The following is a 57,671-nucleotide window of genomic DNA, read 5'->3' on the forward strand; positions in this document are numbered from 1 at the left end:
AAGATATGTCTGGTAGCAATAGCGAAGAGGACACACCTGTTCCCATACCGAACACAGCAGTTAAGCTCATCAGCGCCGATGGTAGTTGGGGCTTTGCCCCTGCAAGAGTAGGACGCCGCCAGGCAAACTAAAAAGCTGACTAATAATATAATTTATTAGTCAGCTTTTATATACAAAATATTTTTTATACTTCTGCAGTAAAACAGATAAATTCCACATGTATACTGGATTTCTGGCAGTTTTATTTAGATGAAATGCTGTAATTTTATTTGTCCTCTTTTCCGATATTAGTCTTACAAATATCGGTATGATTTCCCTGACATGAATTTATGGCTATTATTAGATAGCATAGTAACCCTTCCGATCAGGGTCATTGGCATGTCTGGTTGCTGTCAATAACAGTCATACTACTTTAAAATACGATTCAATTTCATCTTTTGGTAAATAGTTTCCAATGAAAAATGATCCGAAAACAGCATATTTTGCACTAACCTCATCAAATCTTGTATTCATAAATCAATTTCTTAATTTTCAGTACATCATCACAAAACAATGAGATACCCCACTCGTAATCATCAAAGCCAATAGAACCTGTAATAATACGTTTAACATCATCTGTGTATGTTCTGCATGTCGCGATATGTTCGAACATCATGCGTCCGCGCTCTTCCTGGGTCAGTTCTCCCAATTAATAGTTCTGAAGTCGTGTAATGCGTACGATCCATCAAATATTTCTACTGTTTTAACCATGTAGCTTCACTCCTAAATTGTGATGGTTAAATGATAATGGAAGCGATAGGCGAATGCTGTGATATCACATTTTTAGCGGACAATGGACAATATGTGAAGATTTTGTGATGCTCATTTTGCTGATGGCTGGTATTTACCTGGGACAGCACGCATTGTAATTGCTAGTCTATTCCAGCTATTAATTGTATTAATGACGTATACTAAATCAACAAAATCCTTCTCATTAAATTGCACTTTAACCTTGTTGAATAGCTGATCAGTGATAGGTATCGTTGAAATTTGTGTGATTGCCTCTGTAAGCGAAAGTGCTGCACGTTCCCTATCTGTATAGAAATCGGTTTCCTTCCATGCATCTAGACAATATATACGTTGCTCGTTTTCACCATTTGCACGTGCATCTTTTGTGTGCATATCAATACAAAAAGCACAGCCGTTAATTTGCGACGCACGTATTTTAACAAGTTCTAATAATGATGATTCAAGATTAGTGGACTTAGAATATTTTTCAAATTCCACCATGATATTAAAAGCATCTGGAGCAATTGAATAGTAATCTAATCGGGCTTCCATCAAATCTCCTCCTTATATTATCCTTCTAGTTGATAGTAAGCCTTCCAACAAAATTATTCAAAAAAGACGCACCAGATTCTGGTACGTCTTTAAAATGTCAGCTAGCTCATCCCATATGGACCAAGCTTTTGGCTGTTTCCTCCATTGCTATTTCCAGCATTAGCATTGGCACCACCCATTTGTGAAACGAATGGAATCATATTTTGCATTGTTTGTCCAAATCCTTGGTTGTTTTTGGTCATCGTATAAAAAGTTGCTGCACCGACTCCAACAGAAGCAATTAATGGTAACCACATTGCATTTTTTTGCATTCTTATACCCAACCTTTCTATATTGTCCCCAGACATTATTAGGATGGTCCTGTGTCAATAAATCATACGAGGAATGACATACCATTAGTGGAATGAATCATGTTGAATAACCTGCTTCATATGCGGCATTAGAACCTGCAAGTCTACCTGTTACTAATGCAGATGTAATATTATAGCCACCAGTATATCCATGAATATCTAAAATTTCACCGCAAAAGTATAGGCCATGCATAATTTTTGACTGCATTGTATTTGGTACAATTTCCTTGATAGAAACTCCCCCACCTGTTACAAATGCTTTTTCCAGAGGTAATGATCCATGTACCTTGAACGAAAAATGTTTGATATCATGTATGATAGAGCGAATGGTTTCTTTTGAAATACTAGCAGCTTTTTTCTCTTCAGTAACATTATTTTTAGTTAATATGAACGTCAATATTCGTTCGGGCACTATTCCCTTAAGGGTATTTTTGAACGCCTTTTTAGGATTTTTTTCAACATCTATCCAAACTGAATTGATTAATTGTTCCTCATTTTCATCAGGGAGAATATCTAATATCATTGAAACTTCATTTTGTCCTTTCATTAGTTCTTTTACAACGAATTGCGAGCAACGCAGTACAGCGGGCCCAGACACTCCAAAGTGTGTAAATAACATGTCCATTTTATGGGTGATGATTGTTTTTCCTTTCTTATTTAATACAGAAAGTGATATATCCTTTAGCGATAGACCCTGCAGGCTTTTGTTTTTTATGAATTTTTCTTTTGAGGTTAGAGCTACTTCTGTAGGATATAGCTCTGTGATTGTATGACCTGCCTTTTTAGCCCAGGCATAGCCGTCACCAGTTGATCCTGTGTGCGGAACGGCTTTACCACCGACAGCAATAACTACTGCTTTAGTACGTATTTTTTCTTGATTCGCTAATATGATAGTATGTTCATGCTCATCATAATGAATGGCATTTACAACCGTATGCATTTGTATATTTACCTTAAGGTCATGAAGTTTATTTATTAAAGCATTCACCACTGTTTTGGCAGAGTTTGAAACAGGGAACATTCTGCCGTGATCCTCTTCTTTTAATCGTACATCCAATTTTTCGAAAAAATCGATGATATCAAAGTTATTAAATACTGAGAATGCACTATACAAGAATTTCCCGTTACCAGGAATATGTTTTATCACTTCTTCTTGGGGTAGCCTGTTTGTTACATTACAACGTCCTCCACCTGAAATTGCAAGCTTCTTGCCAAGTTTGTTTCCTTTTTCAATTAACATGGTTTTTGCACCGTTTTCCGCTGCTGCAATTGAGGCCATTAATCCAGATGGTCCTCCACCGATTACAATTACATCATATGACAACTTTCCTCATTCCTTTCGCAAATAGCTTATCATTTTTTATATAAAAATCCTATTTTAAATTTGACGGAGGAATATTGCATAGATTGTACGAACGTTATGAAGGAAAGTTTATTCCACTTTTGAGTTTGTGTGATAAAATAGTAATTTAGGAAGTAACTATGAACAGATGCAGGTGAAACAATGTCGAATTTTGTTAAAGGCACCATGCTTCTTACTGGTGCAACATTTTTGTCTAAATTTTTGGGTATGATCTTCGTTATTCCATTTAATGCACTTGTTGGTGCAAATGGAGGAACATTATATTTATTAGCATATACACCATACAATATTATCCTTAGTATCTCCACAGTTGGGGTACCATTAGCAGTGTCTAAATTTGTATCAAAATATAATTCTTTAGGTGATTATAAAACTGGAATGCGCATGTACCGGGCAGGTATTTCCTTAATGCTAATAACCGGATTTATTGCATTTTTGGTCTTATTTTTTGTAGCGGAACCTATCGCAAAGTTTACAATTCCAAATGATAAACCGGCTATAACTGTTGAAGATGCTACAATGGTTATTCGTATGGTAAGCTTTGCATTAATTATTATCCCTGCAATGAGTATAACTCGTGGTTTTTTTCAGGGCTATCAGTCAATGGGGCCAACCGCTGTCTCACAGGTAGTTGAACAGATCGTCCGAATACTATTTTTATTAGGTTCTGCGTTCATTATAATTAAACTGCTCGGTGGAAATATTCCTACTGCTGTTGGTTTTGCAACATTTGCTGCGTTTGTGGGTGGTCTGGCGTCTGGTATTGTTTTATGGCGATATTGGCAAAAACGAAAGCCTAATATAGAAATGCAAATTGCCCAGCAGCGTGTTTCCTACGATATTCCGATGAAGGACCTGTTTAAAGAAATCTTTAGTTATGCAGGTCCATTCATAATTGTTGGGATTGCAACGTCTTTATATCAAATTGTTGATCAGTTCACATTTGGCAGAGCAATGACGGCAATCGGACAGGGTGACCTTTGGGAAGAATTGCTTGGGTCCATTAATCTGTATAGTCATAAACTGGTAATCATTCCAGTAACTCTTGCTACAGGGTTGTCACTGGCAATATTGCCTGTCTTAACTAAATCCTTTACTGACAATAATCGACCGGTTTTATTTCAGCAAATCAACCAAGCACTTCAAATTGTAATGGTTCTAGTTACCCCTGCTGCAATTGGATTGTCTATGCTGTCAACGGAGGCTTATGGTTCTTTATTTGGAATGAAAAACATTGATTTTACAGGTTCATTACTAGGCTGGTATGCTCCGGTAGGTTTATTGTTTGCATTATTTACTGTTTCATCATCAATTTTGCAAGGGATTAATCAGCAGCGTTTCACCGTTATAAGCCTATCAGCGGGTTTATTATCAAAAATTCTGTTTAATATCCTGCTTATCCATACGTTTGGAGCTAAAGGTGCTATCTTTGGCACAGCTATTGCAGTTGCGATTGCTGTTGGATTAAATCTCTGGCGTATAAGAACATCGATTCAATTTCCATATAAACAGCTGTTTAAGCGTACATTGTTAATTTTCATATTTACGTTCATAATGATTATTACAATTGCGATCCTAAAAGCTGCCTTTGGATTTTTTATTCCTTACGAAACGGAGCGATGGGCAGCAATCATAATGCTGTTTTTCGGGGTAACTCTTGGTGGTGGTGTGTATTTATGGTTAGGTTATCATTCCACCCTTTTAGAACGTGTGCTAGGTAATCGAATACGAATCCTGGACCGAATTTTTCACAGGTAAGGAGGTTAAATCATGCGGCTTGATAAGTTATTGGCAAACATGGGTTTTGGCAGCCGAAAAGATGTAAAGGAATCGCTGAAAAAAAAGTACGTAACTGTTAATGATAATACAGTTAAAGACGGCAGTATGCATATAGATACAGCAACGGACATAGTTAAAGTATTAGGCGAGACAATCCGATACCAAAAATATGTATATCTAATGATGAATAAGCCGCCTGGTTTTATTTCCGCAACTGCCGATAGAAGTGAAAGAACTGTTATTGATATTGTAAATAAGGATTATCAGCATTTTAATCCGTTTCCTGTTGGAAGGCTCGATAAAGATACGGAAGGCTTGTTGCTTCTAACAAACGATGGGGAACTTGCACATCAGCTAACTTCACCGAAAAAAGATGTCAGTAAAACGTATTTTGCTAAAATTGATGGTAACGTGACTGAAACAGATATTCTTAAGTTTAAGGCTGGTGTGGTTCTTGAGGATGGATATAAAGCTAAACCAGCACATTTATGTATTCTTTCAGCAGGTCATACTTCTGAAGTAAAGGTAACAATAACCGAAGGAAAATATCATCAGGTTAAAAGAATGTTTGAAGCTGTCGATAAAAAGGTAACCCATTTAAAGCGTCTTCGTATGGGAAGCCTAACGCTTGATGAAAATCTTGAGCAGGGTGGCTATCGTGAGCTAAACCGACAGGAACTGGAATATTGCCTGTCCCTAAAAGATAGTAAAAAAAGAGCTGACATATGATTGTCAGCCTTGTTTTAAAGTATAGGTTTAGTCATTAAGATATGTTCACTTTTTTATTTGTAATCTTCCATCTGCCTCGAATTGGGCTGTTGACAAGACCATTATATGCTAAAACATTTAAGTCACGCTGAATTGTTCGGTCTGTCGTTCCAAATTCATCCGCTAATTCGGTAGTTGACACTGTTCCTTTTTCTCTAATATAAAGGTAGACAGCCTTAACTCTAGTTAGCATTCGAGTTGTTGGTTGATTCAAAAAACCACTCCTTAATGTTTTTCATTAATACTGTGGTGCCAGTGAATCTGTGCCGATAATTTTATTCTACACCTAAATTCTCATGGATAAAAGAGATTATTCTTAAATTTTTAACAATGTGTAACAGAAAGGACTTGTTATGAACCAGTTACCGCATTATTTTATCGCAATTCCAATTCCGCTATCATTAAAGAATATGTTTCATGAATGGCAAAATAACCTAATGAAAAAACTTTCTTACAAACAGTGGCCAAATAAACATGATTTGCATATAACATTAAAGTTTTTAGGACCTGTTAATGAATCAACATTAAAAACCTTACAAACAAATCTTGGTCGGATTGCAGATCTTCATCCTTTCACATTAAGCGTTGGAGAAATAGGGACGTTTGGGAATCCGGCAAAGCCTCGTGTGCTTTGGGCTGGAGTAGAAAAGAATGAAAACTTAATCGAATTACATAAAGAAATAGAGAAATGCTGCAATGTGCAAGGTTTTAAAAAAGAACAAAGGGAGTATATTCCGCACATTACACTTGCTAAAAAACGGAAAGAAACAGCATGTAATAACATAGAAATAACCAATGTTAAGAAGGATTATTTCGGAGTCAGCTACAGATTTAATGTAGAAGAATTCGTCATTTATCAGATTCATCCTGCTCAAACACAGAAATATGAATTGGTATCAAGGATTTTGTTTAAGGGGGACAATGGTAATGGCACAATTAATTAAGCTCCAGGATTATATTTCTCGATATGAATGGAATGCTTATCGATATCCTAGTCAATATATCCGCTTAAAGCAGGACAACTGGAAAAAGCTTTATGCCTTGTGGAATGATTCACTTGATAAGGATATAGAAGAAAAATTGGAAGATGAATCTATTTCAGCCTTTTCAAGGGTAAAAAGCTTTATGAAAAGAGAAGTAGATCAAGAGGCTCAAGTAAAAACGCCAAGCTTACCGGATTCGGAATTAGCATTAAAACAATATTTCCTTGATAAGCTTTTTCCGGTGCAGTTAAAATGGGCTACTTCTACTGTAACGGATGTATCAATTATGGAACAAAAGTATGATCATGATCCTATGTTAAAATTCTTTCTGCAGCGTTTTCCCGACACGTATTTACTTATGTATTATCCCATATTTAATGTGAAAAAAGCACCAATAGAAGGGGAAATTGTTTTTATCAGTCCGGTTGGAATAGAGGTAATATATTTATTGGAAGAGGGTCGCAGTGCAACAATTATGGCAGGCGATGATCGGACATGGGAAGTTGGTTCAAATAAGAAAATATTAAGTCCGCTATTAGCTTTAAAACGGACGGAACAAATAATCAAAAGTATACTGCATGTAAATGAGGCGGAATTTCCAGTAAGAAAAATCGTTTTATCACAAACAAATCATATTGTTTACAGAAATGAACCTTATAACACTAAAATTATTGGTAAACATGAATACGGGGAATGGTTTGATAAGAAAAGAAAATTGGTATCTACACTGAAGAATCGTCAATTAAAGGCAGCGGAGTTATTGTTAAATCATTGTCAAACTTCATCCGTTAAACGTCCTGAATGGGAAGAAGAAGATAACCAGTTTCAGATGGATCATGAGGTCTAGTGCAATGTATGTTTTTATTGTAAACCTGAAGCAGGGAATAGCCGAGCGAAGCAGGTCTTTAGTCGAATTACAAAAAGCAGACACTATCATCTTATAAAAAGTATGTATTATTTTACTGAATTTAACGGACATGCCGAAATAATTGCAAGTCTTCGGATAGTGCTTTAATTTCATTATTCTTGTCTCATATTTGTAATTTTTCAGAGATACCTATAAAATAAATGATTGGACTATATAATAAACAGATTTGAGGAATGAATGGTGAACTGGCTGAGTGCTTCTTTAGGCAAAGAATGGAATATAACACCTGCTGGCGGATTAACTGGCGATGCTTATATAGCTGAAAATAATAACAAAAAGCTATTTTTAAAGCGTAATTCGTCACCATTTCTAGCGGTATTATCTGCAGAAGGAATTGTTCCAAAGCTTGTATGGACGAAACGAATGGAAAATGGTGATGTCATAACTGCCCAGGAATGGATTGACGGGAGAAAATTAGAGCCGGAAGAAATGCGCCAAAATCGGGTAGCTGAATTGCTGCGTAAGATTCACCACTCATCAGAACTGGTACATATGCTCATGAGAATGGGGAAAAAACCAAAAACACCAGATGTCAATTTGAAAAAATTAAAACACAGACTGAATGCAAATAATTTAATTGAGCAGTATAGTGAAGTTGGGAAAGGATTAAGTTATTTACAGCAATTGCTGCCAGTTACGAGGGAACAAAAGCAAGTTGTTTGTCATTGTGATATCAACCATAATAATTTGCTGTTAACTAACGATGGACAATTATATTTGGTCGATTGGGACAATGCAATGATTGCCGACCCAATTATGGATTTTGGAATGCTGCTAAAGTGGTACGTTCCAATAGATGATTGGCCAAACTGGTTAGATACATATGGTGTAACATATGATAAACAATTGTTTGAACGAATGTACTGGTATTTGATTTCGGACGCACTTTATTATATAAATTGGCATTACAATCGTAAAGAGCCTAATAAAGTAATGGAAAGACTACAGGATTTACGTGAACTGAATGCATATGTTATGAACAAATTTAGTGTAAATTAACATGTGTAATTGCACTCATCCAATTTTCAATATTTACTTTGTTCATTGTAGTATGTTCGGTTAAATTTTGAGCAATCTCGCCCTGTCGTCCATAGTCATAAATTTCGGGCAGAAGCTCTAGCAGCTGTTCATCAGTAATGCTGTTTTTTGCCATCAAGGATTGAACTAAACGCTTAATTTGCTGATACTCAGCGATTTCTCCACAGCAATATTCGGTATGTTCACCCAAAAGATCATATAATAATGCTAATTGATGGTTAACTGTTAATGTCATTAAAATCACCTCTATTGCTAGTATTTGCATTTCCAATTCTATCTATGCTTGTCAATCTGAGTGATGTTTTGAAAAGAGGGAAATATTAAATGCGTCAACGTAATAAACCGTGGGCTGATGTTTTTCTTCAAAATAATAGCCACATTGTAATACAAAATCCTAGAGATAATAAAGGTAAATGGAAGAACTTATTTAACAATGATAATCCAATTCACGTTGAAATAGGTACTGGAAAAGGTCAATTTATTACTGGCATGGCAAAGCAATTCCCTGATGTGAACTTTGTTGGGATAGAACTTGCCAAAAGTATTATCGTTTCAGCCGCACAAAAGGTCATAACACATGAACAGGACAATATTTTATTGATTAATGAAAATGCAAGCGATCTTCTGGAAATTTTTACGGATAATGAAATCTCTGTTATTTATTTAAATTTCTCTGATCCATGGCCAAAAAATCGTCATGAAAAACGCCGGCTGACATATCATATTTTTTTGGAACTATATCGTCGTGTGTTGAAGTCATCCGGTGAATTAATTATGAAAACAGATAATCGAGGATTATTCGAATATTCATTAGTCAGCTTTTCCAATTTTGGTATGAAATTAGATGAAGTCAATTTGAATTTACATCAGGCAGAAGATCCAACAAATGTGATGACAGAATACGAACAAAAGTTTTCAGAGAAAGGACAAGTTATCTATCGCTGCAGAACACGATTTAATAAAAATTAGGCCCATTTTAGGGTCTATTTTTGTATTTACTAAAAATATCCAATGCACTAGCATTTTAATATTGTCAACAATCATTTTGACAAATTGATATTTAGATTTGATTGTGAGCGGAATTGCCTAGGTATAAAATTAATATATAGAAATTATTATTAATTTTAGGGAGGAATTTTTATGGCAGAAACGAAGGGGTTTCGTGCAAAAGTACAAAGTTTTGGCAGCTATTTGAGCGGTATGATAATGCCGAATATTGGGGCATTTATCGCATGGGGAATAATTACTGCTTTATTTATACCAGATGGCTGGACGCCAAATGAAGATTTGGCAACATTAGTTGATCCAATGATTAAATACCTGCTGCCGCTTTTAATTGGATTTACTGGTGGTCGTATCGTGCATGATATTCGTGGAGGGGTTGTCGGTGCCACAGCTACGATGGGGGTTATTGTAGGGGCAGATATACCTATGTTTTTAGGTGCCATGATTATGGGTCCATTCGCTGGATACCTAATGAAAAAGGTTGATCAATTATTTCAGGATAAAATTCGTTCTGGATTTGAAATGTTATATAACAATTTCTCAGCCGGAATATTAGCTGCCATTTTAGCAGCAGTGGCTGTAAAGGTTATTGGACCAGTAGTAGAAAGCTTGAATAACATTTTAGCAGCTGGTGTAGAGGCGATTATCAATGCCGGATTATTGCCGCTAGCAAATATTATTATTGAACCAGCAAAGATTTTATTCCTAAATAATGCAATTAATCACGGCATATTGAGTCCAATTGGGGTTGAGCAGGCTGCTGAAGCTGGAAAATCTATCCTGTTTCTGTTGGAGGCAAACCCTGGCCCTGGATTAGGAATTTTGCTTGCATTTGCTATTTTTGGAAAAGGAATGTCCAAAAGCTCAGCGCCTGGTGCTGCAGTTATACAGTTTTTAGGTGGAATACATGAAATTTATTTCCCATATGTGTTAATGAAACCTTCATTACTTTTAGCGGTAATTGGCGGGGGAATAAGTGGTGTGTTCACTTTACAGATTTTTGGTGCAGGATTGGTTGCTCCAGCATCACCTGGCAGCATTTTTGCAATATATGCAATGACAGCACAAGGAAGCTATTTAGCTGTAACGCTAGGTGTATTGGTAGCGGCTGTTGTTTCATTCTTAATTGCTGCATTAATCTTGAAAACAAGTAAATCAGATGATGAAGACTTGTCAGTAGCAACAGGTAAAATGGAAGAAATGAAAGGAAAGAAAAGCACTGTAGCGGAGTCTTTACATCAAAATAATAATAGCGCTGATGCTGAAATACAGAAGGAAGCATTCATTGCTAAAAAGCCAGAAGAAATAAATAAGATTATTTTTGCGTGTGATGCTGGTATGGGGTCAAGTGCTATGGGGGCATCCCTATTAAAAAATATGTTTAAAAAAGCAGGGATTGACGTTTTTGTGACGAATAAAGCAATCAATGAAATCCCTGAAGATGCTGATATCGTTATTACCCATAGGGACTTAACAGATCGTGCAAAAACTAAATTGCCTACCGCAGAACATATTTCTGTTGAAAACTTTCTAAATAGTCCTAAATATGATGAATTAGTTGAAAGGTTTAAATAAGCTAGGTGACAATTAGCATTGCAAGGTGGTGAACAGTTTGTGTATATGGCTGGTCGAGTGCGAAAGATTATAGAGCTTTTATTGCAATCACAAGAGGACGTAACCGTTAAAGAGATTGCTGATGCTCTTTATGTAAGTGAACGAACAGTTCATCGTGATCTAAAAGATATTGAACAAATAATGCATTCTTACAATTTAGAACTTATGAAAAAGTCTGGTGTAGGGATACGGATTACTGGCGGTATGCATGATCAAAAGAGATTGGAAATGGCTCTTTCGACTTCTGAAGCTTCTGACTATACTCCTGAGGAAAGACAGACAATCATTTTATCAACACTTTTGGAGAGAAATGAGCCAATCAAACTGTTTACCCTTGCGAATGAACTTAAAGTCACAGCAGCAACAATTAGTAACGACCTTGATCAGTTAGAAATAGAGATTAAAGATTATCATCTTCAAATCATAAGAAAAAGAGGATACGGTATGAAGCTTGAAGGTGAAGAGGGTGATAAACGCGCCGCTATTAGTAATCTGATTACGAAATATATCAATCCATTTGATTACGTTTCATTGTTAAAAGAAAATAACAAGAAAAATTCACAGATGCAATTAAATACAATTTCTAATCGATTGTTAGGTTTTGTCAATCCAGAAAAACTAATTACAATTGAAAAAAGCGTTGAACGGGCAATAGCTGAATTGCCTCATGAACTGGCCGACAGCGCTTATGTCGGTTTGATTGTGCATCTGGCACTGGCTATCGAACGTCTTCAAAAAGGCGACAATATAACATTTGATCATGTGTACAAAAAACAGCTTGAGGGTACAATTGAGTATGAAATTGCCAAAAACATGATTCAGGAATTGCGGAGCTCGCTTTCCATGGATATCCCGGAAGATGAAATTGGCTATATCACGATGCATTTATTAGGGGCTAAATTACGAATAGATAACAATTATTTAATCGAAGACACCAGTGTCGATATCGCTAATAATGCTAAAGATCTGATTCAATATGTAAGTATGCATTTAGATTTAGATTTAACCGAAAATAAGCCTTTATTACATGATCTAGTGGCACATCTAAAACCTACGATATATCGGTTGAAACAAGGAATGAATATAAAAAATCCATTGCTTGAAGATATATTAAGGGATTACGATAAGCTTTTTTACATTATTCGGGAAGGTGTTCAAGACATTTTCCCGGAAATGGATTTTCCAGATGATGAAATAGGATATCTTGTTCTTCACTTTGCAGCTATTCTGTTATATGGGGAAATTGATGTGGATTTAAAGGCATTGGTAATCTGTTCAAGCGGTATTGGAACATCGAAAATGCTTGCTACGAAACTAATGCAGCGTATTCCGGAAATAAAACGGGTAGAAAATAAATCAATGTTTGAATTGGAGAATTCCAATCTTTATGATTATGATATTATTGTATCAACCATTCCGTTAAATGGTTTTGAAGGCAAATATATTCAAGCTTCTCCTATGTTGACTGCTTCAGAAGCACATCGTATCAAGAAAGCAATTAGACAGAGGAAGCTAACGTATACTTCAAATAAAAAACCTTGCTTAAAACCAGTTAAAGGAAAGCGTACAGAATTTATCCTGCAGCTGGAGGCAATCCAAAATTATTCAAAAGCAATTTTGGATATTCTTAATTCCTTTCGACTCATAAAGATTAAAGAAAATCGGTCATTGGAATTTATTTTGCATTCAGCCTGTAATGATTTAGTAAATGGCCAGTTGGTCACAAACAGTAATAGTGTCTTTGAAAAACTTTTAAAGAGGGAACAGATTAATGGTCTTGGAATTCCGGATACATCGCTTGCGCTTTTTCATGCGAGATCAAAGGATGTTATCAAGCCTTGTTTTTTAATTTATTCATTATCCAATTCATTATCGGTAAAAGGAATGGATGGTAAGGATATGGAAATGGATACACTATTGTTAATGCTTGCACCCGAGTTGACACATCAGGAGGTTTTGGAAATTGTAAGTTTCATAAGTGGTTTAATAATTCAGGATCAAGAAAGCATTCAATTATTTCAATCAGAGAACGAAAAACAAATCAAGCACTTCCTGTCTGAACAGTTTCATAAGTATTTACAAGAGAAAAATATATTATAAGGAGTGCATCAAGTTATGGCAAAAGAAGTTTTAGCTAAAGAAAATATCCAACTAAATCTAACGTTAAACAATAAAGAAGAGGCAATTCGATATACGGGCAAGATTTTGGCTGACAACGGTTATGTAGAAGTATCCTACGTTGATAAAATGCTGGAAAGAGAAGAATTGACTTCTACATTTATGGGAAATCATGTTGCAATTCCCCATGGTACGGAGGATGCAAAAGGTCTTATAAAAGAAACAGGTTTGTCTGTTGTAACAGTGCCAAATGGTGTTGATTTTGGTGATGGAAATATTGTCAAAGTATTAATTGGTATCGCAGGTAAAGGGGACGAACATTTAGAGATTCTTTCAAAAATTGCAATTGTACTATCTGATGCAGATAATATCCAGAAAATCGTGGACACAGGGTCGAAAGAAGAAATCATACGTCTCTTTAATGAGGTGAATTAAATGTTAGCAGTACATTTTGGCGCAGGAAATATTGGGCGCGGCTTTATCGGTGCATTACTTTATCAGTCGGGTTATCATACCACATTTGTTGATGTAAACGATGCGGTTATTCAGGAGTTAAACAATAAACAGCAGTACACGGTAATTTTAGCGGCCGAGCAAAATGAATCATTAACAGTAAAAAATGTATCAGGAATAAACAGTGTTACTAGCCCGGAAAAAGTAATAGAGGCTATAATAAAAGCAGATATTGTAACAACCGCTGTGGGTCCAACCATTTTACCTGTAATCTCAAATCTGATTTCAAAAGGGTTACGTGAGCGAATTAATTCAACTAAAAGGCAACTTAATATAATAGCTTGTGAAAATATGGTTGGCGGCAGTTCCTTACTAAAGGAAAAGGTTTTTGAGCATTTAACGGAAGAAGAACAAGCAGCATGTAATGATCTTATCGGGTTCCCTAATGCTGCGGTTGACAGAATTGTTCCTAATCAGGTGAATAAGAAAGACTTATTGGAAGTTTCTGTTGAACCATATTTTGAGTGGGTCGTGGATGAACCAGCAATTAAAGGCGACGTTCCCTCTGTTGATGGAATAATGTATGTGAAGGATTTAACACCATATATTGAGCGTAAGTTATTTACTGTAAATACCGGCCATGCTGTACCTGCATATATAGGTCACTATATTGGTTATGATACTATTTATGAAGCGATGAATGACATTAACGTTCAAGAAATTATTAGAGGTGTCCTAGCTGAATCCGGTGAAGCATTAATTCAAACCTATCAATTTGACAGAAAGGAACATCAAGCTTATATAAATAATATTATACAACGCTTTAAAAACCCATATATTTCAGATGAAGTTACTAGAGTGGGAAGGGGTCCAATACGTAAGCTGGGTCCCAACGACAGGTTAATTCGTCCTGCATGTATTTATATAAACGTTACCGGTAAAACACCTTCCTATCTTGCTAAAACGATCGCTTCGGTATTACAATACACGAATAGTCACGATGAAGAAGCAATTAAGCTGCAGCAAATGATCAAGGAAATGGGATACAATAAAACACTGCAATCCGTATCTCAATTAGATTTGCAGCACCCATTAATATCAGCTGTTTTAGATGAGCTGGATGAAATAAAAGTTCTTAAAGGATAGTTCTAAATAAAACCTTCTACTGCACAGGAGGTTCTTTTTTTATGGATTCTGATAGCGTTTGCAGGAATATCATTGTTTCGCTACACTGGAAACAGAAGGAGAGGAGATTTTTAGATGGAAACACTACAAATTGGACGGGCTAAACTTACTTGGCTAAATGGCGGTGTCAACTTTCTGGATGGCGGTGCAATGTTTGGCGTCGTCCCGAAAGCATTATGGGGAAAGAAGTATCCAAACAATGAAAAAAATCAGATTGAATTACGCACGGATCCGATTTTGCTTCAACTTGATGGGAAAAACCTATTAATCGATTCTGGTATGGGGAATGATAAATTATCTGATAAACAATTGCGCAATTTTGGGGTAAAAGAACAATCGTCAATTGATCGTTCTCTTGCTGAATTAGGACTAACCCCGGATGATATTGATGCAATGCTTATGACACACTTACATTTTGATCATGCATGTGGATTGACAAAAAAGGTGGATAACACATTTGTATCTGTCTTCAAAAACGCCACAATTTATGCTTCAGCTGTAGAATGGAATGAAATGCGAAATCCTAATATCAGGTCTGTAAATACATATTGGGAAATGAACTGGAAACCTATTGAAAATCAAGTACAGCCATTTGAAAATGAAATTCAAATTGCTGAAGGGTTAAAAATGATCCATACAGGTGGACATAGTGATGGACATTGTATTCTGGTTTTTGAAGAGGGTGATGCGTGCTTTATTCATATGGCAGATATCATGCCAACCCACGCACATCAAAATAAATTATGGGCACTTGCCTATGATGATTATCCAGTGACATCTGTTCACCAAAAAGAAAAATGGATGGATTTTGGTTATCAGAGAAGAGCTTGGTACACGTTTTATCATGACGCTTATTATCGTGCGATTAAGTTTAATAGTGATGGTGAAAAGATAGATGAGGTTGAGCGCAAAAGAAATGAATATTGAAATGCTGTCCCCCTGGGGCAGCATTTTTTAATCGCTAATTTGAATGCTATGGATTACTAAACTACCGCATCTGCCGCGTCCAGTTCCAGCGCCAAAGCCGCAATAGACTGACCTATATTATTTCTAACAAAAAAACTGCCCTTATTAGAGCAGTTTTAAAAATCTATGTTGTTTGTACAGCGTCAATAACAGCACCGGTTTCAACGTCCACGTGAAATTCAAATTGCTTATTTTCACCATCTATGTTACGAGTTACACCGCCACGATATGCGTTAAACGTTAAGCCGTTTTTTTCTACTTCTTCCGGTTTCATATAAATCCATGAACCACTAATAGGTCCACGCTTTTTGAAAGCTTCTTTTGCTTGTTTTAATGCTTTTTCAGGAGTTATTTTTTGAAACTGATCAATCTGTTGTTTTGCCAAATACCCTACTGCAACACCAAGTCCAGCTGCAAGAACTGCTTTTTTCATACTCATTTTTTAATCACCTCTAGCTACAAATTTAAATTCGATTTTGTAAACTATCCTACATTTGTTAGTATACCGTAAATAAATATAAATAGAAAATAATAAACAGTAGATTTGTGGAAACATTAAGGCAGTTTCCGTTATACTTAATTTAGTACATATTTTAAGATGGGGGATTTATAATGAAACAGGATACGCTTGATTTATTTAAAACTCTAACAGAACTACAGGGCGCACCAGGAAATGAACATCTAGTTCGCGGCTTCATGAAAGGTGAATTAGAAAAATATGCTGATGAAATTATTCAAGATAATTTGGGTGGCGTTTTCGGAGTGAAAAGGGGAAATGGACCTAGAGTAATGGTTGCCGGGCATATGGATGAAGTTGGATTCATGGTTACGCAAATAACTGAAAATGGAATGATTCGTTTTCAAACACTTGGCGGATGGTGGAATCAAGTTTTGCTTGCCCAACGTGTACAAGTAATGACGGACGATGGTCCTGTTGTTGGTGTAATTGGTTCCATTCCACCACATAATCTGACACCTGAACAACGCAAAAAACCGATGGAAATGAAACATATGCTTATTGATATCGGGGCAGATGACCGTGAGGATGCATTAAAAATTGGTATTAAACCAGGTCAAGCGATTGTTCCAATTTGTCCGTTTACACCAATGGCAAATGATAAAAAAATACTAGCTAAAGCATGGGATAACCGTTATGGATGTGGACTATCTATTGAGTTATTGAAAGAATTGCAAAACGACACTGTGCCAAATCAGTTATTCTCTGGTGCAACAGTTCAGGAAGAAGTAGGGTTACGCGGTGCACAGGTTGCTGCTAATATGATAAAACCAGACATTTTTTATGCACTTGATGCATCACCTGCTAATGACATGTCAGGTGACAAAAAGGAATTTGGACAGCTTGGCAAGGGTGCTTTGCTAAGAATATTTGACCGTTCAATGATAACACATCGTGGAATGAGGGAATTCATTCTGGATACAGCTGAAACTAATAATATTCCTTATCAATATTTTATTTCCCAAGGAGGAACTGATGCAGGACGTGTACACTTGACGGATAATGGTGTACCTTCAGCCGTTGTTGGTATTTGTTCACGTTATATTCATACATCAGCTTCAATGATTCACATTGATGATTACCAGGCTGCAAAGGAATTGATAGTAAAACTTGTGAAAGCAACGGATGATAATACAGTGGATCAGATACGGAAATCAAGCTAAGTTTTTACTGGATATTTATGTAGCTTCACTAAAACCTTTTATAGATTTGATTGCGGGGTATCTGAATGGAAATAACAATCGGGTCAAATAATCCAACAAAAATTGCGGCAGTTCAAGCAATCTTTCCCAACGCATCTGTTATTAATAGAAATGTTCCATCAAATGTTTCTGAGCAGCCATTTTCCGATGAAGAAACGAGACAAGGTGCGATCAATCGGGCTATAGCATGTATCAGGGAAAACCCGAATTCAATTGGTATCGGTCTCGAGGGTGGTATAATGTACATTAGGGAACAACTGTATTTATGTAATTGGGGTGCGCTCGTCGATCAGGAGGAGAATGTTTATACAGCAAGCGGTGCAAGAATTCTTTTACCTTCTGGGTTTCAATCACAATTAACGGAAGGAATAGAGCTTGGAGATGTTATGGACGAGTATACACAAAAGAAAGAAGTGCGAAATAATGAAGGTGCTATTGGTATTTTTACGAACGACTTAGTTAATAGGAAAGAAATGTTTGTGCATGTAGTGAAACTATTAAGAGGACAGTGGGAGTTTTATAATAAAAATTAAAGTATACGAGCTGCGGGACCAAAGAGCATCCAAACTGAAGCGAAATCACCACAAGTATTTACATCGCAGTTTACGGACAATTAGCTACAGGGATCACGAATACCCAAAAAGAGAAATCCGAACTAATACAAGAATTCATAGTTCGGATTTCTCTTTGACTAAAATACTTTTATCATTCATAAATATATGCTAGTACCTCTAATGCTTGGTCAATCGTTTCAACTGTAACATTCGCTTTATTGGATAACTCCTTTAATGGATGAATTAAAGATGATGGCCGAACTAAAATTGTCGGTTTATTCATCGTGATAGCGGTACTTGCATCCATAGCGGTATTCCATTGCTTATATTTTTCGCCGAATAAGGCAATTACGACATCAGATTTCTGCAATAATACCTGGGTTCTGAAATTATTTATGCTGGAAGCCGCGTCATCTTTATATTGACTTCCCGGTTGTTTACCTAGTACATCCTCACCAATATGATCAGAACGTTCGTGATTTGTTTGTGGTGAAACAAATGTTAATGGCAGATTTTTCTCTTCAGCCATTTTTTTAACTTCCTCACGCCAATTATCATGTATCTGTCCTGCAAGATATACGGTTAAATTCATATTAAATCTCCTCCATTACTGTCCAATTTCTTTATTTCTATTTTATCGACTTTTCAAAAGAATGCAATGTTTCTGCAATACTTCCAAAAATCTGTACTTGATATATCTTGAATTCGTAGTATTATAATAGAGGGTAAAAAGAACTATATCACAGGAGGAAATATTGTGAGAAATAAATTACGTATTATACCAGTTGTGTTCCTATTACTGATTATAGTATTAAGTGGATGTAGTATGAAGTCTGAAGAAGAGGCTTTAACAGATGCAAAGCAAAACGCCCTGGAGGCATTTAACAATAAAGAGAAAATAGAAACAAACCACGAATTAAATAGTTTTGAGCTATATTTACCAGAAAATCTAGAGGTGAAAGAAGAATCCAAAAGCAATGTAATATTAGAGGATGGGGATCAGACATATATCGTTTTCTATAACAATTTAGAAAAACCAACAAGTCAGTTAAGCTACGAATCAGCCAAGAAAGAAGAAGCATTGCTCATGGAGTCATTTAAAGATAATAATAAGTTCGGCTATATCCGTATCTTGTCAGACAAAGGAGATGGGTACGAGATGCAGGTTGGAATTGGCGGAGTAAAAATAACTACCTATACATCCAAAGGCAAAATGGACAATGATGCTCGGGCCCTGATGGAAATTTCAAGATCTATCGCGGCAACTAGTGAGGTTGCGCAAAAATAATAATACAGCTATCCTCTATAATCAAGAGGATGGCTTTTTTGTTTGTATCCTAGAGGAAACAAAGATACTATTGTAATGGAGGCTGATAAAAATGAGAATAATAAACACAATAGATGAATTGAATAGTTGGAAAGCGAAAGGGAAAGTTATCACATTATTTACTGCGGATTGGTGCCCGGATTGCAGAGTTATTGAACCTGTTATGCCTGAAATAGAAAATTCATATCCCGATATTACGTTTATTATGATAGATAGAGATCGTTTTATCGAGGTATGCCAGGAGTATGAGGTGTTTGGTATACCTAGCTTTATTGCTTTTAATGATGGGAAGGAAATAGGACGATTCGTCAGTAAAGACCGTAAAACGAAAGAGGAAATAACTGAGTTCATTGAAGGGCTCCCCAATCAATAGATTTAAGAAAGTAAGGAGAGCGAAAATATGAAAATGACCAGCTTGAAAATGAAAAAAATATTAGAAGAAAAACTAGCAAACCCTAATTATCATATCACTTATAACAGGGATAAAGATACGTTGCGTTTTGAATGGAAGGATACAAAACAGGGGATGTCTGTAACGCTTCCAAATGTAGTTGCAAAATATAACCAGCGCGGTGATGATGCGATAGATGAATTGGTTGACCATGTTTCAGAAGCATTAAGAATTATGAATGAAGATCACAAGCTAACTGGAATGGAAAAACAAATATACCCAGTCATACGGGCAACTTCTTTTGCAACCAAAACGAAGGCAGGTACTAAATTAGTTTGTAAGGATCATACTGCGGAGACAAGGGTTTACTATGCATTGGATCTAGGTAAATCCTATCGGTTAATAGATGAACCCATGCTTGATAATGAGGGGTGGACAAAAGAAAGAATAGATGAAATCGCAACATTCAACATCCGTTCACTTTCCAATGACTACAAAAAAGATACCGTAGCAGACAATGACTTTTATTTTGTTGCACACCAGGATGGATATGATGCAAGCCGGATACTAAATGAGGCATTTTTAGAGGAAATGAAGGCAAATAGTAAGGGGGAGTTAGCGGTTGCGGTTCCTCACCAGGATGTATTGATTTTTGCTGACATACAAAACAAAACAGGGTATGATATATTAGCACAAATGACGATGAAATTTTTTGCTGAGGGCAGAATTCCAATAACCTCATTGTCATTTATTTACGACAACAAAACACTTGAGCTTGTATTTATAATGGCCAAAAACCGACCTGAAAAGCGGTAGGAAAGGATGGACACAATGGACGTATTTTACAACCCAATCGGTATTGGCGATGTATTAATTATTCCTTTAACAGATGGAAATCGGTATGAAATAAATGAGGAAAAGTATGGAAATATCACGAAAATTACAAATCAACATGGTGAAATACTGGGGTACAATATTTTTCATGCATCCGATTATTTAACATTACCAGCTACTGGAAAGATTAGGTTAACAGAAGGATTATTATCTGAAATAAAACTGCTTTTTGAAAACAACACGTTAAATGATCCAATTGACTTTGATTTAAGTGCAAAATTTGTTGTTGGTTATGTAACAAATAAAACAGCTCATGAAAATGCCGATAAATTAAGTGTATGTCAAGTTGACACTGGTGAAGAAACGCTTCAAATAGTATGTGGGGCACCAAATGTCGGTGAAGGTCAAAAAGTTGTAGTTGCCAAGGTTGGGGCGGTTATGCCTAGTGGACTTAAAATTAAACCGACACAATTACGGGGGGTATCTTCGAATGGTATGATATGTTCACAAAAAGAACTAGGTTTACTAAACGCTCCGAAAGAGAAGGGCATTTACGTGCTGGATGACAGTTATACAGTTGGAGAATCGTTTGACTTTTAAATAAAAACAACCTACGTCTTTTGGACAAAGGTTGTTTTTCATTTTAAAAAATATTGCTGCTTATTATCTGTTTGCACTCTACAAACATCGAGAAAAACTGATAGAATAAAGAAGAATTATTTTTTTAGCAAAGAAATGAGTGAAAACAAATGTGGGACCAATGGAAAAAGAAAATTAGGGATTTGTTTTTTGAAGAAATACATGAGGAGAATGAACAACAAGAAACAATTAGAAATGATAAAAAAGAACAAAGTATACATACAAAAGTGACCTATCAATATCCTAACAAAAATTCATTTCGGTTTCCTGTTATACCAGATCAAAAGAGTGAGAAGCAGACAATGGAGAAACCGGCCTTTGAACGGAAAAATGGAAATAGACAGCACCATAATACTCGTAGAACAATGGTTGAAAAAAGAAGTTCAAATAGAAATCAGACAGACGAGAAAAAAAGTGACAGCAAAGTACAGCACCAAAAATCGGAAAATAAAAATGAAAATAAACCTTTTCGGCCGACACAAGTAGCTTCACCGATTTACGGGTTTAATCCTAGAAAAAAAGAAAAAGAACTGGATGAGGTACCAGCATTTGTCCGTAAACAAAATACGGAAAAGAAGGAACTCCAGGAAGAGGTTTATAATCAAATTAAACAAGAAGCTACAATAAATAAAGTGGAGCAGATTGAAAAACAAACAACCAATCATGTAGATTCAGAACAGAAAAATACCGAATTTAACCAAAAAAATGGAGGTCAAAGAGCAGATCGTGAATTTGACTCGATTGAATCTTTTGTGGAATCGAATAAACAATCGTCTACCCATAATGAACGAAAAAATAATGAACATAGTAATAAAAGGGAAGAAAAAAATAAAAATAGGGAAGATAGGCAGTCACTTTCAAAACAATCTAATGCTAAAAAAAAGGAATCTGTTTTACCTTTTAATGTTATGATGTCAGCAAATGATAAACGCCGGTATAAAGAGAAAATACGAAAGCACGTTGCGCCAGTTCAGACTGAAACAAATAGTGTTATTCCTTTCCATTTATTAAACGATCCTGCACCTGAAAATAATCAGGACAAATTGTGGATAACTAATCAGCAGGAATTGTTAGAAAAAACGTTAAAGTATTTTAATGTAAGGGCCAAAGTAGTTAATGCTACCCAAGGTCCAGCGGTAACGAGATTTGAAGTGCAACCCGAATTAGGGGTCAAAGTAAGCAAAGTTAAAAATTTAAGTGATGATTTAAAACTGAATATGGCTGCAAAGGATATTCGAATTGAAGCTCCAATTCCAGGAAAGAACACGATAGGGATTGAAATTCCAAACCCTAAATCGCAAATGGTTGGATTACAAGAGATATTTGCAGCAGAATCCTTTAAAAATAGCAGTTCACCTTTAACGATTGGATTAGGACTGAATATTGAAGGGTCACCCCTCGTTACAAATATACAAAAAATGCCTCATGGACTTATAGCCGGTGCAACTGGATCTGGGAAAAGTGTTTGCATCAATACAATTTTGGTTAGTCTGCTTTATAAAGCTAACCATGATGAGGTTAAGTTTTTATTGATAGATCCCAAAATGGTGGAATTGGCTCCATATAATTCGATACCACATTTAGTTTCACCTGTAATAACAGATGTAAAAGCCGCAACAATTGCCTTGAAATGGGCAGTCGGGGAAATGGAGGAACGGTATGAGAAATTTGTGCATGAGGGTGTCCGTGATATTGAACGATATAATCAGAAGATGAAAAAGCAAAACCGTATTGATGAACAATTGCCGTTCCTTGTAATAGTAATCGATGAATTGGCTGATCTAATGATGGTTTCCCCTCAAGATGTTGAGGATGCTATTTGCCGTATTGCACAGAAAGCCAGGGCATGCGGAATTCATTTGCTTGTAGCAACACAGCGGCCATCTGTAGACGTCATTACTGGTTTGATTAAATCGAATATTCCAACCCGGATTGCATTTAGTGTCTCATCACAAGTAGATTCAAGAACGATTATTGATACAAGCGGTGCTGAAAAGTTATTAGGAAAAGGTGACATGCTGTTTGTAGAAAATGGTGCTGGAAAGAGTATAAGGCTGCAGGGTGCTTTTGTTTCTGACGAGGAAATTGAAAGAGTTACAAAGTATGCCAGATCAATTGCGCCACCTAATTATTTATTTGAACAGGAACAATTATTAGAGCAAATTGCAGTTGAAGACGATGCTGATGAACTCATTGAGAATGCTATTGAATTTGTTGTCGAGCATAACAGTGCAAGCACATCGTTATTGCAGCGACACTTTAAAATCGGTTATAATCGCGCTGCCCGTTTAATGGATTCAATGGAAGCAAAGGGAATAATTGCACCGCAGAATGGCAGTAAACCAAGAGAGGTATTAATTTCACCATCACAGATAGAAAGCATGCAGGAGTAAAGAAAGAGGTCTTCCCACTTGTAGAGTTTTGATTGTTTTATTATGATAGGATATAAAGTGAAGGTACTGGTTACACAATTACCGCTAAGGAGAAGCAAAACTATGAAAGAAATCGAGCAGAAATTAAATGGGAAGATAAAACGATTAACAAATAAAACATTTAAGTTTGATGAGCGAATTGGGGAAGGATGGTTCTCAGCAGTATATTTTTTAAAAACAAAGGAAATGGCTGAACAGAAGCTTCCGCATAATTATGTCACGATGCAATTTTTTCAAAAAGAAAATGCAGTTCTATGCGGAACAGATGAGGCAATTGCATTATTACATACGTTTGCAGAACATCCAGATAAGCTTGAGATAAATTCGTTAAAGGATGGAGATAAAATAAGTCCATATGAAACGGTGTTAACTATTTCTGGTCCATATCAGCATTTTGGATTCTTAGAGGGTATCATTGATGGAATATTGGCACGAAGAACATCAGTAGCAACAAATGTATATAATGTCGTAAAAGCAGCCAGATCTTCTGGAAAGCAAAAGCCGGTTATTTTTATGGGGGATCGTGATGACCATTTCACTCAACAGGCTGGTGATGGATATGCAGCTTTCATCGGCGGGTCTACTGCACAGGCAACACACGCTATGAATGAGTGGTGGGGCAAAGAGGGTATGGGGACAATGCCACACGCAATGATTCAAATGTTTCGTGGAGATGTTGTTGCTGCATCACGTGCTTACCATGAAATGTTTCCAGAGGATGAACTTGTTGCACTTGTTGATTATAATAATGATGTCATTACTGATTCGTTAAAAGTAGCTAGAGCGTTTGGTAAGGAATTAAAAGGTGTTCGGATAGATACATCACGGACACTGGTTGATAAATACTTTTTACGGAATCACCATTTAATGGGTACATTTGATCCGCGGGGGGTAAATCCTGAATTAGTTTTTGCCTTAAGAAAAGCACTTAATGATGATGGCTATTCACATGTGAAAATAGTTGTTACAGGTGGATTTACGGAGCAGCGCATTGAGGATTTTGAAAAATTAGGTGTGCCTGTAGATATGTATGGGGTTGGCAGAAGTTTACTGAAACTTAATATTGGATTTACGGGAGACAATGTTTTGCTGAACGGCACTCCTGAAGCTAAAGAAGGGCGACGCTATCGTCCTAACCCTCGCCTGGAACCAGTTGAATATTATAAACAAGAACGTTAATAAATCTGAAATGTATCTTTGCTACAAGAGCCTAAAACATATTATTTCACTCTTAAGCAAGATTTGCTATAATTATGTAATAGCTAATTTTAATGTTAAATGGCTCAATCCTTTTTACACGTATACTTGGAGGTTCTTTTTTATGACAACTTACCATTTTATTGGTATAAAAGGGACTGGAATGAGTGCATTAGCACATATTCTTCATGATTCCGGTGAAAAAGTGCAAGGCTCTGATGTCGACAAACGCTTTTTTACGCAGGAGGGATTAGAAGATAAAAACATTCCAATATTCCCTTTTTCAGAAAACAACATCAAAGATGAATACACGATTATTGCAGGTAATGCTTTTTCGGATGAACATATTGAAATTAAGGAAGCAAAAAGAAAAGGTAATACTTTTTATCGATATCATGAATTTCTAGGTGAATGGTTAAAACAATTTACCAGTATTGCTGTGACAGGTGCCCATGGAAAAACATCAACTACAGGTTTATTAGCGCACGTTCTTAACGAAACGTATCCTATCTCATATTTAATAGGTGACGGAACAGGAAAAGGGCATGTTGATAGTAAATATTTTGTGTTTGAGGCGTGTGAATATCGCCGGCACTTTTTACGCTATGAACCAAACTATGCGATTATGACGAATATTGATTTTGATCATCCAGATTATTTTACAAGTATTGATGATGTATTTGATGCATTTCAATCAATGGCAGATCGAGTTAAAAAGGGAATTATCGCATGTGGTGATGATGAACAATTACAACAAATACAAGCAAAAGTTCCTGTTGTTTATTATGGATTTGCTGATACAAATGACTTTCAGGCACAAAATGTAAATGAAACAGCAAATGGTACTGAATTTGATGTATTTGTACGTAATACCTATTATGATACTTTTATTATTCCAACGTATGGAAACCACAATGTTCTCAATGCCTTATCTGTTATAGCTATCTGTCATTATGAAGGCATGAGAGCGGAAGACATTAAAAAGATAAGTACATTCAAAGGAGTTAAACGCCGTTTTACGGAGAAAAATATTGGTGATCAAATAATAATTGATGATTATGCACACCATCCTAAGGAAATTACAGCAACAATTGATTCAGCAAGGAAAAAATACCCAAACAAATCTATAGTAGCTATTTTTCAGCCGCATACGTATACAAGAACCAAGACTTTTTTACAGGAGTTTGCTGATAGCTTAAGCTTGGCCGATCACGTATACTTATGTGACATATTTGGTTCAGCGAGAGAAGAGAGTGGTAAACTGACAATAAGCGATCTTCAAAAGCTGATAGATGATAGTTCCATCTTGGAATTGTCACATACAGACAGCTTACTTGGTTATAGAGATAGTGTGCTAATATTTATGGGTGCAGGTGACATTCAAAAGTTCCAGCAGGCCTATGAAGAACAAATTGATGCATTGAACAATGATAATGAATTAAAAAATGCGTGATACATTATGAGGGATTAAAAAGTGACTGGGATCAAAGTCATAGAGAAATCCGAACTATGAATTCTTCAATTAGAATTTGTATTAGTTCGGATTTTCTTTTTGGGTATTTGTAATCCTTCCTTCTTAATCAAATGTTTTCAGCATATCTTAGCCCTTATTTAGCGGTTTTATTTTTGTGAATTTCATCACTCGTTACTATTGTATTAACTGTTCTGTTCAGGAACAATAATTTATTAAAAAAACCATTTTAATCAAAATTTAAAGGATTTACGTACATATTTGTCGAAATGGTTATGATAAACCTATAAAGAAACTATTTTCCCGAGTTTTAGTGATTGGAAAAAGGGTATTACTGTTAAGTAAGGAAGTTATAGGTTAAAATAACAATATAGAATATCAAAGGAGCTGAACATTTACCATGGAGATCTTGTTATATAGTGCCGCATTAATCGCAGCAGTAGCTTTTGCGATATTGGTAGTATATTTGGCAATGACCCTGAAGGCAAGTACACGTACGCTTAATAACGTAGCAAATACACTTGAGGGTCTGGAAAAACAAATGCAGGGCATTACAACAGAAACAACAGCACTACTTAATAAAACGAATAAGTTAGCTGAAGACATCAATGATAAGTCTTCTAAGCTGAATGGGCTTTTTGATGGAGTAAAGGGAATAGGTGAAACAGTTAAGGAGTTTAACCAGTCGTTAAATCAAGTTGCAACAAGCATTTCCAAAGCTGCATCTCAAAATCAGGACAAGGCTTCCCAAGCAGTTAAGTGGGGGTCAGCTGTGGTTGACCTGTGGAAAAAGAAAAAGAATTAATCATTTTATTTTGAGGAGGAATTGGAATGGGAAATCAACAAGATCAGAATATTAACAGTAAAGATTTTATAATTGGTACGTTAATTGGAGGAATTGTTGGGGCATCCGTTGCATTGCTGTATGCACCAAAAGCCGGAAAAGAATTACGTGGAGATATTAATCAGGGCGCTTCTCAATTTAAAGATCGTGCAAATGAATGGAAGGATACTGCTTTTGAAAAAGGGTCTGACTGGAAGGAAAGAGCATATGTTAAAGGATCAGATATTAAAAGCAAAGCATTAGACTCTGCAAAATCTGTTTCGCAAAAAACGCAGGATCTAACAAAAACTGTACAAACAAAATTACAAGAAAAGAGAACCAAAGAGGATGAAGCACTTGAAGCTGCTGAAGAAGTTGCAGAGGCAATTGAAGAGGCAGCGGATGAGGTGGAGAAAAAATAAACTGGAAAATGCGTAATAAAGGCTGGGGATGAAATCCCCAGCCTTTATTATGGAGTTTCCCAATTAATCTCCAAGCTGTCACCGTGCTGAATCGGTTCATAGAATGTAGCAGGTTGCTTATTTTTATATAAATGAAATTTCCCATTAGCATTTGCAAGGTCCAAATCAATATATCGAAATACATCTTGAAATATAAATGAATCTTGCTTCTTTTCCCTTACTTCTATTCGATCATTCGGTTGAATGATGGTATCCGGCTTTATTTCGGTTTGATTTCTGATGATGTTGATACGCTGCTGTTTAATGGTCACTGGCTTTTGATTAAACGCGACGGTGATGGAATCCCAATATGTTTGATTACTTTTATCTAATAAATCCTGTGCAGATAGTTTTGCTGCATTAGATATAGTCAAGTGATCCCCATGTTTTAGAGGATGACTTAAACTTGCTTCTTTATTATTTAAGTTTATAGATGTTTCACCGTTATCTATTTTCATTTCTTTATTATTTACATAAACAATATATGGTTTCATTGTATGTAGTTTTTCAGAACTTACCAATGTCAGGAAATCCTGAATCGTTTTCGGTTGTCTTATAACAATAGAGTCATTATCTTTAATGACATAATCTTTTTCTTTTTGAACATCGTTAACATAAATTAATGGCTTTACTGAAACAGGCTTACTATTGAAATTAATAGTAAATGATGGAGTTTCGCCGATTAGCTGGTCAATTGTAATAGATGGATCTTCACCATCTGTTCCTTTCTCAATTGAAATCACATCGCCATTGTGAATTTCGCTATCAACACTTGCTTTTCTATTGTTTAAGGTGATTTTAGGTGCTTTGCCATATCCACCTGGTAAAGTTATTTCTTTGTCATTTACTGTTATAATTGCTGCTATGCCTGGTTTTCCATATAATTTATTTGCTTCTATTTTAGCTTGAACGAAACAATCCCCAACGGTTAATTGCTTCATTTCAAACATTCTAATTACTTTTTCGTTTACTTTTACACTTACATACTGAACAGGATTCTGTTTTGCTGAAATAGCAATCCCAATTGGTGTTACGTATTCTGGGCCATTTGGCAAATTATCGGTTATTGTTAGATTTTGGATAGCTTCTATACCTCTTATAGCAACCCGGTTTTCTGGCAATTGCAATTTTCTGGCAGTCATTTTTGTAAGCTCAGGAGTCAGACTCCCGCCTCCCACAAGCATTACGGCTTTTGGAGGTTTGGAATTTAAGGCTATAATTTCTTCAGCTATTGCGTCTGCAAGTTTTTCAATGGAGATGGAAATATCATGAACCAGTGTTTCATACGATATTGCATTTTCAAATCCTAGTATATCTTGAACTGTTGCAGCTTTAGTTTCTACGATTGTGCGTTTCGTCTGTTCAGCTTCTGGAAAGTCCAATAGGTATTGTTCACTGATTGCCTCCGTAATTTCATCCCCAGCAATTGGGACCATGCCATATGCGACAATTGTACCTTTATCTGTAATAGCAATATCACTTGTACCAGCACCAATATCGACTAATGCAACATTAAGCCTTCGCATTGATTCCGGAATTAATACATGGATTGCTGCGATAGGTTCTAGTGTTAGTGCCTCCATTTCGAGATTAGCCCGACTAAGTGCTGCTAGCAGTGATTCCACGACTACCTTTGGCAAAAAGGTTGCTATTATTTCAGCAGTTGCCTTCTCGCCGCTTTGATCAATAAGCGAACCAATTAATTCTCCATCAAGCTTATAGTGTAAAACGGAGTAGCCGACACAATAGTAATTTGAATAATCATTTTTTTGCTCTTCCGAAGCTAATTCTAACTGGGCCGTTTGGACAGCACTTAATTCTAAATGCTTGATTGAGTCGTTTTCCATAATTGGCTGTTGTTTCAAATCAATACTTGCTTCCGCCTGAATTGTTTTTAATGCCCGTCCTGCTGCAGCTACACATACTGATTTAAGTTCACCATATGTATTTTCCAATACGGCTTTTACCTCTTGAATTACTTCAGCAACTGCTACAACATTATGTATTTGTCCATCAACCATGGACCTTGCTTTATGTTCCTGAGTATAATAGTCGACAATTGAAAATCTATCATTCTGTTTTTCCAGTATAATTCCTGTTACAGATCTTGTGCCGATATCTAATGCAAATACACGTTCTTCCATAATAAAAAGTTCCTTTCAAGAAAGAATATACTTATTATTATAAACTTTTTAATGACAAAGGAAAAATTTTTAGCTATAATGGTCTCTAATTATAAAAAAATGCAGCTACTTTTTCTATAATAATTAATTGGATTTGGGGGCGGAAAAAATGAGTGATATGGAACAATTACGTAAAGAATTAGATGATGTGAATTTAGAACTGCTAGAATTAATTAATCGTCGCGCTAAGCTCGTACAAGGAATCGGACAGATTAAGAATAAACAAAGTATTAAACGATTTGATCCTGTTCGTGAACGCGATATGCTTAATCAAATTGCAGCGCATAATGATGGTCCTTTTGAGAATTCAACAGTTGAACACATTTTTAAGGAAATTTTTAAAGCAAGTTTGGAATTGCAAGAGGATGACCATCGAAAAGCATTGCTCGTTTCAAGAAAGAAGAAGCCGAATGATACTATTATTGATATTAAAGGTGAAAAAGTTGGTGATGGTACAACAAGTTATGTTATGGGACCATGTGCGGTTGAAAGTTATGAACAGGTTGCCCAGGTAGCTCAGGCAGTGAAAGAACGGGGAATTAAATTACTGCGAGGTGGAGCATTTAAACCTAGAACATCACCATATGACTTTCAAGGACTTGGTCTAGAGGGATTACAAATATTAAAACGTGTAGCTGATGAATACGATTTAGCTGTTATCAGTGAAATTGTAAATCCAGCCCATATAGAACAGGCAATTGATTATGTAGATGTTATTCAAATAGGTGCAAGAAACATGCAGAACTTTGAATTGTTAAAAGCCGCTGGGGACGTTAATAAACCTGTATTATTAAAACGGGGATTATCCGCAACGATTTCGGAATTTATCAATGCAGCTGAATATATTATATCCCGCGGTAATGGGAACATTATTTTATGTGAACGCGGGATCAGAACTTATGAAAAAGCGACACGAAATACGCTTGATATCTCAGCAGTACCAATTTTAAAACAAGAAACACATTTACCGGTAATGGTTGATGTTACACACTCAACTGGGAGAAGAGATTTATTATTGCCTACTGCAAAAGCAGCACTTGCAATTGGTGCAGACGGGGTAATGGCAGAAGTGCATCCGGATCCAGCAGTAGCACTTTCAGACTCTGCACAACAAATGGATATTCCATCATTCAATTCGTTTATGGATGAATTATCTAAATACGCTGCAATTGCTTCCCATTCATAAATATAAAGGCTGATCAACAATTGATCAGCCTTTATATTTTGTTAATGCATGTTTTGTGGTAAAGTATGTAATATAAAATAGTGCGTTGTACACTGGAGGTTATGCAAAATGAATGTAACAATATATGATGTTGCAAGAGAAGCAAATGTATCAATGGCAACTGTATCAAGGGTTGTCAATGGAAATCCAAACGTTAAACCAGTAACACGAAAAAAGGTTTTGGCTACAATCGAACGGTTGGGATATAGACCGAATGCTGTAGCCAGAGGGTTGGCAAGTAAGAAGACGACAACAGTAGGTGCAATAATCCCGGATATTTCGAGTATCTTTTTTGCCGAATTAGCTAGAGGTATTGAGGATATTGCAACAATGTACAAATACAATATTATTTTAAGTAATTCGGATCAAAATAAAGATAAAGAATTGCAGCTAATTAACACCATGCTGGAAAAGCAAGTTGATGGTATTTTATTTATGGGGGGAAACATCTCCGAGGAGCATGTACAACAATTTAAAAGTGCTTCCGTCCCTGTTGTGTTAGCTGCAACGTACGATGAATCAGAAACAATTCCATCAGTAAATATCGATTATGAAGAAGCGGCATATGAAGCAACAAAATTTTTACTAGATCAAGGTAATACACACCCAGCATTTGTATCGGGCCAGGATGATACACTCATTAACCAGCAAAAGTATGAAGGTTATCTAAGAGCAATGAAAGAGGCTTCTGTATCATTAAATGAGGCGTACATTATTAAAGGTGATTATTCATACGATTCAGGGTTGGAAGCAGTAGAACAGCTTTTAAATTTATATGAAAAACCAACAGCTGTATTTGTTGCTTCTGATGAAATGGCTTTAGGGGTTATACACGGTGCGCAGGATAAAGGATATTCAGTTCCTGATGATATTGAAGTGTTCGGATTTGATAATACAAGGCTTGCAACAATGGTGCGTCCAACTTTATCTACAATTGTACAGCCTATGTATGATATTGGTGCTGTTGCAATGCGATTATTGACAAAATATATGAATAAGGAAGAGGTCACTGAAAAAAAGGTCGTATTGCCGCATCGAATCATAGAAAGGAACTCAACAAAACTAAAATAGTGTCGATATAAAGAATAAATTAAACTGCAAAGTAATGATGATTGATTTATTTATTCAACTCAGTTTGGGGAGAGAGAGTATGAGAAGAAGAGATATATTAACTCCAATCGGCATTACGTTAGGTTTCATCATGATTATGCTCGCGATTTTAACAAATGGTGGGAGTCAAGGGGTAACTTCCTTTCTCGATGTTTCTTCCATCTTCATTGTAATTGGTGGACTTATTGCCTCATTGATGATCAATTTTAAAATGGAACAAATGAAATTGGCATTTAAAGTAATGAAAGAGGCATTTCATAAAAATGACCAGGGGCTTCCGAATCTTATTCAGTTATTTGTTAAATTATCGGAGCGCGCAAGGCGAGAAGGAATCTTGGCATTAGAAAATGAATTAGACGAAGTAGATGATGAATTTATAAAAAAAGGTATTTTGCTTGCGGTAGATGGAATAGAGCCTGAAGTAATTAATGATATTATGAATGCTGAAATTACCGCGATGGAGGATCGTCATTACAAGGGACGAGCAATCATCGAAAAAGCTGGCGAATATGCACCAGCATGGGGAATGATTGGAACTCTGGTAGGGTTAGTACTAATGTTAAACAACCTGCAGGATCCAACAACGTTAGGTCCGTCTATGGCAGTGGCATTACTTACCACACTTTATGGAACAGTTCTTGCTAATTTGGTATTTATACCTATGGCAAATAAGCTGGAAAGTAAAACAGAAGAAGAAATATTTTTGAAACAAATTATTATTGAAGGCGTGATTGGTGTTCAATCTGGTCAAAATCCAAGAATTCTCGAGGAAAAACTAAGCGCTTTTCTTTCCGGTGAAACGAAGCAAAAGGAAGAAACCTATGAAGAAACTTCCTTTGCAGGAGAGAGTGTAAATGAGGCGTAGACCAATTAAAGGAAAAAAGGATAAAGGTGCCCCGAAATGGATGGTTACCTATTCAGATATGGTAACATTAATTCTAGTGTTTTTTATTTTATTATTTTCTATGTCACAAATCGATTTAGTCAAATTTGAGGCAATTTCTGACTCATTTCGCAATCGAATGATTTTTGACTTTTATCCTTCACCAGTACCTATGGATAATCCAACTGAAAATACGAGTATAGAAGAAAGTGGCAGAAATTCTAATGAATTTGAAACTCCATCCCAATTAAAAAACATAAATGATCGCGATGATACTATTGATGGGAAAGATTCATTAAATGAATTGATGCATGATGTTGAAAAATACTTAGATGAAAATAAATTGAATAACGTTATTTCAGCAAGCAGGAACGAGCGGGGAGTCGTTTTAGTATTACAGGAGCTTATCCTGTTCGATCCGGGAGAAGCAAATATACTTGAAAAAGGAGAACCATTTTTGAATAAAATTGGTTCATTGCTATCAAAAATACCGAACAAAGTAAAGGTAGAAGGGCACACCGACAGCAAACCGATGAAAAGCTTCAGATACCCATCTAACTGGGAATTATCAGGTGCAAGAGCAAGCAGTGTGGTAAGATACTTAGTAAATAAAAATGGTTTTGATGAGTCAAGATTTACAATTGTTGGCTATAGTGACACAAAGCCACTGGTTCCAAATGACAGTCCGGAAAATATGAGTAAAAATAGACGAGTGGAAATTGTTATATTAGAAAAAGACAATGAAGCGAATTAGTTGCCGTAATAGGTGTGAAGGGGGACTCTTGAACCTGAGGCCCCTTCTTGCTTCATTCAGCTTGTATTCTTTGTGTATTTCAGTGCACTTAATAGGATTTTATTGTTTTTTTCACTAATTTCCGCTTTACGGGGAATAGTTGGAACGATATTTTTGGAATCATTCCAGGTGTCAGGCAATGCTACTGGTGCTTTATCCTGCCACTTAGATAGCCATGCTTCGGATATTAATCCCTGTTGTACATTACCATTTTTCATTACATTCCAAACCTGTGCCCAAGCACGTGGAACAACACGCCATATGTCATAGCCGCCCCCGCCTAAAGCAATCCATTTCCCGTCACAATACTGATGTGCTAATTCATGGGCAAGCTCAGGAATCTTTTGATAGATTTCCATCGTTCCGCATAAATGGGTTAATGGATCGTACGTATGTGCATCCGCACCATTCTGTGTCACGATAATATCTGGTTTATAAAAATCCGCAATTTCCCTGAAAGCAGATTCATACACATGTAAAAAGGATTCGTCTTCCGTAAATGCATCGATAGGCAGGTTAAATGAATATCCGTGGCCTTCTTTTACTCCCCGCTCATTTACATTCCCTGTTCCAGGAAAAAGATATCTGCCAGTTTCATGTATGGATAGTGTACAAACGTTTGGATCGTCATAGAATGCCCACTGTACACCATCACCATGATGGGCATCTGTATCAACATATAATACTCTTAAATTATATCTTTCTCGTAAATAATTAATTGCTACTGCACCATCATTATAAACACAAAATCCCGATGCTTTCCGTTTAAAACCATGGTGAAGACCGCCACCTAAGTTAAGGGCGTGCAATGAATTTCCCTGCAGTACGGAATCTACAGCAGCAAGTGTCCCGCCAACCAGGTAACTAGATGCTTCGTGCATATTGGCGAAAAAAGGTGTGTCCTCTGTGCCGAGTCCAAACTCTAATCCCTCTGCATGAGATAATTCGCCATCACTTGCCTTTTTAACCGCATGAATATAAGCTCTATCATGAAAAAGTGCTAACTCATCTTCAGTTGCTTTACGTGGTTCAATAATGTCTGCAGTGGATAGTGTGTTTGATGCTTCTAGTAATTCTTTAACCAGCAAGACTCTTTTCTGGTTAAATGGATGATCCGAATGAAAATGGTAGTTTAAGAATGTATCTGAAAAAACGAACGAAGCGTTGCATGTCATAATTTTGGCCCCGTTATATTATTCGGCCACATTAACTCATAGCCTGCTTCACGAATATCCTGAATGACTGGCAGTGGGTTCATCGTTTGTATTCGGAATACTAGAATTTTATAATTCGGATCATCATGATACGGATAAACAAGGACAGATGTTATATTTGTTTTTCGTTTGCCGAATATGGAAGCAACCTCGGGCAAAATACCAGGCTTATGAGGGACTTTAACCTCAATATGTGAGCTTTGCACATTCGTTCCAGTTAATTGAATTAGCGTGTAAAGCATATCTTTCTCAGTAACAACACCAATAAGTTTATCATTACTTACAACAGGTAGACAGGCAAATTCTTCATCATAAAAAATCCCGGCAATTTCTTCAACAAAATCTAATGGGTGAACGGTTACAACTGGTGTGCTCATAATGGATTGTATTTCATTTTGCAGAACACCATTATCAGTATCCTTACTAAATGTGGATGGGCTAGCGTCTCTTACATCACGATCGGAAACAATGCCAATAACACTTTTATCTGAATTAATTATAGGGATATGTCTAATTCGATTATTTTGGAGCAGCTGTAACGCTTCAGCTATTGTTGCATTAGGTGTTAATGTGATTACATTTGTATTCATTATCTCTTCTACTAGCATTTATAAACCCTCCCTCATATTTCGATAGTTGTGACGTTGTAAAAAACGTAATGTATCAAATTGCTTTATCGATTCCTCTGGTACATGTTTACCAATCCGTACCATTAAACAGTTTGCAGGGTGTGAAATAATCTCGGGATCATCCGTCGGTGCAGGCAAGAGACCTCCTGCTGCCATCATTTTCTCCATGACTTTCCGATAATTCCAGATGCTTAACTTAGTCCCGTTTAAATCCCAGTGCCAATAATATTCGGTTGAAATAATTATATAATTTTCCATATAGTTATCCATCATGGAAACCTGTAAAAGACCCGAAGCGATTTTTTCTCCGCGATATTCAGGAATAACTTCAACTGCTCCCAATTCAATTAGATCATCCATATTAAACTTCGACCAACGTTCAAGAGGATCTGGGTGTAAATAAGTTACATATCCAATGATCGTATCCTCTGTTCTCGCAATAATAATTCTTCCTTCTGGAAAATCAGCGATACTCTTAATTGCTTCAAATTGCTTGTCAGCTGGGCGAAAAGCAGTTAAATTCTCATGAAAATAATAATTTTGTAATTCTAATGATGTAAGGGGACCTTCAATTTTGATTGTTCCTTTTGCAGAATTGCTCGTTAATGAATGGTAGGTTTTGCTATGATTCATTCATTCACCACCTATCCTGAGAGATTGCCAATCACTATAGTTATATTATACAGGATTGTAGATAACATTTTTAGTAAAAGAGGAGTTGATTCAAATAAAAGGCAGTTTTCTAATAATTGTATACACAAAAGACGGAAATTGCGACGTAAGTAATTTTAATAATTTTGTTTAATTTTTGATCGCTGTCCGTGATCGCTACTTTGCGGTTTAGGAACATCGATGTAATACGGCACATAATTACGAAAAGGTCAAAATAAAAAAGAGCCTGGGACAAAAGTGTTTTAACCAAAGCCGAACATAGTTGGTGCATACATACCGCTACGGAAATACACTACGCTTTCCGCGGGCTGCCCTGAGCCTACTCCGAGCTATCGCTCTACGTAGTCTCACCTAGGCTTTTCATCCCGCAGGAGTCTCCGTGTATTTCCTTCGCTAGTATGGTGAAATGTTCGGCTTTGGGTTAAACAATTTAGTTATGTCCCAGCTTCTTTTGTGTGGACACTTAATTTTGTTTTTAGATTATGCCGAGTCGTCATTACCATTATCTTCAGGTTTATCCGTTTTTTCGGAATCAGGCTTATCGGGCTTATCTGGCTTTTTAGGTTTTTCATTCTCAGGTTTATCCTGTTTAGGTTTATCGGCCTTTTTTGAGAAATCACCTATTTTTACTTCTTTTGAAGCTCCAGATTCTAAACCAAAATAATCCACTGCTTTGACAATGTAAACTGCATTGCCATCCGGAATTGAAAAACTTGTATTTGTAGTGCTGCCGGCTGCTGAGAAAGAGGCACCAGGTTTAGCAGCACGATAAATCCTATATCCGACTACATCTTTACTTCCAGATTTTTTCCATGTTAACTTATTTCCTGACGCTGATAAAGAGGTTGGAGCACCGGGACTTTTTCCGTCATCTTTTATTGCTCCACCTATATCAGAACTAGGTACACTTATTTTTTCCCATGCGCTTCGGTTCGTACTTGGGAATAATTTAGTTATATCAGATAATCTGTCGTAGCCATTTCGTTTTAAGAATTCAGGATTAAAAGTCAATCCATCTCCTTTAGTAAATTCATTCGGTGTATTTGGCCCGGCTATAACAGCCTTCCCGTCAACCATTACATACGTACCTTCAATAAGACTGTCATCCGTTTTCGTTGGGACGTACTTAGCATTGAATAAATCGGTTGTCACTAATCCAGCTTTTTTACATAAATCGGATGGCAGCATTCCCGAAATAGCACAATAACTTCTGGTCACAAGGCCATCTGGACGTTTAAATTTAGAGTTTGGCGCCATTAATTCCGGGTTAATTTCAGTTGCTTTGTTAACAAGCTGTGCCCAGATTTTCTGGTTACGCTGGCTGTAGCTTAGAGGATAGCTATCATCTTTAAGACTTTTTGGTGTGTCATATCCTATCCATGTACCTAGAGTTACATTAGGGTTTATTCCCACAAACCAGGAATCGTGCCAGTCACTGGAGGTACCAGTTTTACTTGCCCAATCAACACCTGGATATTTCATTTGCGATTGTAAATAAGTAGCTGTTCCGTACTTAATAACGTCTCGCAAAACATCTAAAGTTAGATACGATGTCTGTGGTGAAAATACTTTTACTGGATCGGATTCATGTTCATAAATAATGTCACCATCTTTAGTCGTAATTTTATCAATCATATAGGCATCGATGAACTTACCTTTATTTGCAAAGGTTGTAAAGGCATTAACGTTTTCTTCAATAGTGATTCCAGTTTCAGTACCACCTATACCAAGTGAAAGGTGAGCATATTCATCTTCTCCAAGCGAAGTAATTCCCATTGGCTCCAGAAATTCACTTACAGCGTCCTGGCTTTTGAATTTATTGTAAAGATATATAGCAGGTACGTTGAAAGATTCTGCTAAGGCTTTTCGAGCAGATACTAAACCATGAAAATTCCCCGTATAGTTTGATGGTGAATAACCGTTTCCGTAATATGTCTTAATATCTGGAAGGACAGTTCCTGGTTGAGCAACACCCTTTTCAAATGCAGGCGCATAAGTTAAGAGAGGCTTCATTGTACTTCCATTTGGACGAACAGCCTGTGTCGCATAATTCCAATCTTTTATATCATAACCGCGCCCGCCGACAAAACTAATTATTTTACCTGTCTTATTTTCTATTAACATTCCCGCTACCTGAACAGGTTCACCATTTATGTCGCGCCCATAATATTTATAGTCCTTGGCTATTTTCTGGAATGCATCATACGTTTTCTTATCAATCGTAGAATGAATTTTATAACCGTTTTGTCTTAAATCACGATCCGCCAGAATCATGTATTCTTCATTTAATTTTTTATCATTTTTAAGGTCCTCTAACGTGTAACCATCCTCTTTAGCCAACTTTTCAGAAATTATTTCTTTGGCGCGTTTTTCAACTTCAACCGTTAAATACGGATATTTCTCAAGAGGCGATTCGGTTTCTTCTGTAAAATCAGCTGCAATATCATAATTACGTGCTTTTTCATATTCTTTTTTTGTAATGTATTCTGCTTCGTACATCCGTTCAAGAACTGTTTTCATTCGATTGATGCCAGGCTGTAACCCCTCTTTGCTTTTCAAACCCCCGCTATTTACAAATGGTGTGTAATAGGATGGGCTTTGGGGCAGTCCAGCCAGGTAAGCAGCTTGCGGCAGATTGACGTCTTTCGCATCTATTCCAAAGATACCTTGAGCGGCAGTCTGAATGCCAGCGATATTTTGACCTGATGCGTCACGGCCATATGGAATAATATTTAAATAAGCTTCCAGTATTTGGTCTTTGTCAAAAAACCGCTCTAACCGCAGTGCTAGGAGAATTTCTTTTGCTTTACGCTCAAACGAAACCTCATTGGTTAGTATCTGATTTTTTATTAGCTGCTGGGTTAATGTACTTCCACCTGTTTTTATAGGAGCATTTGTAGCCTCCTGAACTACCGCACGTATAATCGCTTTTGGGACTACACCGTGGTGTTCTTCAAAATTTCTGTCCTCTGTAGCAATAACAGCATTAATCAATGTTTCTGATACATCTTTCAGGTCAATCTCTTCTCTATGTATATCAGAACGAATATTCCCGATATATTTATTTTCTGCGAAGTATAATTGAGAAGTTTCCTCGTAATTGTAAATATCTTTTTCCATGCTGGCATATGTTCTAACTGGTTCATCCTTGACCAGTGAGGCAAAATAACCCGCACCAATACCGCCGGCAAAGAAGAACCCTATAACACCAACAATGATAAAAAATAATATAACATTCCAAAATACATCATACGAAATACGGGAAGTACGCTGGATTTTGCCAGCTTCCCACAGTGATTTCAATTTTTGACCATATTTATGGAGTAATTGCTTAAAATCGTTCATATAATACCTCCTAAAATTCCACCTTATATTATAGCATAATCATTTTTTATGTAGTATAGAAAATAGCTGTTTTTTGAAAATTTAGACCAAGTGCGTAAAGATAAAAGTTGCATTTAATTTACAGATATGATAGAAATAAATAATAATATCATATAAATATGCTTGGAAGGATCGAAGTAGTTTGGCAAATCACTATTAAGAGAGCTAGCGGCAGGTGAAAGCTAGTATATATTTGCTGACGAATTACAATCTGGAGCTTTTTTCTTTACAGAAAGACGGTGCCCCCATCGTTATCAACCCCAAAGTGGCATAATTATGCAACAAGGGTGGTACCGCGAGTTAAAAATCTCGTCCCTTATTAAACATAGGGGATGGGGTTTTTTTGTTTTTATAATTATTTTTTAAAGGAGATAAAAGTTATGGATATTCTAAATGATTTACAGAATCGGGGATTAGTTCATCAAACAACAGATTTTGAGGGATTGGAAAAACATTTAAGCGAGAAGCAGGTAACATTATATGCGGGATTTGATCCAACTGCAGACAGTTTGCATATTGGTCATTTAGTACCAGTATTAATTTTAAAGAGGTTTCAGCAAGCTGGTCATCGGCCAATTGTGTTAATAGGTGGAGGTACAGGAATGATCGGTGATCCAAGTGGTCGCTCAACAGAACGATCCTTAAATGAAGCTTCAGTTGTACAAGGTTTCAGTGACAAAATTAAAAAGCAATTAGCAAGACTGCTTGATTTTGATAATGGTGAGAATGCGGCTTTGGCACGGAATAACCATGATTGGCTAGGGAGTATGACAGTTATAGACTTCCTGCGGGATGCTGGAAAACATTTCGGGATAAACTATATGTTAGCGAAAGAATCAGTTTCTCAACGAATCGAACAGGGAATTTCCTTTACAGAATTTAGTTATATGATTTTGCAATCACTTGACTTCCTTAAATTGTTTGAACAGGAAAACTGTACGCTGCAAATTGGCGGAAGTGATCAGTGGGGAAATATTACAGCTGGTATGGAATTAATTCGCAGGTCCAGCGAAAAGGATGACGAAGAAGCAAAGGCTTACGGCTTAACAGTTCCACTGATAACTAAAGCAGATGGAACTAAATTTGGAAAAACTGCCGGCGGTGCAATATGGCTGGATCCTGAAAAAACATCCCCATATGAATTTTACCAGTTTTGGATTAATACAGACGACCGTGATGTAATAAAGTTTTTGCATTACTTTACGTTTCTTGGATATGAGGAGATGAACAAGTTACAACAGGAAGTAGAAAATAATCCAGAAAAACGAATGGCACAAAAACGACTAGCTGAAGAAGTTACACGAATGGTTCACAGTCAGAAAGCATTAGAACAGGCACAGAAAATATCAGAATCATTATTCAGCGGAGACCTAAAACAATTATCTGCAGATGAAATTAAACAGGGGTTTAAAGATGTTCCTACGTACGATATGTCAAAAGAAGATATTGGTCTAATAGACTTACTAGTTAATACATCTATTTCTTCGTCTAAACGACAGGCAAGAGAAGATATTAATAATGGTGCAATTTATATAAACGGTGAGAGAAACCAGGATATGACGTATACGGTAAGTTTAGGGGACCGAATAGAAGAACAGTTTACGATCATCCGCCGAGGGAAAAAGAAATATTTCTTAATTCGTTATAAGTAAGGAAAGAGAGGATATTCCATATTGGAATGTTCTCTCTTTTTTTGTCTGGAATATTATTGTTTTGATTTAATCTTCGCTTGAATGTCACTTCAAACCACTACTTCTCATTAGCACCACCATTTTTATTCCAGATTAATCTACCAATGACAAACGCTTACTAGGTTTTTAGATTACTGATAAAGCCGCTCTGTGCAAGGGTTCAACAATATAAAAAAATGTATTATATGATCAAGATGATTGCCGCTACCGTAAATAAAGAAAATAAATAGAATATCATAGAAGGGGGTGAAAAGATGTCTTATAGGAACAATGAAAACATGTCTAGAGGAAATAGAAATAGAAAGGTTTGCTGCTGTTGTTTTGAAGAACAGGATCGCCGTTCTGATAGGGACCGAAATAGGGATCGAAACAGATGTCATCAACGAAGTCAAGAGCGCGGCCACAGCCGTGATAGAAATAGGGATCGGGACCGAAACAATAACAGGGGACGAAACCAGAACTGGTGTCGAATGTGGTAAATCAAAGATTTAACGTAATGACGAAACACTTTAAAGATAATAAAATTGCTTACTGAATTTATAATAGTTAAGCAAAGGAAAAGAAACAAAAATACGTCTTCCACCAAAATGTATGGCTTAAAACTCACCCAAATGTGTTCTGAATATAAAAACCCCGGAAAGATTCCGGGGTTTTTAACAGTATCAATGATAGTATTAACGAGAGTAGAATTCAACGATTTCCTAAACCCTTGATATATCAACGTTTAAAAAGGTATTACTCGGAATTGGCCCCAGAATTGGCCCCACTTAAACTTTCGGAGAATAATTGAACTGTTTCTTCTTCCAACTCCATAAATGTATGACCATAAATATCAAGAATCATCTGAGGTGTATTTCCGAGCCGCTCCGCAACAACTTTCACACTAGCCCCTCGTTTCCCTTGACTAAGAAGAAGTGTAGCATGTGTATGCCTTAATCCGTGGGGAGTAATTGATTTCAGATCAGCTTTTTTTATTATTCTTCTAAGTGCGTAACATATGCTGCTATCTGTAATAGGCTTGCCAGTTTGATAAGAGATAAAGATGAAGTCATCTCTCTTTAAATGATAGCCGAATAAAAGCTTCGTTTCTTTACACCACTTCTTATACTTCTTCAATTGTTTGACTAAGATGTCGTCAATTAGGATTGTACGGTAACTGTTATTAGTTTTGGGCGAACGGACCCCTTTATTGTCCCTTGTTCGTTCAACTGTAAGTGTTTTTTTGGTAAAGTCAATGTTGTTCCATTGAAGACCACATGCTTCACCACGACGTAAGCCCGTATAAGCTAAAAGTAAAAAGATAGTATAATTCGTAATGTTTTCAAGCTCTTTAGCGGTAGACAATAATTTGTTCAGTTCATTTGCTTCTAAAAAATTTAAATTTGACCCCGAAGCCATTAATTCCGCTCTCTCATCGCGAATTGTAATTTTATTGAAGCGATTTCTAGGTAGTATTTCGTCATCGACTGCTGCATTGATACCAATTTTAAACAAACGGTGAAAAAGTTTTACAGTTTCTACCTTATATTTCTTGAGAAGCGGATTTATAAAAGCCCGTTTATATGTTGTTTTATCAAGTTCTTGAAGCTTAAAATGGCCTAATAACGGCTTGATTTGAAGTCGGATGGCCATCTCACGTTGTTGTCGAGAGGTTGGCTTCCAATCCGCTTCATGTGTTTCATACCAAATATCAAACCATGTAGCTATTGTGTAATTTGAATGCTCTACTTGTTTTGTGGCTCCGCGAATTGTATTAGTTTTCACTTCCAATAAGGCTTGATAGGCCTCTTTTTCCGTAAAAAAGCCCCGCTTCTTTTTCTCTTTACGTTTACCCAACGAATCATAATACTTATGACGAAACATCCAGCGTTTTTCACCATTATCGTTAATGGAGTAATAAAGTTCTGGATCCTTTTTTGATTTGTAATATTTCATTCATTCTATCCTTTCTTTAGCATGGGTGAAGGGATAGAAAAAAATAAAAGTTCGGGGTGGTCACTAAGTATTTTTCAGGTAAGGGTGAATTGCTAATTTAGTTTTCAAATTTAATTATACTGAAAGGAAGGGAAAATGTCATCTAATGAGCTAATGAAGTCAGACATAATATGAAATTTGTTATCTAATATTAAAGAGAAGTAAAGGTAATTACTTTAGACTTAGTTAAGGTAGGTAGCCTTCTAGATATTCAGTTGGTAGGGGAGGTATCGGTTAATGAGAGTAATTAATTATTAACCATTAAAATAAATAGACCGTTGATTCAAAGAGTTTTGATTTCTAAACTGTATTCAATGAAACTGCCCTTAATGGAATAAAACAAAAGACTTCCACATGGGAAGTCCTTTGTTTTTTGCAAATAAAGATGCTGACATTTAAATTTAGAGTAATTATTTAGTTTCAGCTGAAACTAATATTTCAGTGAATAAGTGAGCCGTTTCCTTTTTACGTTCAGGTAAAACATGCTTATAAGTGTTTTGAATTTCCTGTGGGGTGTCACCTAGTCTTTCCGCTACATCTTCAATATTTAATCTATTTTCCTTATCGTTTAAAAGAATGGTTGCATGAGTATGCCGTAAACCATGTGGGGTAATTCTTTTTATACCTGTCCTTTTTGTTACACGATCTAGAGCATTATTAATAGTGTTATCCGATAACGGTTTTCCCGTTTGATACGAAATAAATATATAATCGTCCTCCTTCAAATGCCGTCCGAAAGACAATAGTATTTTTTTACACCAAGTTTTATATTTTTTTAGCTGGTCAATGGCTGGTTCATCAAGATCGATTGTACGGTAGCTATTTTTTGTTTTTGGAGGTCGAACCCCTTTATGATCCCTTGTTCTCTCAACGGTAAGCTTTCTGTTGTCCATATCTATATTGTTCCAGCGTAATCCGTGTGCTTCGCCTCTTCTCAAGCCAGTATAAACTAGCAATAATAGTAATGAGAAACCTGTAATATTTATAATTTCCTTAGCTTTATTTAGCAACTTAACTACTTCATGAGCTTCTAAATAGTTTTCCTCCAAACCAGAATTTGCAACAAAGTTTTCTTCTTCTTCATTGCGAATTCTTAATTTGTTAAAGCGGTTCTTTGGGATGATTTCTTCTTCAACCGCCGAATTAATTCCGATTTTAAATATGTTATGCAGAGTTTCCACAGTACTAGATTGCTTTTCTTCAAGAAGTCTATTTATAAATTTGTTTTGATAGGTAATTCTATCTAGATTGGCAAGTTTATAATGACCAAGGAGCGGCTTTATATGCAATCGAATAGCAGACTCTCTTTGGGTACGAGTGGTAACTTTCCAACTCTTTTTATAAGTCTTGTACCAAGTATCAAACCATTGAGCAACTGTATAATTTGAAAACTGAACTTGTTTGGTAGCCCCCCTTAAAGTCTCAACTTTTATTTTTAAAAGGACTTTGTGTGCTTCTTTCTCAGTATGAAATCCCTGCTGTTTTTTCTCTTGACGTATACCGAACTCGTCGTAATATTTATGACGGAACATCCATCGTTTATCACCTTTTGTATTAAAATAATAATATAGCTCTGGATCTTTTTTCGATTTATTTAACAATTTTTTATTCCTTTCTAGAAGCATGGGCAAATGCGCACAAAAAGAAATATAATCTGGCACTTACTTAATGAACATCAACATAATACCTCAATAAATCTCCCATTTTAACCTTTAAAATTAAATTATATTTTTTTTGAAAAGCTATTCGAACGAGAAGAGTTCGGTGATAACATGCTTTACAGTAATTTCCTTTGCTGCATTAGAAAAGATGAGACAGAAAGAAGGTGAAAGAATGATACCACAAGCAAATGTGAATATAGAATTGGATGCTGATTCAATTAAGAAATATGTTCAACAAAAAATCGATGAACAAGTTAGTGAGAATTTGTTCTTGGTAGACGTAGATACATTGAGTAAAAAATGCTCTATGTCCCGACGCTTTTTGGAGGAAGAATTTCTAAAAGATCCCCGCTTTAAGCTTATTGAAAAAAGTAAAGTTCGAAAAAGATTCTATTACTGGGAAGAGGCGAAGAAAGTAATAGAAGAAATTATTGAGGGATGGTAATGACGTAAAACCTCATATTTGATTGACATTAGGAAAAATATAAAAATAATACAATAATGATTCTAAAAAATAAAAATATGCATGGGCAAATGTGTAAAAAGAAATTTTGGTAAATATGAAACACTCTATTATTACGAAGGGCTGGGATATGTAGAATTATAAGCTATTAAACAGAAGGAATGACAGGTCCGTTAATCGATAATGAACCTGTCATTCCTGATGTTTGATTTCTATTTTATCCTAAGTTTGTTAAACATATCAGCAATTATGTTTCCTGCTTGATAACTTTATCTATGTTATTTTTGGTTGCGGTAGAAGTTTTGGTTACTGTTTCAGATTCTAAAATTATAACAGAATCCTTACTCATAGTAACATAAGGTGCATTATCACTGCTCTATTCCAATTGCTTCTCATATACATACTAAGAGGAAGATGAAATTAAATAACGAACTTGAAATCAAAATAGAAAAACAAAAATTAATTTGTGGAAACGGAATTCTTATAACGACAACTATAAGGATTTTTTCATTTCAACAATTACTTTAGGTTGTTGCTTAGAATAATATTTTTCTAAAGTTCCTCTTTCAAGTCCTACTAAATCTTCAAATTCATAAGCATTTAAACTTAGATCATAATTTTTAGCTAAAGTGTCTAATATTTGTGATCCACTTAGCTTCTTGTTTTCAAGAATCATTGTTATTGCTTTTTTAAGTAAAATTGGACTTGCTGGTTGAAAATCTTTATCAAAAGGTTCCTCTTTTCTCCATCCTTTTGAGCTGATTTGCCTTTGTAAATAATGATACTGATTATACTCAATAATTCCTAAGTTATGCGCGCGCACAACCATTGCTCCTATAGAAACGTGCCATTTCTTTTTTAAATACAAATAATGATTTAAATCCCTTGGATGCATGGAGACATCTCTGGTAAACGCATCTTTAGGTAAAAGAAGTGCTGCGGCAAATTGATTTGCCTGCCTTTCAAGTTCCTTTTCTTCATCTTTTTCCAATTGAGTTAGATCAATATATGGATCGTGAAGTAAGACATGTCCTAATTCATGTGCTGCGTCGAACTGCCTTCTATAACCGTTCCCTTTATCATTTCCTAAAACAACAAAATAATATATTTGTTTTTCATATCGCTGCTGTTGTGTAAATGCATCGATAGAAGTTATGTTCGTACGTGAAGTATTGACAATTAATCCATTAGCTTCCAGAAGTCTTACCATATTTGAGATTGGCTCTTGTCCTAGTCCCCAATATTTTCTAACCTCTTTTGCAGCTACCTCCATTGAATCTAATGCATCTAATGAAAGATCGGGTAGATTCACTACAGGAAAGTTTATATAGTCAGCAACAAATCTATATATTTTTGAAAGGAACAAAAGTTTGAGTTTTTGTGCCTCCAAATCCCTTTTTGGAGTTGTCCTTAATGATCTAAAATAGGTGTTGCCTACTTGAACTTTATCAGTTCCTTCCTCAAAAAAGAATTTTCTTGGAAACAAAAGATACTGCTCCAATTTAAGTAGCATTTCTGAACTAGGTACAGATTTACCATGTTCATACTTTGATATCATTTGTTTGGTTACTCCTAATAATTCAGCGAGATCATTTATGGTTTTACCCCTGTAGGTTCTCGCTATTTTTAATCTCTCGCCATTAAATACACTCTTAAACATTTTGATACTCCTTTCAAGGAGAGATCATAGTTAACTTTCTTCGTTAGTCTTCTTAATATTCTGTTCCTTGAATTCAAGTGCTATATCATGTTGATCATTCTCCGAAGTTTGTGTATCATTAGTATCTTTGTAATCTACCTCGATAACATGGTTCCAGTTTTCTTCATAGAAGTCATCAAGTTGTTCGTTAGTTAAGACTGCACCAAATTCCACAATTTCACCGTTATATGTATCAAATAGTACAATGCAAAACCTTTTCACCTGACTTCTATATTCATTCAGCACTGATGTTAATAGGCTGTCCCTTTCTTCAAGGTCAATACCAAAGTCAACATATTCTTGATAAGGATTTAGTTGTGAAGCAGGAATTTCAGACTCTAACCCAGTATTATAGGTTGATAACCCTTGAAGATAATATAATGGTGTTCCTTTTTTTGATTTTTGTCTGTTTATAAAGTTTTTCTTCCTTACAAACGCATATAAATATCCAGATTCTTCATCAAACATAACAGCTAAAGGCCATCCGCCTCTTTTGGTTTTGATGGAAATGATACTCGTTGAAGGCGTATCATGATAAATACGATTGTATATGAAAGACCAAGTGACAAGTCCATAACCATTGTCAAAGCTAGATTGAATACCTTGAAAGTTATCTCTGAAATCACTTATTCCATTGTGAAGTGCCTTAAACATTATCTTTTTATTTTCATGTGAAACTGGGATTTTATATTCGTTCATCATTTCACCTCTTATTTATATTATGGATACTATTTTACATTTTTAAACGGAAAAGTCAACCTGTCTTTGTTTTTATTATATTTTATGATCTGATTTTATTGCTTCCTTGTCTATGGCTATAAGATATACATTTGTATTTTCATATCAAAACACTACAGTTTAAATTTTGGACTATGACTCTAAGCTTGCCGAACTAAATTATTCAACAGCATATTATATTTGGACCATTCATAGTCCTTCGTAGAGATGAACATTTAGTTGGATGGCTTTCCACGGAAAGACTTTTTTGATGATACATACCATTGTCGTAGCTTCCGGAAAACGGTGGGATGTGGAGTTTATCGTGAATAACCCCGGTATATGGCCAGTAAATGGGACTAGAACCTTTCATGAGTCTAATAATGGAGAAACGCTTGGAAGCATGGTCACAAAGCTGATATATAAATAAGAGGACAATCTTTGTTATTATAAGAAAAAATAATCCCTCCATTTTTGTGGTGGAGGGATTATTCTTTCAATTAGTTGAAGAAGCCATATTTCTACAAGATTCTGCACACTCGTGGCAAAGCTGTTTTGCGAATGCACTGTTTCGAGCCATAAAAGCTGCTGATTGCAAGCAAACTTCAATACAATCATTGATGCAGACAATATACCCATTTATTGACCCTCCAAATATTTCATTCGGTATTATTGTTCACAACCTAGCATTTCCCTTTTTAAACTCACTTCAGATTAATGAAAGGATTTTTTGTAAATAAATAGAGATTCCACAGATAATCATTTCCAATTTTGTCTAAACTGATTGAAAAATATTGCCTCTTTAATTTACTTATTTGGTTACGAAAGTCCACTGGAGGTTCTCCGACAAGATAGGGAATGATTGGATCATCAGCAACATCCCAATAAAAAAGTATTGAATGATCACCCTTGTATTTTGACAATGTTTTCTGTTCTTGAAAGTTATTTAAATGGTCAAATACGTATAATAATACGGAATCCATTTTGTCTTCATAAAGGCTAGTTTCAATTGTTATGAAGTCTTCCAAGGACAATAGTTTAATTTGGTTACTGAGATGTGGTTCAATAAAATTCATCATGATAAAACTCCTTTTTTAATATTTTGCTTGGGTTTGATTCATAATTATAATCATTTTATATGAATGTTTAGGACTAACTGTCCTAGTATCATATTTGATGATAAGTATCTATATTGTTACTTTTCCTTCACAATAAAGGTAGAATCATTTTTCCAGCTTTAAATATTATACTTTTCCTTTTTTATATTCCTAGTCTTTGGATCAAATTTTATATTTTTTAAAGCACGGGTAATGGAAAAGTTTTTAATAGAGTTGGAGGGTATCTGATGGATAAAGAAAAATTAATTATAAAATTTGATTCTCAAGCAGCAAAGTGAAACAAAGAAAAAAACAGTCAGGTAAAAAATGGAGAGAAAAAATATATGCATCTGCCAAAGGGAAAACACTTGAGCTCGCGGTAGGATCTGGAATGAATTTTGCGTATTTCCCTAAATCAATTGAATATACAGGTATAGATTTTAGTCCGATTATGCTTGAAATGCGAGGGGGCAGCAAAGGAGCAAAGAATTAATTCTGAATTTCAGTTATCTGATGTGGAAGGTTTAAATTTTAAGGGAAATCCTTTTGACACAATCGTTTCATCAGGAACCTTGTGCGCATACAATGATCCGGTTTACGTTTTAAATGAAATGAACAAATGGTGTAAATGGTATGGTCAAATTCTTTTAATGGAACATGGGCTTTATTCTTCAGCCCCACTTGCATGGTTACAAAAAAAGGTAGACTCTCTTAACGTCAAAATGATTGGATGTCACCTGGATCGTGATATATTTGACATCATAAGAAGCTCAAAAATTGAAATTGACAAGTGTGAAAGAGTGTTGGGCGGGTATTTATATTTAATCTGGGCAAAACCTAATAAATATGTTTAAAAAGTAAAAAACAATAAAGTGGTACTCTATACATGATAAAACTATATATTTTGCTATAATTGCCGAATCCTCACAAAATCTACACAATTAAAATATATAATAAAATCAAAAAGTATTCTTGGTATGTGGGTTGGAGGAAGCGTATGTATCAAGTTTTTAGTGAAATAAGTAATTTTCTAAGTGATCCGTTTTTTACTTTAGCTAATCAATGGGAAGGGATTCCTCTTTTAGCTGCCTTCATACTAGGCCTTGTCGGAGCTCTTGCCCCTTGTCAGTTCACAGGTAATATTGGTGCAATAACGATATATGGGAACCGTTCATTGCAACAAAAGATACCTTGGAATCATATACTTCTTTTTGTACTGGGAAAAGTTGTGGTTTTTTCAGGACTTGGACTTATCGTATGGATGTTTGGTAAGGAATTTCAGGCCAATTTAACAATGGTAATCCCAATAATTAGGAAGGCGATTGGTCCAATACTGGTTTTGGTTGGAATTTTTATGGTTGGTTTCTTCAAGATACGTTGGACCATTCGTATTGGAAGAATTCCAGAACAATATTTGAAGGATAGTAAAATAGGTAGCTTTTTAATGGGAGTCAGTTTTACCTTGGCATTTTGCCCGACTATGTTTATTCTATTTTTTGTAACATTGATGCCCATCGTCCTGCAGACATCTTATGGTGTAGTATTACCTTCAATTTTTGGGCTAGGAACATCTGTGCCTCTACTGTTTGCCATTTTTCTCATTTGGTATTTTGAATTAGGTGGGAAATTTATGAGGAAGGGTAGGAAAGCTGGGCAAGTGGTACAACGAGTAGCTGGGTGGCTTTTAATTATGCTTGGAATTTTAGATACATTAACGTATTGGTGAAATTAACACAATGTAAGACTTAAATATTATATAAAATCGATAAAATTTGGAGGATTAAAATGCAAGATGTAAATTTAATATTGGCCTTTGCAGCGGGGATACTGTCCTTTATATCACCATGTTGTTTGCCTTTGTACCCGGCATTTTTGTCTTATATTACGGGTATGTCTGTAGATGAACTTCAAAATGGTAAAGGGCTACTACAAAAGCGTGCATTATTACATACAACTTTTTTTCTTATTGGATTCTCCATCATTTTTATTGCATTGGGCTTCTCGACTTCATTTTTAGGAAAAGTTTTCACCTATTATGGTGACCTTATGCGACAATTAGGTGCTATTTTAATTGTTCTGTTAGGTTTAGTTGTTTTGGGTGTGTTCAAGCCCTCATTTATGATGAAGGAAAAAAGAATGGGTTTTAAAGACCGACCTAGTGGATATTTTGGCTCAACGATTATTGGATTTGCTTTTGCAGCAGGTTGGACGCCATGTACTGGCCCTATCTTAGCTGGAGTGATAGCATTAGGTGTCACAAATCCCGATCAGGCATTTATTTATATGATTGCCTATGTATTAGGGTTTTCTATCCCATTCTTTTTAATGTCATTTTTTATAGGCAAAATGAAGTGGATAAAAAGAAACAATCGACTAATGATGAAAATTGGTGGATTTACAATGATTGCAATGGGGATTTTCTTATTTTTCGATTGGATGACCAAATTAACCTCATTTCTAGCTAGCAACTTTTTTAACGGATTTACTGGTTTTTAGAATGAGGGTGTTTAAAAACTACACACTTTCTACAAACTTTTTCTATAAACTTTAATCGTTCTATTTAAAATAATTATTCTAGGGGTGCAACTAAAAATAATGAAAAAAGCGATGTTATATTTTGTTATAAATTTTATTTTGTTTATTGTTCCATTTAAAGTGCTTGCTCACGGTGCAAATGAGCATACTAGTGAAAAAACTGTAAATTATTGGGGCTATGGATTCATTGCATCCCTGGTAGTTCTAATCGTATTCGTTGCATTATTCATATTAACAAGAAGAAAAATCAATAGTATTAGCTTGAAGAGAAAGAAGGACCGTGATAAGCATCAATTGATTTCGAAAAGAAGTACCATTTACAAATGGATCTCTATTATATTTCTCCTAATCACAGTTTTCTTGGCCGTTATGGCAAATGTAAATACGGAAGATGAAATAACTTTTAGACATTTTCATGGTCTTGGCTACACTAGCGACGGGGAAGAGTTGTATGTTCCTGCACATGATGGACTAAGAGTTTACAAGGATGGCATTTGGACAATTCCAACAGAAGGTGAGAAACATGATTACATGGGTTTTTCTATGTTTAAAGGAGGTTTCTACAGTAGTGGACATCCAGCACCTAATTCTAACTTAGCCAATCCACTTGGGATTATTAAAAGTACAGACAAAGGTAAAACAATTGAAAAGCTTGACCTGTATGGAGAAGTTGACTTTCATGGAATGACCGTCGGATATGAAACACAGGAAATCTATGTATTTAATCCAATGGAAAATTCACGTATGGATCAGCCGGGATTTTATTATTCCACTGATAAGACTAAGACTTGGCACAAGAGTGAGCTGAAGGGAACCCAAGGACAAGCGCTTGCTTTGGCTGCACATCCAACAAAAGAAGGAGTAGTAGCCGTAGCAACGGACCAAGGCGTTTTCTTATCAAACGATCATGGAAACAATTTTGAAAAACTTCCTGTTTCGGATTCAGTTTCTGCTGTTTCTTTTGATCATCAGAATTACCTTTTGGTAGCAACTAAATCTAATGGCGTTAAACTAATCCGAATCAATTTAGCAACAAATGACGTTAATGAGATTAATATCCCTAATTTAGACGATGATGCGATAGCTTATGTTAAGCAAAATCCCGTAAAAGAGAATGAGTTTGTTGTTGCCACTAATAGGAAAGATATTTATTTCACACATGATGGCGGACAAACTTGGGAAAAAAGTGTCGATGATGGTGTAGCAGTTACCCATTAATTTTAAAAATGCCTTAACTTCTTTTATAAAAGTTAAGGCATTTTTAAGTAAGTATTGTTCGTCGTGTATAATCGGTATGATGGTGAAAATAAATAGAAAAACAAGAACTTCACAGATTACACAAATTTTTAATTTAAAATGGGACATACAATCAAAAAATGAGGGTTGTACATGAAAAATAAAATCCTAGTTGTCGATGATGAATGGAACATGAGGAATTTAGTTAAAATTTATTTATCTAAAGAGAACTTTGATGTTGAAGAGGCTAAAGATGGAAATGGAGCAATAAAGATGGTTCAACAAACCCATTATAACTTAATGGTCTTGGATATTATGCTACCAGATATTGACGGATGGGAAGTTTGTTCAACGATTCGGAAGACCAATCAAATGCCTATCCTAATGTTAACAGCTCGAAATGATATTAAAGATCGAGTTCATGGGTTGAATCTTGGTGCTGATGACTACCTGATAAAACCATTTGCTCCAGAGGAACTAGTTGCCCGTGTTAATGCTCTACTGCGCCGGAAGAATGTTAAAATAGAGGATACCAATGAGACTATTTTGTACTTTGAAAATTTAACCATCGATGGTGAAAGTAGAGAAGTTGAGGTGAATGATATTCCAGTTGAATTAACTCCAAAAGAATTTGACATTCTTTATTCAGTAGCCAGTCAATCTAAAAGGGTATTTACCCGTGAGATATTATTGGATAAAATTTGGTACTCTAATGAATTTCGTGATTTGCGTGCGATTGATACTCATGTAAAAAATATCCGAGAAAAATTACGAAAAATAGGTTTACCCTATAATCCAATAAAAACGGTTTGGGGTGTGGGATACAAATTTAATATACAAGAGGATCAAACATGACATGAACATGAATAAAATTGTACTGAAACTTGGTGGAACCATTATGGTTTTGTTTTTGGTCGTGTTGTTACCTCTGGGATATGTTGCGAATCAAATTTTTACTAATTTTTATTATAAACAAGTTCAAGAAGAGGTAGAGGATCTTTCTCGGAAGTATGCTCTAACTATTACATCATTTGAAAATGAGAAATTTTTAAATATGTTTAAGACACTGGCCGATTTGACCAACAAGGAAATTTATATTGTCAGTGCTGACGGAAAGGTCATAGCGGAATCCGGTGTGCAACTAACGAATTTGTCAAATAAAGATGTCGGTTTATTATCCAAAGGAAAACCTATTCAAAGAAAATTTCGTGATGCTAAAGCAGATGTTAGTTACCTTGGATCAGGTCATCCTATTATTCAATCTGGTACTTTTAAGGGAGCTTTTTTTGTTCTAGCACCTATAAATGATGTTCAAGAACCTGTAGAGAAAATCAGGGACTTGCTAATCTTGTCTGCAGTCGGTGCATTATTTTTAGCACTTGGATTTACATTTTTATTATCTAAAAAAATGTCAGACCCACTCATTGAAATGGAACAAGCCACCCGGCAAATTGCAAGGGGGAATTTAGACATAAGGGTAAGTATTCCTTCTGACGATGAGGTAGGTTCATTAGGAAGAGCAATTAACGATCTCGCAATAGAAACAAATAGATATCGATCCAACCGAAAAGAGTTTTTTGCGAATATATCGCACGAATTACGTACACCTATTTCGTATCTAAAAGGGTATGCTCAAGTATTAAAACAAGGCCTTTATCAAACAGAGGAAGAAAGGCTACACTATTTAAATATCATAGAAGAGGAAACGGAAAGGTTGGTCAGATTAATCAATGATTTGTTTGATTTATCCAAAATGGAGGAAGGCAAATTTGATCTACAAATGTCTCCAATCAATCTTACAGAAGTATTAGAGAGTGCGCTTTTTAAGGTGAAAATGGAATTTAAAAAGAAAGGTTTGACGTTAAAAAGTCAGATTGATGAGGATGTACCCTATATTAATGGTGATGGATTACGATTGGAACAAATTTTCATGAACTTGTTGGGGAATGCGGTGCGTTACACAGAAAAAGGATCCATTTATGTAAAAGTATGGAGTACAGATAGAAAAGTACATGTCATTGTTGAGGACACGGGTATGGGAATTCCTGAAAAAGATCTTCTGCTTGTTTTTGAACGTTTCCATCGTGTAGAAAAGTCTCGTTCAAGAGAACTTGGAGGAACGGGATTAGGTTTAGCGATTGTTAAAAATTTGGTTGAGTTACAAAATGGAACCATATCTGTGAGTAGCGAAATGGGTAGAGGAACGAGGTTTCATCTAAGTTTTCCTATAGCTGAGTAAGGAGGCAATATGAAAAAGATAGAATGGTTGTTTGCTGCATTTCTGATTGGAATGGGATTAATGTGTCTTACAGTTTCTGGAACAACAATGTTAGGAACCGAATCAATAGAGTCCTATATAAAAACGTTTCTACAACTTTGCTTGTGGATGGGATTACCTATCCTAATTGTGGGGATTGCATATCTTGTAATTCTAAAGAAAAGAAAGGACAAATAAAGCAAACTATTTGCGATAAAACTAAATTATTAGGTACAAAATTAATAAAAAATGGAGGTAAGCAACTATGATGTCTATGATGGGTGGAAACGTGATTATAAACATGATATTTTGGATTATTATATTAGGTTTCCTAATCTATGGGATAGTATTATTAGTATCGAAACCATTTGAAAAGAAAGAAGACTCATCCTTACAAATTTTGAGAGAAAGATTTGCGCGTGGAGAAATTAATGAACAAGAATTTGAAGATAAAAAAGCTATTTTAAGAAATAAGGAATAAAAATATTATATCCTCACAAATTCCACAAATTTATTGTCTATACTAAAAAACGTCCTAGTAATAATAAGTAGAAAGGAGACCACGCATGAAAACTAAAAAAGTGCCATTTGCGTTATCGTTTGCTTTTGCCACTCTACTAGTAGTGGGAACAACAGTATTTGCACAGGAACCAGGTAACCAAGGAACAAGCAATATGATGAATGGCAACGGAATGATGAACATGATGGAAAACAGCAACATGTCCGGTATGATGGAAGCAATGAATTCACCAGAAGGCAAGAAAATGATAGATACCTGTAGCGACTTCATGGATTCTTATCAAAGTGAAGCAAAGTAGCTAGCACACAGCTTTTACTCCCTTATACACAAAAGACCTCTTTTGACCAGAGGTCTTTTGTAGCTTTTTGTATTAATTTCTATGTGAGTCAAGAGGTGAGAGGATGGGTAACTGGTTTCCTTTTGTTTATGATATGACAATGAAGCCACTTGAACGAACAAAATTTAAAAAGATTAGAACAAAGCTCATAAACGAGGCGGAGGGAAGGGTCTTAGAAATTGGATCAGGCTCTGGTATTAATTTTCCCTATTATAAAAATGCTGTTCGTGTTGATGCAATTGAACCAAATCCTATGATGAAGAAGCGGTCATATAAAAATATTAAAAAATCCCAGACGTCAATTCAAACGTATTCTGTCAAAGCTGAAAAGCTTCCTTTTGCAGATAATACCTTTGATTCAGTAGTTGCAACACTTGTTTTTTGTACCATTCCAAAACCAATACAAGCGCTTAACGAAATACATAGGGTTACCAAACCGGGTGGCAAAATATTGTTATTTGAGCATGTTCGGATGAATCAAGCATTCTTAGGGAAAACACAGGATGTATTGACGCCGTTATGGAAAAAGGTTTGTGATGGATGCCATTTGAACCGTGACACTTTAGGACTCTTGGAAAAATCTAATTTAACGATAGTAAATGTGGAGTTCTTTTACAAAGGGTTATTTTTATCTATAGCGTGTGTTAATGATTAGTAGACTAAGAATAAAATTGGACAAAGTATATCTTTATGTCATAGGAAGAAAGGACCTAAACTATGCATGTAAAAAATCAGTTTAAAATAATTGGATTGGCACTTTTACTTTATTCCTTTTCGCCTTTGAAGGCATTTGCCCACAACCCAAATGCAGCAAGGGCAACTGGGGATGGAAAAGTACTTGAGCATTACACCTGGGTTGAAATACTAAATCCACTTTTAATTCTAGGTTTAGTGGCGGTTTTTGTAATTTATCTTTGGGCTATGCGCAAAGTATCCATTAAACATGAAGTGAGGCATAAACTTGGGAAGAAAATAGCATTTCTTTTAGGATTGTTAACTACCTATCTTTCACTTGCAGGCCCGGTTTCGATCTATGCAAACAATCTTGTGTTTAGTGCACATATGCTTCAGCAAGCGATGATGTATATTGCTATGCCAATGCTGATTTTGTTGGGAATGCCACGCGTTTTTTATGAGTTTTTAGATAAAAGATTGTTAAAAATCAAGATTATGCGGATTTTTAAGTCCCCTTTAATTAGTGCTTTATTATTTAATTTACTTTGGTCTTTGTACCATATACCAGTTATTTATGAATATATATGGCAGCAGTTATTTTTACTGGAAACATCGCATCTGGTAATAAACTCAGCTGCTTTCATGATGTGGATTCATGTATTAGCCCCGCAAGGCCTTGTAAATAACATGTCCTATTTAATGAAAATCGGTTACATGTTTTTGGATGGGGTGTTGATTACACCTGCTTGTGCGTTAATTATTTTTGCTAATGATGTATTATATTCATCTATCTATCAAGCACCACTTATGTTTTCATTTTCAACTCCACAAGATGATCAGCAACTTGGAGGAATTCTTATGAAGATTATACAGGAGATTTTCTACGGCGCAGCAATTGCTTACACATTCTTTAAATGGGCGAGAGAAGAAAGGGCAAAGGATGTGCAAGTTGATGAGATTCCCATAGGTGCAGTTGAATAATATTTTTTACAACCTAT

At 35.8% G+C, this 57,671-nt stretch carries 61 protein-coding genes, 1 rRNA gene and 1 other annotated feature; of the genes, 43 read left to right on the forward strand and 19 right to left on the reverse strand.

Annotated features, from left to right (window positions below; genetic code table 11):
* Nucleotides 1-8: 8 nt before the first annotated feature.
* A 5S ribosomal RNA gene (gene rrf, locus IEV74_RS16555) occupies nucleotides 9-124 on the forward strand.
* Between the two features lie 372 nt (nucleotides 125-496).
* Here the strand turns inward: rrf and IEV74_RS20040 are convergent.
* The 4 genes from IEV74_RS20040 to IEV74_RS16575 all read right to left on the reverse strand — a co-directional run bounded on the left by IEV74_RS20040 (nucleotide 497) and on the right by IEV74_RS16575 (nucleotide 2,994).
* Nucleotides 497-688, reverse strand: a complete 192-nt coding sequence (locus tag IEV74_RS20040; protein WP_373284365.1) for a chlorite dismutase family protein — start codon at nucleotides 686-688, stop codon at nucleotides 497-499.
* 173 nt (nucleotides 689-861) lie between these two features.
* Nucleotides 862-1,320 (reverse strand): carboxymuconolactone decarboxylase family protein, encoded by a 459-nt coding sequence (locus IEV74_RS16565; RefSeq protein ID WP_188456482.1) that lies wholly within the window; start codon nucleotides 1,318-1,320, stop codon nucleotides 862-864.
* 101 nt (nucleotides 1,321-1,421) lie between these two features.
* The gene (locus IEV74_RS16570; protein WP_188456483.1) at nucleotides 1,422-1,631 is read right to left on the reverse strand and encodes a hypothetical protein; all 210 of its coding nucleotides are present in this window, start codon (nucleotides 1,629-1,631) and stop codon (nucleotides 1,422-1,424) included.
* 97 nt (nucleotides 1,632-1,728) lie between these two features.
* Nucleotides 1,729-2,994, reverse strand: coding sequence for a BaiN/RdsA family NAD(P)/FAD-dependent oxidoreductase (locus IEV74_RS16575; protein ID WP_188456484.1), 1,266 nt, complete (start codon nucleotides 2,992-2,994; stop codon nucleotides 1,729-1,731).
* Between the two features lie 180 nt (nucleotides 2,995-3,174).
* On the opposite strand from IEV74_RS16575, the gene IEV74_RS16580 reads away from it, so the two are divergent.
* Nucleotides 3,175-4,791, forward strand: a complete 1,617-nt coding sequence (locus tag IEV74_RS16580) for a putative polysaccharide biosynthesis protein (RefSeq protein ID WP_188456485.1) — start codon at nucleotides 3,175-3,177, stop codon at nucleotides 4,789-4,791.
* 12 nt (nucleotides 4,792-4,803) lie between these two features.
* The gene (locus IEV74_RS16585) at nucleotides 4,804-5,541 is read left to right on the forward strand and encodes a pseudouridine synthase (RefSeq protein WP_188456486.1); all 738 of its coding nucleotides are present in this window, start codon (nucleotides 4,804-4,806) and stop codon (nucleotides 5,539-5,541) included.
* A 34-nt stretch (nucleotides 5,542-5,575) separates the two neighbouring features.
* On the opposite strand, the gene IEV74_RS16590 is transcribed toward IEV74_RS16585, so the two are convergent.
* On the reverse strand, nucleotides 5,576-5,773 hold the full coding sequence (locus tag IEV74_RS16590; protein WP_373284366.1) for a DeoR family transcriptional regulator: 198 nt from the start codon (nucleotides 5,771-5,773) through the stop codon (nucleotides 5,576-5,578).
* Between the two features lie 160 nt (nucleotides 5,774-5,933).
* On the opposite strand from IEV74_RS16590, the gene thpR reads away from it, so the two are divergent.
* From thpR to IEV74_RS16605, 3 genes are all read left to right on the forward strand, one after another.
* Complete coding sequence (gene thpR, locus IEV74_RS16595; protein WP_188456488.1) at nucleotides 5,934-6,524, forward strand: RNA 2',3'-cyclic phosphodiesterase; 591 nt, start codon at nucleotides 5,934-5,936, stop codon at nucleotides 6,522-6,524.
* Nucleotides 6,508-7,410 carry an NERD domain-containing protein gene (locus IEV74_RS16600; RefSeq protein ID WP_188456489.1) on the forward strand — a complete coding sequence of 301 codons (903 nt, stop codon included), beginning with the start codon at nucleotides 6,508-6,510 and terminating at the stop codon, nucleotides 7,408-7,410. Before thpR ends, IEV74_RS16600 begins: the two co-directional genes overlap by 17 nt.
* A gap of 258 nt (nucleotides 7,411-7,668) precedes the next feature.
* Nucleotides 7,669-8,490, forward strand: a complete 822-nt coding sequence (locus tag IEV74_RS16605) for a phosphotransferase family protein (protein WP_188456490.1) — start codon at nucleotides 7,669-7,671, stop codon at nucleotides 8,488-8,490.
* On the opposite strand, the gene IEV74_RS16610 is transcribed toward IEV74_RS16605, so the two are convergent.
* Nucleotides 8,477-8,794 (reverse strand): YtzH-like family protein, encoded by a 318-nt coding sequence (locus IEV74_RS16610; protein WP_308419010.1) that lies wholly within the window; start codon nucleotides 8,792-8,794, stop codon nucleotides 8,477-8,479. The two genes, IEV74_RS16605 and IEV74_RS16610, sit on opposite strands and share 14 nt — an antisense overlap.
* 59 nt (nucleotides 8,795-8,853) lie before the next feature.
* On the opposite strand from IEV74_RS16610, the gene trmB reads away from it, so the two are divergent.
* The 6 genes from trmB to IEV74_RS16640 all read left to right on the forward strand — a co-directional run bounded on the left by trmB (nucleotide 8,854) and on the right by IEV74_RS16640 (nucleotide 15,831).
* A complete protein-coding gene (gene trmB / locus IEV74_RS16615; protein WP_188456492.1) occupies nucleotides 8,854-9,498 on the forward strand; it encodes a tRNA (guanosine(46)-N7)-methyltransferase TrmB in 645 nt (214 codons plus the stop codon).
* Nucleotides 9,499-9,669: 171 nt separating this feature from the next.
* Complete coding sequence (locus IEV74_RS16620) at nucleotides 9,670-11,109, forward strand: PTS mannitol transporter subunit IIBC (protein ID WP_188456493.1); 1,440 nt, start codon at nucleotides 9,670-9,672, stop codon at nucleotides 11,107-11,109.
* A 45-nt stretch (nucleotides 11,110-11,154) separates the two neighbouring features.
* Nucleotides 11,155-13,248, forward strand: a complete 2,094-nt coding sequence (locus IEV74_RS16625) for a BglG family transcription antiterminator (protein WP_229683225.1) — start codon at nucleotides 11,155-11,157, stop codon at nucleotides 13,246-13,248.
* Nucleotides 13,249-13,263: 15 nt separating this feature from the next.
* Nucleotides 13,264-13,701, forward strand: a complete 438-nt coding sequence (locus tag IEV74_RS16630) for a PTS mannitol transporter subunit IIA (protein ID WP_188456494.1) — start codon at nucleotides 13,264-13,266, stop codon at nucleotides 13,699-13,701.
* Entirely contained in the window at nucleotides 13,702-14,865 is a 1,164-nt protein-coding gene (locus IEV74_RS16635) for a mannitol-1-phosphate 5-dehydrogenase (protein WP_188456495.1), read from the forward strand.
* A gap of 114 nt (nucleotides 14,866-14,979) precedes the next feature.
* Nucleotides 14,980-15,831 carry a YtnP family quorum-quenching lactonase gene (locus IEV74_RS16640; RefSeq protein WP_188456496.1) on the forward strand — a complete coding sequence of 284 codons (852 nt, stop codon included), beginning with the start codon at nucleotides 14,980-14,982 and terminating at the stop codon, nucleotides 15,829-15,831.
* A gap of 163 nt (nucleotides 15,832-15,994) precedes the next feature.
* On the opposite strand, the gene IEV74_RS16645 is transcribed toward IEV74_RS16640, so the two are convergent.
* Nucleotides 15,995-16,309 (reverse strand): PepSY domain-containing protein, encoded by a 315-nt coding sequence (locus tag IEV74_RS16645; RefSeq protein ID WP_188456497.1) that lies wholly within the window; start codon nucleotides 16,307-16,309, stop codon nucleotides 15,995-15,997.
* 173 nt (nucleotides 16,310-16,482) lie between these two features.
* On the opposite strand from IEV74_RS16645, the gene IEV74_RS16650 reads away from it, so the two are divergent.
* Nucleotides 16,483-17,550, forward strand: coding sequence for a M42 family metallopeptidase (locus tag IEV74_RS16650; RefSeq protein WP_188456498.1), 1,068 nt, complete (start codon nucleotides 16,483-16,485; stop codon nucleotides 17,548-17,550).
* Between the two features lie 65 nt (nucleotides 17,551-17,615).
* Complete coding sequence (locus tag IEV74_RS16655) at nucleotides 17,616-18,122, forward strand: DUF84 family protein (RefSeq protein ID WP_188456499.1); 507 nt, start codon at nucleotides 17,616-17,618, stop codon at nucleotides 18,120-18,122.
* Between the two features lie 172 nt (nucleotides 18,123-18,294).
* Here the strand turns inward: IEV74_RS16655 and IEV74_RS16660 are convergent, their stop codons facing one another.
* The gene (locus tag IEV74_RS16660; RefSeq protein WP_188456500.1) at nucleotides 18,295-18,735 is read right to left on the reverse strand and encodes a YtoQ family protein; all 441 of its coding nucleotides are present in this window, start codon (nucleotides 18,733-18,735) and stop codon (nucleotides 18,295-18,297) included.
* 165 nt (nucleotides 18,736-18,900) lie between these two features.
* Here IEV74_RS16660 and IEV74_RS16665 point away from each other — a divergent pair, with 165 nt between their 5' ends.
* The 9 genes from IEV74_RS16665 to IEV74_RS16705 all read left to right on the forward strand — a co-directional run bounded on the left by IEV74_RS16665 (nucleotide 18,901) and on the right by IEV74_RS16705 (nucleotide 27,679).
* Nucleotides 18,901-19,431, forward strand: a complete 531-nt coding sequence (locus IEV74_RS16665; RefSeq protein ID WP_188456501.1) for a hypothetical protein — start codon at nucleotides 18,901-18,903, stop codon at nucleotides 19,429-19,431.
* Nucleotides 19,432-19,522: 91 nt separating this feature from the next.
* Entirely contained in the window at nucleotides 19,523-19,843 is a 321-nt protein-coding gene (locus IEV74_RS16670) for a thioredoxin family protein (RefSeq protein ID WP_188456502.1), read from the forward strand.
* A gap of 27 nt (nucleotides 19,844-19,870) precedes the next feature.
* The gene (locus tag IEV74_RS16675; protein WP_188456503.1) at nucleotides 19,871-20,677 is read left to right on the forward strand and encodes a DUF1444 domain-containing protein; all 807 of its coding nucleotides are present in this window, start codon (nucleotides 19,871-19,873) and stop codon (nucleotides 20,675-20,677) included.
* A gap of 15 nt (nucleotides 20,678-20,692) precedes the next feature.
* Entirely contained in the window at nucleotides 20,693-21,295 is a 603-nt protein-coding gene (gene ytpR / locus IEV74_RS16680) for a YtpR family tRNA-binding protein (RefSeq protein ID WP_188456504.1), read from the forward strand.
* Nucleotides 21,296-21,444: 149 nt separating this feature from the next.
* On the forward strand, nucleotides 21,445-23,727 hold the full coding sequence (locus IEV74_RS16685; RefSeq protein ID WP_188456505.1) for a DNA translocase FtsK: 2,283 nt from the start codon (nucleotides 21,445-21,447) through the stop codon (nucleotides 23,725-23,727).
* Between the two features lie 102 nt (nucleotides 23,728-23,829).
* Entirely contained in the window at nucleotides 23,830-24,945 is a 1,116-nt protein-coding gene (locus IEV74_RS16690) for a nicotinate phosphoribosyltransferase (RefSeq protein WP_188456506.1), read from the forward strand.
* A gap of 142 nt (nucleotides 24,946-25,087) precedes the next feature.
* Nucleotides 25,088-26,416 (forward strand): UDP-N-acetylmuramate--L-alanine ligase, encoded by a 1,329-nt coding sequence (gene murC, locus IEV74_RS16695; RefSeq protein ID WP_188456507.1) that lies wholly within the window; start codon nucleotides 25,088-25,090, stop codon nucleotides 26,414-26,416.
* Nucleotides 26,417-26,834: 418 nt separating this feature from the next.
* The gene (locus IEV74_RS16700) at nucleotides 26,835-27,239 is read left to right on the forward strand and encodes a DUF948 domain-containing protein (protein ID WP_188456508.1); all 405 of its coding nucleotides are present in this window, start codon (nucleotides 26,835-26,837) and stop codon (nucleotides 27,237-27,239) included.
* 26 nt (nucleotides 27,240-27,265) lie between these two features.
* The gene (locus IEV74_RS16705; RefSeq protein ID WP_188456509.1) at nucleotides 27,266-27,679 is read left to right on the forward strand and encodes a YtxH domain-containing protein; all 414 of its coding nucleotides are present in this window, start codon (nucleotides 27,266-27,268) and stop codon (nucleotides 27,677-27,679) included.
* Between the two features lie 47 nt (nucleotides 27,680-27,726).
* Here IEV74_RS16705 and IEV74_RS16710 read toward each other — a convergent pair whose 3' ends face one another.
* Nucleotides 27,727-29,862, reverse strand: coding sequence for a cell division protein FtsA (locus tag IEV74_RS16710; protein ID WP_188456510.1), 2,136 nt, complete (start codon nucleotides 29,860-29,862; stop codon nucleotides 27,727-27,729).
* 148 nt (nucleotides 29,863-30,010) lie between these two features.
* Here IEV74_RS16710 and IEV74_RS16715 point away from each other — a divergent pair, with 148 nt between their 5' ends.
* From IEV74_RS16715 to motS, 4 genes are all read left to right on the forward strand, one after another.
* Nucleotides 30,011-31,087: a bifunctional 3-deoxy-7-phosphoheptulonate synthase/chorismate mutase gene (locus IEV74_RS16715; protein ID WP_188456511.1), complete on the forward strand. Its 1,077-nt coding sequence runs from the start codon at nucleotides 30,011-30,013 to the stop codon at nucleotides 31,085-31,087.
* Between the two features lie 108 nt (nucleotides 31,088-31,195).
* Entirely contained in the window at nucleotides 31,196-32,197 is a 1,002-nt protein-coding gene (ccpA, locus tag IEV74_RS16720; protein ID WP_188456512.1) for a catabolite control protein A, read from the forward strand.
* A gap of 79 nt (nucleotides 32,198-32,276) precedes the next feature.
* The gene (motP, locus tag IEV74_RS16725; protein WP_188456513.1) at nucleotides 32,277-33,101 is read left to right on the forward strand and encodes a flagellar motor protein MotP; all 825 of its coding nucleotides are present in this window, start codon (nucleotides 32,277-32,279) and stop codon (nucleotides 33,099-33,101) included.
* Nucleotides 33,091-33,873 carry a flagellar motor protein MotS gene (gene motS / locus IEV74_RS16730; protein ID WP_188456514.1) on the forward strand — a complete coding sequence of 261 codons (783 nt, stop codon included), beginning with the start codon at nucleotides 33,091-33,093 and terminating at the stop codon, nucleotides 33,871-33,873. The genes motP and motS overlap by 11 nt, the downstream gene beginning before the upstream one ends.
* A gap of 56 nt (nucleotides 33,874-33,929) precedes the next feature.
* Here motS and IEV74_RS16735 read toward each other — a convergent pair whose 3' ends face one another.
* The 4 genes from IEV74_RS16735 to IEV74_RS16750 form a co-directional block, all read right to left on the reverse strand.
* Nucleotides 33,930-35,087, reverse strand: coding sequence for an acetoin utilization protein AcuC (locus tag IEV74_RS16735; RefSeq protein ID WP_188456515.1), 1,158 nt, complete (start codon nucleotides 35,085-35,087; stop codon nucleotides 33,930-33,932).
* A complete protein-coding gene (locus IEV74_RS16740; RefSeq protein WP_188456516.1) occupies nucleotides 35,084-35,734 on the reverse strand; it encodes an acetoin utilization AcuB family protein in 651 nt (216 codons plus the stop codon). Before IEV74_RS16740 ends, IEV74_RS16735 begins: the two co-directional genes overlap by 4 nt.
* Nucleotides 35,735-36,388 (reverse strand): GNAT family N-acetyltransferase, encoded by a 654-nt coding sequence (locus IEV74_RS16745; RefSeq protein ID WP_188456517.1) that lies wholly within the window; start codon nucleotides 36,386-36,388, stop codon nucleotides 35,735-35,737.
* 519 nt (nucleotides 36,389-36,907) lie between these two features.
* On the reverse strand, nucleotides 36,908-39,772 hold the full coding sequence (locus IEV74_RS16750) for a transglycosylase domain-containing protein (RefSeq protein ID WP_188456518.1): 2,865 nt from the start codon (nucleotides 39,770-39,772) through the stop codon (nucleotides 36,908-36,910).
* 154 nt (nucleotides 39,773-39,926) lie between these two features.
* Nucleotides 39,927-40,131: a binding site (T-box leader), on the forward strand.
* Between the two features lie 60 nt (nucleotides 40,132-40,191).
* On the opposite strand from IEV74_RS16750, the gene tyrS reads away from it, so the two are divergent.
* Nucleotides 40,192-41,463, forward strand: coding sequence for a tyrosine--tRNA ligase (tyrS, locus tag IEV74_RS16755; RefSeq protein WP_188456519.1), 1,272 nt, complete (start codon nucleotides 40,192-40,194; stop codon nucleotides 41,461-41,463).
* A gap of 309 nt (nucleotides 41,464-41,772) precedes the next feature.
* Nucleotides 41,773-41,994 carry a hypothetical protein gene (locus IEV74_RS16760; protein ID WP_188456520.1) on the forward strand — a complete coding sequence of 74 codons (222 nt, stop codon included), beginning with the start codon at nucleotides 41,773-41,775 and terminating at the stop codon, nucleotides 41,992-41,994.
* A gap of 243 nt (nucleotides 41,995-42,237) precedes the next feature.
* Here the strand turns inward: IEV74_RS16760 and IEV74_RS16765 are convergent, their stop codons facing one another.
* Nucleotides 42,238-43,437 (reverse strand): site-specific integrase, encoded by a 1,200-nt coding sequence (locus IEV74_RS16765; RefSeq protein ID WP_188456521.1) that lies wholly within the window; start codon nucleotides 43,435-43,437, stop codon nucleotides 42,238-42,240.
* 449 nt (nucleotides 43,438-43,886) lie between these two features.
* Nucleotides 43,887-45,101 (reverse strand): site-specific integrase, encoded by a 1,215-nt coding sequence (locus tag IEV74_RS16770; RefSeq protein ID WP_188456541.1) that lies wholly within the window; start codon nucleotides 45,099-45,101, stop codon nucleotides 43,887-43,889.
* A gap of 139 nt (nucleotides 45,102-45,240) precedes the next feature.
* Here IEV74_RS16770 and IEV74_RS16775 point away from each other — a divergent pair, with 139 nt between their 5' ends.
* Nucleotides 45,241-45,582, forward strand: coding sequence for a hypothetical protein (locus IEV74_RS16775; protein ID WP_229683226.1), 342 nt, complete (start codon nucleotides 45,241-45,243; stop codon nucleotides 45,580-45,582).
* A gap of 511 nt (nucleotides 45,583-46,093) precedes the next feature.
* On the opposite strand, the gene IEV74_RS16780 is transcribed toward IEV74_RS16775, so the two are convergent.
* Both IEV74_RS16780 and IEV74_RS16785 read right to left on the reverse strand, forming a co-directional pair.
* Nucleotides 46,094-47,260 carry a helix-turn-helix domain-containing protein gene (locus IEV74_RS16780; protein ID WP_188456522.1) on the reverse strand — a complete coding sequence of 389 codons (1,167 nt, stop codon included), beginning with the start codon at nucleotides 47,258-47,260 and terminating at the stop codon, nucleotides 46,094-46,096.
* 30 nt (nucleotides 47,261-47,290) lie between these two features.
* Nucleotides 47,291-47,998 carry a DUF5986 family protein gene (locus IEV74_RS16785; protein WP_188456523.1) on the reverse strand — a complete coding sequence of 236 codons (708 nt, stop codon included), beginning with the start codon at nucleotides 47,996-47,998 and terminating at the stop codon, nucleotides 47,291-47,293.
* Nucleotides 47,999-48,287: 289 nt separating this feature from the next.
* Here IEV74_RS16785 and IEV74_RS16790 point away from each other — a divergent pair, with 289 nt between their 5' ends.
* Nucleotides 48,288-48,446, forward strand: coding sequence for a cupredoxin domain-containing protein (locus IEV74_RS16790; RefSeq protein ID WP_188456524.1), 159 nt, complete (start codon nucleotides 48,288-48,290; stop codon nucleotides 48,444-48,446).
* 66 nt (nucleotides 48,447-48,512) lie between these two features.
* On the opposite strand, the gene IEV74_RS20095 is transcribed toward IEV74_RS16790, so the two are convergent.
* Nucleotides 48,513-48,596 carry a hypothetical protein gene (locus IEV74_RS20095; protein WP_506016889.1) on the reverse strand — a complete coding sequence of 28 codons (84 nt, stop codon included), beginning with the start codon at nucleotides 48,594-48,596 and terminating at the stop codon, nucleotides 48,513-48,515.
* Between the two features lie 124 nt (nucleotides 48,597-48,720).
* Nucleotides 48,721-49,095 (reverse strand): hypothetical protein, encoded by a 375-nt coding sequence (locus IEV74_RS16800; protein ID WP_188456526.1) that lies wholly within the window; start codon nucleotides 49,093-49,095, stop codon nucleotides 48,721-48,723.
* 313 nt (nucleotides 49,096-49,408) lie between these two features.
* On the opposite strand from IEV74_RS16800, the gene IEV74_RS16805 reads away from it, so the two are divergent.
* The 12 genes from IEV74_RS16805 (at nucleotide 49,409) to IEV74_RS16860 (ending at nucleotide 57,654) form a co-directional block, all read left to right on the forward strand.
* Complete coding sequence (locus tag IEV74_RS16805) at nucleotides 49,409-49,606, forward strand: class I SAM-dependent methyltransferase (protein ID WP_188456527.1); 198 nt, start codon at nucleotides 49,409-49,411, stop codon at nucleotides 49,604-49,606.
* 22 nt (nucleotides 49,607-49,628) lie between these two features.
* Nucleotides 49,629-49,967, forward strand: coding sequence for a class I SAM-dependent methyltransferase (locus IEV74_RS16810; protein ID WP_229683227.1), 339 nt, complete (start codon nucleotides 49,629-49,631; stop codon nucleotides 49,965-49,967).
* Between the two features lie 143 nt (nucleotides 49,968-50,110).
* Complete coding sequence (locus IEV74_RS16815) at nucleotides 50,111-50,839, forward strand: urease accessory protein UreH domain-containing protein (protein WP_188456529.1); 729 nt, start codon at nucleotides 50,111-50,113, stop codon at nucleotides 50,837-50,839.
* A gap of 59 nt (nucleotides 50,840-50,898) precedes the next feature.
* On the forward strand, nucleotides 50,899-51,609 hold the full coding sequence (locus IEV74_RS16820; RefSeq protein WP_188456530.1) for a cytochrome c biogenesis protein CcdA: 711 nt from the start codon (nucleotides 50,899-50,901) through the stop codon (nucleotides 51,607-51,609).
* 99 nt (nucleotides 51,610-51,708) lie between these two features.
* Nucleotides 51,709-52,866 carry a F510_1955 family glycosylhydrolase gene (locus IEV74_RS16825; protein WP_188456531.1) on the forward strand — a complete coding sequence of 386 codons (1,158 nt, stop codon included), beginning with the start codon at nucleotides 51,709-51,711 and terminating at the stop codon, nucleotides 52,864-52,866.
* A 171-nt stretch (nucleotides 52,867-53,037) separates the two neighbouring features.
* Nucleotides 53,038-53,739 carry a response regulator transcription factor gene (locus IEV74_RS16830; RefSeq protein WP_188456532.1) on the forward strand — a complete coding sequence of 234 codons (702 nt, stop codon included), beginning with the start codon at nucleotides 53,038-53,040 and terminating at the stop codon, nucleotides 53,737-53,739.
* A 7-nt stretch (nucleotides 53,740-53,746) separates the two neighbouring features.
* Nucleotides 53,747-55,123, forward strand: coding sequence for a sensor histidine kinase (locus tag IEV74_RS16835; protein ID WP_229683228.1), 1,377 nt, complete (start codon nucleotides 53,747-53,749; stop codon nucleotides 55,121-55,123).
* Nucleotides 55,124-55,132: 9 nt separating this feature from the next.
* Nucleotides 55,133-55,339, forward strand: coding sequence for a hypothetical protein (locus tag IEV74_RS16840; protein ID WP_188456534.1), 207 nt, complete (start codon nucleotides 55,133-55,135; stop codon nucleotides 55,337-55,339).
* A gap of 67 nt (nucleotides 55,340-55,406) precedes the next feature.
* The gene (locus tag IEV74_RS16845; protein WP_188456535.1) at nucleotides 55,407-55,622 is read left to right on the forward strand and encodes an SHOCT domain-containing protein; all 216 of its coding nucleotides are present in this window, start codon (nucleotides 55,407-55,409) and stop codon (nucleotides 55,620-55,622) included.
* An 85-nt stretch (nucleotides 55,623-55,707) separates the two neighbouring features.
* Nucleotides 55,708-55,959, forward strand: a complete 252-nt coding sequence (locus IEV74_RS16850; RefSeq protein ID WP_188456536.1) for a hypothetical protein — start codon at nucleotides 55,708-55,710, stop codon at nucleotides 55,957-55,959.
* Between the two features lie 103 nt (nucleotides 55,960-56,062).
* Nucleotides 56,063-56,653 carry a class I SAM-dependent methyltransferase gene (locus IEV74_RS16855; RefSeq protein ID WP_188456537.1) on the forward strand — a complete coding sequence of 197 codons (591 nt, stop codon included), beginning with the start codon at nucleotides 56,063-56,065 and terminating at the stop codon, nucleotides 56,651-56,653.
* A 62-nt stretch (nucleotides 56,654-56,715) separates the two neighbouring features.
* Nucleotides 56,716-57,654: a cytochrome c oxidase assembly protein gene (locus IEV74_RS16860; protein ID WP_188456538.1), complete on the forward strand. Its 939-nt coding sequence runs from the start codon at nucleotides 56,716-56,718 to the stop codon at nucleotides 57,652-57,654.
* The last annotated feature ends 17 nt before the right edge of the window (nucleotides 57,655-57,671 follow it).

The sequence above is a fragment of the Virgibacillus oceani genome, from assembly GCF_014638995.1.
In the GTDB taxonomy this organism is placed as follows: Bacteria; Bacillota; Bacilli; order Bacillales; family Amphibacillaceae; genus Virgibacillus_E; species Virgibacillus_E oceani.

Coding starts and splice junctions, on each gene's coding strand:
- IEV74_RS16770 (WP_188456541.1), bottom strand. CDS start 45,101: ATGCTTCTAGAAAGGAATAAAAAATTGTTAAATAAATCGAAAAAAGAT.
- IEV74_RS16600 (WP_188456489.1), top strand. CDS start 6,508: ATGGCACAATTAATTAAGCTCCAGGATTATATTTCTCGATATGAATGG.
- IEV74_RS16835 (WP_229683228.1), top strand. CDS start 53,747: ATGAATAAAATTGTACTGAAACTTGGTGGAACCATTATGGTTTTGTTT.
- motP (WP_188456513.1), top strand. CDS start 32,277: ATGAGAAGAAGAGATATATTAACTCCAATCGGCATTACGTTAGGTTTC.
- IEV74_RS16705 (WP_188456509.1), top strand. CDS start 27,266: ATGGGAAATCAACAAGATCAGAATATTAACAGTAAAGATTTTATAATT.
- IEV74_RS16685 (WP_188456505.1), top strand. CDS start 21,445: ATGTGGGACCAATGGAAAAAGAAAATTAGGGATTTGTTTTTTGAAGAA.
- IEV74_RS16670 (WP_188456502.1), top strand. CDS start 19,523: ATGAGAATAATAAACACAATAGATGAATTGAATAGTTGGAAAGCGAAA.
- IEV74_RS16855 (WP_188456537.1), top strand. CDS start 56,063: ATGGGTAACTGGTTTCCTTTTGTTTATGATATGACAATGAAGCCACTT.
- IEV74_RS16605 (WP_188456490.1), top strand. CDS start 7,669: ATGGTGAACTGGCTGAGTGCTTCTTTAGGCAAAGAATGGAATATAACA.
- murC (WP_188456507.1), top strand. CDS start 25,088: ATGACAACTTACCATTTTATTGGTATAAAAGGGACTGGAATGAGTGCA.
- IEV74_RS16590 (WP_373284366.1), bottom strand. CDS start 5,773: ATGCTAACTAGAGTTAAGGCTGTCTACCTTTATATTAGAGAAAAAGGA.
- IEV74_RS16635 (WP_188456495.1), top strand. CDS start 13,702: ATGTTAGCAGTACATTTTGGCGCAGGAAATATTGGGCGCGGCTTTATC.
- IEV74_RS16825 (WP_188456531.1), top strand. CDS start 51,709: ATGAAAAAAGCGATGTTATATTTTGTTATAAATTTTATTTTGTTTATT.
- IEV74_RS16850 (WP_188456536.1), top strand. CDS start 55,708: ATGAAAACTAAAAAAGTGCCATTTGCGTTATCGTTTGCTTTTGCCACT.
- IEV74_RS16765 (WP_188456521.1), bottom strand. CDS start 43,437: ATGAAATATTACAAATCAAAAAAGGATCCAGAACTTTATTACTCCATT.
- IEV74_RS16570 (WP_188456483.1), bottom strand. CDS start 1,631: ATGCAAAAAAATGCAATGTGGTTACCATTAATTGCTTCTGTTGGAGTC.
- IEV74_RS16740 (WP_188456516.1), bottom strand. CDS start 35,734: ATGCTAGTAGAAGAGATAATGAATACAAATGTAATCACATTAACACCT.
- IEV74_RS16585 (WP_188456486.1), top strand. CDS start 4,804: ATGCGGCTTGATAAGTTATTGGCAAACATGGGTTTTGGCAGCCGAAAA.
- IEV74_RS16620 (WP_188456493.1), top strand. CDS start 9,670: ATGGCAGAAACGAAGGGGTTTCGTGCAAAAGTACAAAGTTTTGGCAGC.
- IEV74_RS16735 (WP_188456515.1), bottom strand. CDS start 35,087: ATGACATGCAACGCTTCGTTCGTTTTTTCAGATACATTCTTAAACTAC.
- IEV74_RS16845 (WP_188456535.1), top strand. CDS start 55,407: ATGATGTCTATGATGGGTGGAAACGTGATTATAAACATGATATTTTGG.
- IEV74_RS16750 (WP_188456518.1), bottom strand. CDS start 39,772: ATGAACGATTTTAAGCAATTACTCCATAAATATGGTCAAAAATTGAAA.
- IEV74_RS16785 (WP_188456523.1), bottom strand. CDS start 47,998: ATGAACGAATATAAAATCCCAGTTTCACATGAAAATAAAAAGATAATG.
- IEV74_RS16715 (WP_188456511.1), top strand. CDS start 30,011: ATGAGTGATATGGAACAATTACGTAAAGAATTAGATGATGTGAATTTA.
- IEV74_RS16580 (WP_188456485.1), top strand. CDS start 3,175: ATGTCGAATTTTGTTAAAGGCACCATGCTTCTTACTGGTGCAACATTT.
- IEV74_RS16690 (WP_188456506.1), top strand. CDS start 23,830: ATGAAAGAAATCGAGCAGAAATTAAATGGGAAGATAAAACGATTAACA.
- IEV74_RS16565 (WP_188456482.1), bottom strand. CDS start 1,320: ATGGAAGCCCGATTAGATTACTATTCAATTGCTCCAGATGCTTTTAAT.
- tyrS (WP_188456519.1), top strand. CDS start 40,192: ATGGATATTCTAAATGATTTACAGAATCGGGGATTAGTTCATCAAACA.
- IEV74_RS16840 (WP_188456534.1), top strand. CDS start 55,133: ATGAAAAAGATAGAATGGTTGTTTGCTGCATTTCTGATTGGAATGGGA.
- IEV74_RS16675 (WP_188456503.1), top strand. CDS start 19,871: ATGAAAATGACCAGCTTGAAAATGAAAAAAATATTAGAAGAAAAACTA.
- IEV74_RS16625 (WP_229683225.1), top strand. CDS start 11,155: ATGGCTGGTCGAGTGCGAAAGATTATAGAGCTTTTATTGCAATCACAA.
- IEV74_RS16745 (WP_188456517.1), bottom strand. CDS start 36,388: ATGAATCATAGCAAAACCTACCATTCATTAACGAGCAATTCTGCAAAA.
- IEV74_RS16655 (WP_188456499.1), top strand. CDS start 17,616: ATGGAAATAACAATCGGGTCAAATAATCCAACAAAAATTGCGGCAGTT.
- trmB (WP_188456492.1), top strand. CDS start 8,854: ATGCGTCAACGTAATAAACCGTGGGCTGATGTTTTTCTTCAAAATAAT.
- IEV74_RS16610 (WP_308419010.1), bottom strand. CDS start 8,794: ATGCAAATACTAGCAATAGAGGTGATTTTAATGACATTAACAGTTAAC.
- IEV74_RS16640 (WP_188456496.1), top strand. CDS start 14,980: ATGGAAACACTACAAATTGGACGGGCTAAACTTACTTGGCTAAATGGC.
- IEV74_RS16660 (WP_188456500.1), bottom strand. CDS start 18,735: ATGAATTTAACCGTATATCTTGCAGGACAGATACATGATAATTGGCGT.
- IEV74_RS16830 (WP_188456532.1), top strand. CDS start 53,038: ATGAAAAATAAAATCCTAGTTGTCGATGATGAATGGAACATGAGGAAT.
- IEV74_RS16700 (WP_188456508.1), top strand. CDS start 26,835: ATGGAGATCTTGTTATATAGTGCCGCATTAATCGCAGCAGTAGCTTTT.
- IEV74_RS16650 (WP_188456498.1), top strand. CDS start 16,483: ATGAAACAGGATACGCTTGATTTATTTAAAACTCTAACAGAACTACAG.
- IEV74_RS16860 (WP_188456538.1), top strand. CDS start 56,716: ATGCATGTAAAAAATCAGTTTAAAATAATTGGATTGGCACTTTTACTT.
- thpR (WP_188456488.1), top strand. CDS start 5,934: ATGAACCAGTTACCGCATTATTTTATCGCAATTCCAATTCCGCTATCA.
- IEV74_RS20095 (WP_506016889.1), bottom strand. CDS start 48,596: ATGGCTCGAAACAGTGCATTCGCAAAACAGCTTTGCCACGAGTGTGCA.
- IEV74_RS16815 (WP_188456529.1), top strand. CDS start 50,111: ATGTATCAAGTTTTTAGTGAAATAAGTAATTTTCTAAGTGATCCGTTT.
- IEV74_RS16645 (WP_188456497.1), bottom strand. CDS start 16,309: ATGAGTATGAAAAAAGCAGTTCTTGCAGCTGGACTTGGTGTTGCAGTA.
- motS (WP_188456514.1), top strand. CDS start 33,091: ATGAGGCGTAGACCAATTAAAGGAAAAAAGGATAAAGGTGCCCCGAAA.
- IEV74_RS16790 (WP_188456524.1), top strand. CDS start 48,288: ATGATACATACCATTGTCGTAGCTTCCGGAAAACGGTGGGATGTGGAG.
- IEV74_RS16800 (WP_188456526.1), bottom strand. CDS start 49,095: ATGATGAATTTTATTGAACCACATCTCAGTAACCAAATTAAACTATTG.
- IEV74_RS16710 (WP_188456510.1), bottom strand. CDS start 29,862: ATGGAAGAACGTGTATTTGCATTAGATATCGGCACAAGATCTGTAACA.
- ccpA (WP_188456512.1), top strand. CDS start 31,196: ATGAATGTAACAATATATGATGTTGCAAGAGAAGCAAATGTATCAATG.
- IEV74_RS16760 (WP_188456520.1), top strand. CDS start 41,773: ATGAAAACATGTCTAGAGGAAATAGAAATAGAAAGGTTTGCTGCTGTT.
- ytpR (WP_188456504.1), top strand. CDS start 20,693: ATGGACGTATTTTACAACCCAATCGGTATTGGCGATGTATTAATTATT.
- IEV74_RS16780 (WP_188456522.1), bottom strand. CDS start 47,260: ATGTTTAAGAGTGTATTTAATGGCGAGAGATTAAAAATAGCGAGAACC.
- IEV74_RS16820 (WP_188456530.1), top strand. CDS start 50,899: ATGCAAGATGTAAATTTAATATTGGCCTTTGCAGCGGGGATACTGTCC.
- IEV74_RS16630 (WP_188456494.1), top strand. CDS start 13,264: ATGGCAAAAGAAGTTTTAGCTAAAGAAAATATCCAACTAAATCTAACG.